General features: G+C 62.1%; 70 protein-coding genes and 2 riboswitches (2 of these 72 running past the window's edge). Of the genes, 12 read left to right on the forward strand and 58 right to left on the reverse strand.

What is annotated here, in order from left to right; genetic code table 11:
- Together dxs and ACN8M7_RS21660 are read left to right on the forward strand one after the other, a co-directional pair.
- On the forward strand, positions 1–373 hold the final stretch of the coding sequence (gene dxs / locus ACN8M7_RS21655; RefSeq protein WP_490262147.1) for a 1-deoxy-D-xylulose-5-phosphate synthase. 1,523 nt of this gene lie to the left of the window's left edge; 373 of the gene's 1,896 nt are visible here — the last part of the coding sequence; the start codon falls outside the window, past its left edge; its stop codon occupies positions 371–373.
- Between the two features lie 72 nt (positions 374–445).
- Positions 446–638, forward strand: a riboswitch (cobalamin riboswitch).
- Positions 639–725: 87 nt separating this feature from the next.
- Positions 726–2,573, forward strand: a complete 1,848-nt coding sequence (locus tag ACN8M7_RS21660; protein WP_490262148.1) for a TonB-dependent receptor domain-containing protein — start codon at positions 726–728, stop codon at positions 2,571–2,573.
- Positions 2,574–2,638: 65 nt separating this feature from the next.
- Here the strand turns inward: ACN8M7_RS21660 and ACN8M7_RS21665 are convergent, their stop codons facing one another.
- The 13 genes from ACN8M7_RS21665 to nrdR form a co-directional block, all read right to left on the reverse strand.
- Positions 2,639–3,433: a cobalamin-binding protein gene (locus ACN8M7_RS21665; RefSeq protein WP_490262149.1), complete on the reverse strand. Its 795-nt coding sequence runs from the start codon at positions 3,431–3,433 to the stop codon at positions 2,639–2,641.
- Positions 3,433–3,846: a hypothetical protein gene (locus tag ACN8M7_RS21670; protein WP_061240753.1), complete on the reverse strand. Its 414-nt coding sequence runs from the start codon at positions 3,844–3,846 to the stop codon at positions 3,433–3,435. The genes ACN8M7_RS21665 and ACN8M7_RS21670 overlap by 1 nt, the downstream gene beginning before the upstream one ends.
- Positions 3,843–4,463: a GTP cyclohydrolase II gene (ribA, locus tag ACN8M7_RS21675; RefSeq protein ID WP_061240752.1), complete on the reverse strand. Its 621-nt coding sequence runs from the start codon at positions 4,461–4,463 to the stop codon at positions 3,843–3,845. The genes ACN8M7_RS21670 and ribA overlap by 4 nt, the downstream gene beginning before the upstream one ends.
- Before the next feature lie 311 nt (positions 4,464–4,774).
- Positions 4,775–5,419, reverse strand: coding sequence for a retropepsin-like aspartic protease family protein (locus tag ACN8M7_RS21680; RefSeq protein WP_061240751.1), 645 nt, complete (start codon positions 5,417–5,419; stop codon positions 4,775–4,777).
- 18 nt (positions 5,420–5,437) lie between these two features.
- The gene (locus tag ACN8M7_RS21685) at positions 5,438–6,172 is read right to left on the reverse strand and encodes a substrate-binding periplasmic protein (protein WP_490262150.1); all 735 of its coding nucleotides are present in this window, start codon (positions 6,170–6,172) and stop codon (positions 5,438–5,440) included.
- Between the two features lie 9 nt (positions 6,173–6,181).
- Positions 6,182–6,709 (reverse strand): phosphatidylglycerophosphatase A family protein, encoded by a 528-nt coding sequence (locus ACN8M7_RS21690; protein WP_061240749.1) that lies wholly within the window; start codon positions 6,707–6,709, stop codon positions 6,182–6,184.
- Between the two features lie 15 nt (positions 6,710–6,724).
- Positions 6,725–7,678, reverse strand: coding sequence for a thiamine-phosphate kinase (gene thiL, locus ACN8M7_RS21695; protein ID WP_490262174.1), 954 nt, complete (start codon positions 7,676–7,678; stop codon positions 6,725–6,727).
- Between the two features lie 149 nt (positions 7,679–7,827).
- The gene (nusB, locus tag ACN8M7_RS21700) at positions 7,828–8,307 is read right to left on the reverse strand and encodes a transcription antitermination factor NusB (protein ID WP_003463208.1); all 480 of its coding nucleotides are present in this window, start codon (positions 8,305–8,307) and stop codon (positions 7,828–7,830) included.
- Positions 8,304–8,780: a 6,7-dimethyl-8-ribityllumazine synthase gene (ribH, locus tag ACN8M7_RS21705; protein ID WP_012019761.1), complete on the reverse strand. Its 477-nt coding sequence runs from the start codon at positions 8,778–8,780 to the stop codon at positions 8,304–8,306. Before ribH ends, nusB begins: the two co-directional genes overlap by 4 nt.
- Before the next feature lie 284 nt (positions 8,781–9,064).
- The gene (ribBA, locus tag ACN8M7_RS21710; RefSeq protein WP_490262151.1) at positions 9,065–10,144 is read right to left on the reverse strand and encodes a bifunctional 3,4-dihydroxy-2-butanone-4-phosphate synthase/GTP cyclohydrolase II; all 1,080 of its coding nucleotides are present in this window, start codon (positions 10,142–10,144) and stop codon (positions 9,065–9,067) included.
- Positions 10,145–10,156: 12 nt separating this feature from the next.
- Positions 10,157–10,819, reverse strand: a complete 663-nt coding sequence (locus tag ACN8M7_RS21715; protein WP_061240746.1) for a riboflavin synthase — start codon at positions 10,817–10,819, stop codon at positions 10,157–10,159.
- Between the two features lie 127 nt (positions 10,820–10,946).
- Positions 10,947–11,101, reverse strand: a riboswitch (FMN riboswitch).
- 196 nt (positions 11,102–11,297) lie between these two features.
- Entirely contained in the window at positions 11,298–12,416 is a 1,119-nt protein-coding gene (ribD, locus tag ACN8M7_RS21720; RefSeq protein ID WP_490262152.1) for a bifunctional diaminohydroxyphosphoribosylaminopyrimidine deaminase/5-amino-6-(5-phosphoribosylamino)uracil reductase RibD, read from the reverse strand.
- Positions 12,413–12,880 carry a transcriptional regulator NrdR gene (gene nrdR / locus ACN8M7_RS21725; protein WP_003243991.1) on the reverse strand — a complete coding sequence of 156 codons (468 nt, stop codon included), beginning with the start codon at positions 12,878–12,880 and terminating at the stop codon, positions 12,413–12,415. The genes ribD and nrdR overlap by 4 nt, the downstream gene beginning before the upstream one ends.
- Before the next feature lie 123 nt (positions 12,881–13,003).
- Here nrdR and ACN8M7_RS21730 point away from each other — a divergent pair, with 123 nt between their 5' ends.
- The 3 genes from ACN8M7_RS21730 to trxA are packed head-to-tail and all read left to right on the forward strand — an operon-like array spanning position 13,004 to position 15,027.
- Positions 13,004–13,444, forward strand: a complete 441-nt coding sequence (locus tag ACN8M7_RS21730; RefSeq protein WP_490262153.1) for a hypothetical protein — start codon at positions 13,004–13,006, stop codon at positions 13,442–13,444.
- A complete protein-coding gene (locus ACN8M7_RS21735; protein WP_490262154.1) occupies positions 13,441–14,100 on the forward strand; it encodes a class I SAM-dependent methyltransferase in 660 nt (219 codons plus the stop codon). Before ACN8M7_RS21730 ends, ACN8M7_RS21735 begins: the two co-directional genes overlap by 4 nt.
- 54 nt (positions 14,101–14,154) lie before the next feature.
- The gene (gene trxA / locus ACN8M7_RS21740; RefSeq protein WP_490262155.1) at positions 14,155–15,027 is read left to right on the forward strand and encodes a thioredoxin; all 873 of its coding nucleotides are present in this window, start codon (positions 14,155–14,157) and stop codon (positions 15,025–15,027) included.
- 83 nt (positions 15,028–15,110) lie between these two features.
- On the opposite strand, the gene ACN8M7_RS21745 is transcribed toward trxA, so the two are convergent.
- Entirely contained in the window at positions 15,111–15,458 is a 348-nt protein-coding gene (locus tag ACN8M7_RS21745) for a hypothetical protein (protein ID WP_490262156.1), read from the reverse strand.
- A gap of 112 nt (positions 15,459–15,570) precedes the next feature.
- Here ACN8M7_RS21745 and ACN8M7_RS21750 point away from each other — a divergent pair, with 112 nt between their 5' ends.
- The 4 genes from ACN8M7_RS21750 to ACN8M7_RS21765 all read left to right on the forward strand — a co-directional run bounded on the left by ACN8M7_RS21750 (position 15,571) and on the right by ACN8M7_RS21765 (position 19,055).
- On the forward strand, positions 15,571–16,143 hold the full coding sequence (locus tag ACN8M7_RS21750; protein ID WP_490262157.1) for a DUF2796 domain-containing protein: 573 nt from the start codon (positions 15,571–15,573) through the stop codon (positions 16,141–16,143).
- A 221-nt stretch (positions 16,144–16,364) separates the two neighbouring features.
- The gene (locus ACN8M7_RS21755; protein ID WP_490262158.1) at positions 16,365–17,072 is read left to right on the forward strand and encodes an ABC transporter ATP-binding protein; all 708 of its coding nucleotides are present in this window, start codon (positions 16,365–16,367) and stop codon (positions 17,070–17,072) included.
- 1 nt (position 17,073) lies between these two features.
- Complete coding sequence (locus ACN8M7_RS21760) at positions 17,074–18,339, forward strand: ABC transporter permease (RefSeq protein WP_490262159.1); 1,266 nt, start codon at positions 17,074–17,076, stop codon at positions 18,337–18,339.
- Between the two features lie 194 nt (positions 18,340–18,533).
- Positions 18,534–19,055, forward strand: a complete 522-nt coding sequence (locus ACN8M7_RS21765; protein WP_490262160.1) for a DUF3299 domain-containing protein — start codon at positions 18,534–18,536, stop codon at positions 19,053–19,055.
- Positions 19,056–19,189: 134 nt separating this feature from the next.
- Here ACN8M7_RS21765 and ACN8M7_RS21770 read toward each other — a convergent pair whose 3' ends face one another.
- Genes ACN8M7_RS21770 through ACN8M7_RS21795 form a run of 6 tightly spaced genes read right to left on the reverse strand, consistent with a single transcriptional unit; the run spans position 19,190 to position 24,055 of the window.
- Positions 19,190–20,287: a tetratricopeptide repeat protein gene (locus ACN8M7_RS21770; protein ID WP_490262161.1), complete on the reverse strand. Its 1,098-nt coding sequence runs from the start codon at positions 20,285–20,287 to the stop codon at positions 19,190–19,192.
- A gap of 2 nt (positions 20,288–20,289) precedes the next feature.
- Entirely contained in the window at positions 20,290–20,973 is a 684-nt protein-coding gene (locus tag ACN8M7_RS21775) for an energy transducer TonB (RefSeq protein ID WP_490262162.1), read from the reverse strand.
- Entirely contained in the window at positions 20,973–21,383 is a 411-nt protein-coding gene (locus ACN8M7_RS21780; RefSeq protein WP_061240735.1) for an ExbD/TolR family protein, read from the reverse strand. The genes ACN8M7_RS21775 and ACN8M7_RS21780 overlap by 1 nt, the downstream gene beginning before the upstream one ends.
- A gap of 11 nt (positions 21,384–21,394) precedes the next feature.
- Complete coding sequence (locus tag ACN8M7_RS21785; protein ID WP_061240734.1) at positions 21,395–21,943, reverse strand: MotA/TolQ/ExbB proton channel family protein; 549 nt, start codon at positions 21,941–21,943, stop codon at positions 21,395–21,397.
- On the reverse strand, positions 21,936–23,285 hold the full coding sequence (locus tag ACN8M7_RS21790; protein ID WP_490262163.1) for a MotA/TolQ/ExbB proton channel family protein: 1,350 nt from the start codon (positions 23,283–23,285) through the stop codon (positions 21,936–21,938). Before ACN8M7_RS21790 ends, ACN8M7_RS21785 begins: the two co-directional genes overlap by 8 nt.
- Positions 23,282–24,055: a DUF3450 domain-containing protein gene (locus ACN8M7_RS21795; protein ID WP_161867396.1), complete on the reverse strand. Its 774-nt coding sequence runs from the start codon at positions 24,053–24,055 to the stop codon at positions 23,282–23,284. The genes ACN8M7_RS21790 and ACN8M7_RS21795 overlap by 4 nt, the downstream gene beginning before the upstream one ends.
- Before the next feature lie 192 nt (positions 24,056–24,247).
- Here ACN8M7_RS21795 and ACN8M7_RS21800 point away from each other — a divergent pair, with 192 nt between their 5' ends.
- A complete protein-coding gene (locus tag ACN8M7_RS21800) occupies positions 24,248–24,940 on the forward strand; it encodes an OmpW/AlkL family protein (RefSeq protein WP_061240731.1) in 693 nt (230 codons plus the stop codon).
- Positions 24,941–24,995: 55 nt separating this feature from the next.
- Here the strand turns inward: ACN8M7_RS21800 and ACN8M7_RS21805 are convergent, their stop codons facing one another.
- From ACN8M7_RS21805 to ACN8M7_RS21815, 3 genes are all read right to left on the reverse strand, one after another.
- Positions 24,996–25,919: an NAD-dependent epimerase/dehydratase family protein gene (locus ACN8M7_RS21805; protein WP_490262164.1), complete on the reverse strand. Its 924-nt coding sequence runs from the start codon at positions 25,917–25,919 to the stop codon at positions 24,996–24,998.
- On the reverse strand, positions 25,912–26,796 hold the full coding sequence (locus ACN8M7_RS21810) for a sugar nucleotide-binding protein (RefSeq protein WP_061240729.1): 885 nt from the start codon (positions 26,794–26,796) through the stop codon (positions 25,912–25,914). The genes ACN8M7_RS21805 and ACN8M7_RS21810 overlap by 8 nt, the downstream gene beginning before the upstream one ends.
- A gap of 85 nt (positions 26,797–26,881) precedes the next feature.
- Positions 26,882–27,295, reverse strand: coding sequence for a winged helix-turn-helix transcriptional regulator (locus ACN8M7_RS21815; protein WP_490262165.1), 414 nt, complete (start codon positions 27,293–27,295; stop codon positions 26,882–26,884).
- A gap of 100 nt (positions 27,296–27,395) precedes the next feature.
- On the opposite strand from ACN8M7_RS21815, the gene gstA reads away from it, so the two are divergent.
- The gene (gstA, locus tag ACN8M7_RS21820; RefSeq protein WP_490262166.1) at positions 27,396–28,001 is read left to right on the forward strand and encodes a glutathione transferase GstA; all 606 of its coding nucleotides are present in this window, start codon (positions 27,396–27,398) and stop codon (positions 27,999–28,001) included.
- 61 nt (positions 28,002–28,062) lie between these two features.
- Here gstA and ACN8M7_RS21825 read toward each other — a convergent pair whose 3' ends face one another.
- On the reverse strand, positions 28,063–28,557 hold the full coding sequence (locus tag ACN8M7_RS21825) for a single-stranded DNA-binding protein (protein WP_061240726.1): 495 nt from the start codon (positions 28,555–28,557) through the stop codon (positions 28,063–28,065).
- Between the two features lie 9 nt (positions 28,558–28,566).
- Positions 28,567–29,961 carry an MFS transporter gene (locus ACN8M7_RS21830; RefSeq protein WP_490262167.1) on the reverse strand — a complete coding sequence of 465 codons (1,395 nt, stop codon included), beginning with the start codon at positions 29,959–29,961 and terminating at the stop codon, positions 28,567–28,569.
- A 135-nt stretch (positions 29,962–30,096) separates the two neighbouring features.
- On the opposite strand from ACN8M7_RS21830, the gene uvrA reads away from it, so the two are divergent.
- The gene (uvrA, locus tag ACN8M7_RS21835; protein WP_490262168.1) at positions 30,097–32,931 is read left to right on the forward strand and encodes an excinuclease ABC subunit UvrA; all 2,835 of its coding nucleotides are present in this window, start codon (positions 30,097–30,099) and stop codon (positions 32,929–32,931) included.
- Between the two features lie 47 nt (positions 32,932–32,978).
- Here uvrA and bfr read toward each other — a convergent pair whose 3' ends face one another.
- The 33 genes from bfr to rpsG all read right to left on the reverse strand — a co-directional run.
- Positions 32,979–33,443: a bacterioferritin gene (bfr, locus tag ACN8M7_RS21840; RefSeq protein ID WP_061240723.1), complete on the reverse strand. Its 465-nt coding sequence runs from the start codon at positions 33,441–33,443 to the stop codon at positions 32,979–32,981.
- 135 nt (positions 33,444–33,578) lie between these two features.
- Complete coding sequence (katG, locus tag ACN8M7_RS21845) at positions 33,579–35,729, reverse strand: catalase/peroxidase HPI (protein ID WP_490262169.1); 2,151 nt, start codon at positions 35,727–35,729, stop codon at positions 33,579–33,581.
- A 249-nt stretch (positions 35,730–35,978) separates the two neighbouring features.
- Entirely contained in the window at positions 35,979–36,365 is a 387-nt protein-coding gene (gene rplQ / locus ACN8M7_RS21850; RefSeq protein ID WP_003243945.1) for a 50S ribosomal protein L17, read from the reverse strand.
- 44 nt (positions 36,366–36,409) lie between these two features.
- Positions 36,410–37,411, reverse strand: coding sequence for a DNA-directed RNA polymerase subunit alpha (locus ACN8M7_RS21855; protein WP_061240721.1), 1,002 nt, complete (start codon positions 37,409–37,411; stop codon positions 36,410–36,412).
- Between the two features lie 22 nt (positions 37,412–37,433).
- A complete protein-coding gene (rpsD, locus tag ACN8M7_RS21860; protein WP_061240720.1) occupies positions 37,434–38,054 on the reverse strand; it encodes a 30S ribosomal protein S4 in 621 nt (206 codons plus the stop codon).
- Between the two features lie 17 nt (positions 38,055–38,071).
- Entirely contained in the window at positions 38,072–38,461 is a 390-nt protein-coding gene (gene rpsK, locus ACN8M7_RS21865; RefSeq protein ID WP_003243933.1) for a 30S ribosomal protein S11, read from the reverse strand.
- 30 nt (positions 38,462–38,491) lie between these two features.
- A complete protein-coding gene (gene rpsM, locus ACN8M7_RS21870; RefSeq protein WP_061240719.1) occupies positions 38,492–38,848 on the reverse strand; it encodes a 30S ribosomal protein S13 in 357 nt (118 codons plus the stop codon).
- Positions 38,849–38,981: 133 nt separating this feature from the next.
- On the reverse strand, positions 38,982–39,098 hold the full coding sequence (gene rpmJ, locus ACN8M7_RS21875; protein ID WP_002555468.1) for a 50S ribosomal protein L36: 117 nt from the start codon (positions 39,096–39,098) through the stop codon (positions 38,982–38,984).
- A gap of 28 nt (positions 39,099–39,126) precedes the next feature.
- Positions 39,127–40,455 carry a preprotein translocase subunit SecY gene (gene secY, locus ACN8M7_RS21880; protein WP_061240718.1) on the reverse strand — a complete coding sequence of 443 codons (1,329 nt, stop codon included), beginning with the start codon at positions 40,453–40,455 and terminating at the stop codon, positions 39,127–39,129.
- Positions 40,456–40,887, reverse strand: a complete 432-nt coding sequence (rplO, locus tag ACN8M7_RS21885; RefSeq protein WP_017675610.1) for a 50S ribosomal protein L15 — start codon at positions 40,885–40,887, stop codon at positions 40,456–40,458. It abuts the gene before it with no gap.
- A gap of 2 nt (positions 40,888–40,889) precedes the next feature.
- Positions 40,890–41,069 carry a 50S ribosomal protein L30 gene (gene rpmD / locus ACN8M7_RS21890; RefSeq protein WP_003243922.1) on the reverse strand — a complete coding sequence of 60 codons (180 nt, stop codon included), beginning with the start codon at positions 41,067–41,069 and terminating at the stop codon, positions 40,890–40,892.
- A gap of 2 nt (positions 41,070–41,071) precedes the next feature.
- Positions 41,072–41,572, reverse strand: a complete 501-nt coding sequence (gene rpsE, locus ACN8M7_RS21895) for a 30S ribosomal protein S5 (protein WP_061240717.1) — start codon at positions 41,570–41,572, stop codon at positions 41,072–41,074.
- Between the two features lie 3 nt (positions 41,573–41,575).
- Entirely contained in the window at positions 41,576–41,926 is a 351-nt protein-coding gene (gene rplR / locus ACN8M7_RS21900) for a 50S ribosomal protein L18 (protein ID WP_017675612.1), read from the reverse strand.
- Between the two features lie 11 nt (positions 41,927–41,937).
- On the reverse strand, positions 41,938–42,471 hold the full coding sequence (gene rplF / locus ACN8M7_RS21905) for a 50S ribosomal protein L6 (protein WP_061240716.1): 534 nt from the start codon (positions 42,469–42,471) through the stop codon (positions 41,938–41,940).
- A gap of 13 nt (positions 42,472–42,484) precedes the next feature.
- Complete coding sequence (rpsH, locus tag ACN8M7_RS21910; protein ID WP_003243915.1) at positions 42,485–42,877, reverse strand: 30S ribosomal protein S8; 393 nt, start codon at positions 42,875–42,877, stop codon at positions 42,485–42,487.
- A gap of 195 nt (positions 42,878–43,072) precedes the next feature.
- Positions 43,073–43,378 carry a 30S ribosomal protein S14 gene (gene rpsN, locus ACN8M7_RS21915; RefSeq protein ID WP_003463288.1) on the reverse strand — a complete coding sequence of 102 codons (306 nt, stop codon included), beginning with the start codon at positions 43,376–43,378 and terminating at the stop codon, positions 43,073–43,075.
- Between the two features lie 15 nt (positions 43,379–43,393).
- Entirely contained in the window at positions 43,394–43,933 is a 540-nt protein-coding gene (rplE, locus tag ACN8M7_RS21920; RefSeq protein WP_017675614.1) for a 50S ribosomal protein L5, read from the reverse strand.
- Between the two features lie 19 nt (positions 43,934–43,952).
- The gene (rplX, locus tag ACN8M7_RS21925; RefSeq protein ID WP_017675615.1) at positions 43,953–44,267 is read right to left on the reverse strand and encodes a 50S ribosomal protein L24; all 315 of its coding nucleotides are present in this window, start codon (positions 44,265–44,267) and stop codon (positions 43,953–43,955) included.
- 11 nt (positions 44,268–44,278) lie between these two features.
- Positions 44,279–44,647: a 50S ribosomal protein L14 gene (rplN, locus tag ACN8M7_RS21930; protein WP_003243907.1), complete on the reverse strand. Its 369-nt coding sequence runs from the start codon at positions 44,645–44,647 to the stop codon at positions 44,279–44,281.
- A 23-nt stretch (positions 44,648–44,670) separates the two neighbouring features.
- The gene (gene rpsQ / locus ACN8M7_RS21935) at positions 44,671–44,937 is read right to left on the reverse strand and encodes a 30S ribosomal protein S17 (protein ID WP_061240715.1); all 267 of its coding nucleotides are present in this window, start codon (positions 44,935–44,937) and stop codon (positions 44,671–44,673) included.
- Positions 44,938–44,939: 2 nt separating this feature from the next.
- The gene (gene rpmC / locus ACN8M7_RS21940; RefSeq protein WP_003243902.1) at positions 44,940–45,131 is read right to left on the reverse strand and encodes a 50S ribosomal protein L29; all 192 of its coding nucleotides are present in this window, start codon (positions 45,129–45,131) and stop codon (positions 44,940–44,942) included.
- Entirely contained in the window at positions 45,131–45,544 is a 414-nt protein-coding gene (gene rplP / locus ACN8M7_RS21945; protein ID WP_003243901.1) for a 50S ribosomal protein L16, read from the reverse strand. The genes rpmC and rplP overlap by 1 nt, the downstream gene beginning before the upstream one ends.
- Before the next feature lie 12 nt (positions 45,545–45,556).
- Positions 45,557–46,243, reverse strand: coding sequence for a 30S ribosomal protein S3 (gene rpsC / locus ACN8M7_RS21950; RefSeq protein ID WP_017675617.1), 687 nt, complete (start codon positions 46,241–46,243; stop codon positions 45,557–45,559).
- A 13-nt stretch (positions 46,244–46,256) separates the two neighbouring features.
- The gene (rplV, locus tag ACN8M7_RS21955) at positions 46,257–46,589 is read right to left on the reverse strand and encodes a 50S ribosomal protein L22 (RefSeq protein ID WP_003103908.1); all 333 of its coding nucleotides are present in this window, start codon (positions 46,587–46,589) and stop codon (positions 46,257–46,259) included.
- Between the two features lie 11 nt (positions 46,590–46,600).
- Positions 46,601–46,876: a 30S ribosomal protein S19 gene (gene rpsS / locus ACN8M7_RS21960; RefSeq protein WP_003463302.1), complete on the reverse strand. Its 276-nt coding sequence runs from the start codon at positions 46,874–46,876 to the stop codon at positions 46,601–46,603.
- A 16-nt stretch (positions 46,877–46,892) separates the two neighbouring features.
- Positions 46,893–47,717 carry a 50S ribosomal protein L2 gene (gene rplB, locus ACN8M7_RS21965; RefSeq protein WP_061240714.1) on the reverse strand — a complete coding sequence of 275 codons (825 nt, stop codon included), beginning with the start codon at positions 47,715–47,717 and terminating at the stop codon, positions 46,893–46,895.
- Positions 47,718–47,731: 14 nt separating this feature from the next.
- Entirely contained in the window at positions 47,732–48,031 is a 300-nt protein-coding gene (rplW, locus tag ACN8M7_RS21970) for a 50S ribosomal protein L23 (protein WP_061240713.1), read from the reverse strand.
- On the reverse strand, positions 48,028–48,630 hold the full coding sequence (gene rplD, locus ACN8M7_RS21975) for a 50S ribosomal protein L4 (RefSeq protein WP_036999711.1): 603 nt from the start codon (positions 48,628–48,630) through the stop codon (positions 48,028–48,030). The genes rplW and rplD overlap by 4 nt, the downstream gene beginning before the upstream one ends.
- A gap of 14 nt (positions 48,631–48,644) precedes the next feature.
- The gene (rplC, locus tag ACN8M7_RS21980; protein WP_061240712.1) at positions 48,645–49,274 is read right to left on the reverse strand and encodes a 50S ribosomal protein L3; all 630 of its coding nucleotides are present in this window, start codon (positions 49,272–49,274) and stop codon (positions 48,645–48,647) included.
- An 83-nt stretch (positions 49,275–49,357) separates the two neighbouring features.
- Positions 49,358–49,669 carry a 30S ribosomal protein S10 gene (gene rpsJ / locus ACN8M7_RS21985; protein ID WP_003463313.1) on the reverse strand — a complete coding sequence of 104 codons (312 nt, stop codon included), beginning with the start codon at positions 49,667–49,669 and terminating at the stop codon, positions 49,358–49,360.
- 155 nt (positions 49,670–49,824) lie between these two features.
- Positions 49,825–51,018, reverse strand: a complete 1,194-nt coding sequence (gene tuf, locus ACN8M7_RS21990) for an elongation factor Tu (protein WP_099526264.1) — start codon at positions 51,016–51,018, stop codon at positions 49,825–49,827.
- Positions 51,019–51,048: 30 nt separating this feature from the next.
- The gene (gene fusA, locus ACN8M7_RS21995; RefSeq protein ID WP_061237600.1) at positions 51,049–53,196 is read right to left on the reverse strand and encodes an elongation factor G; all 2,148 of its coding nucleotides are present in this window, start codon (positions 53,194–53,196) and stop codon (positions 51,049–51,051) included.
- Positions 53,197–53,226: 30 nt separating this feature from the next.
- Position 53,227: a 1-nt sliver of a 30S ribosomal protein S7 gene (rpsG, locus tag ACN8M7_RS22000; protein ID WP_003246741.1), read on the reverse strand. 470 nt of this gene lie beyond the right edge of the window; only 1 of the gene's 471 nt is visible here; its start codon lies off the right edge, out of view; its stop codon straddles the right edge of the window (only 1 of its three bases is visible, at position 53,227).

The following is a 53,227-nucleotide window of genomic DNA, read 5'->3' on the forward strand; positions in this document are numbered from 1 at the left end:
CCAAGGCAAGGGCGTCGCCCTGCTGGCCTTCGGCGTGCAACTGGCCGAAGCCCTGCGCGTCGGTGAAACCCTGGACGCCACGGTGGTCGACATGCGCTTCGTCAAACCACTGGACGAAGCCCTGCTGCGCGAACTGGCAAGCAGCCACGCGCTGCTGGTGACCATCGAGGAAAACAGCATCATGGGCGGCGCCGGCAGTGCGGTCAGCGAATTCTTCGCCGCCGAGAACCGCCAGGTAGCGATGCTGCACCTGGGTCTGCCGGACTACTACGTCGAACACGCCAAGCCGAGCCAGATGCTCGCCGAATGCGGCCTGGACGACGCCGGTATCGAACGCGCCGTACGTGAGCGCCTCGCCCTCCTGCAGGCCTGAGCATGAAGCCCGCTCATCGCTAAATGAGCGGCGCTTGCTTGTGATTCATATGCGCGCGCACTAAGGTGCGCGCCATTCATGTTCCGCCAGGGTGCGCTGCGCAAGCGGCGTTAAACGGGAAGTCGGTGCGATGCCGACGCTGCCCCCGCAACGGTAATCGATGGCAAGCGCTGAGCTTGCGCCGCGTCCAACAGCCACTGGGCCCAGCCTGGGAAGGCGGACGCGGGTCGACAGCCCGGAGACCGGCCAAGGCGGTGCGACTGGTGTTGCGGAGGGCGACACGGTCAAGCGCTGCCCTGCCTGCGCTTGCGTCTACCCTCCTCGAACGTCTGCCGACCGTTGAGGAAAGAGAATGAAACTGTCCCGTCTGGCTCTGGCCATCGCCGTCATGCCTGGTCTTTCGCTGGCCGCCGAGCCCTATGTCGCCGAGCCGCTGATCGTCACCTCCGGACGCCTGGCCGAACCGCAAGCGCAGACCACTGCGGCCACGACCGTGTTCGAGCGGGACGATATCGAGCGTCTGCAGGTCAGCAGCGTCGCCGAGTTGCTGGAGCGTGTGCCAGGTCTCAGCATCGTCCGCACCGGTGGTGCTGGCAGCCAGACGGGCGTTTTCCTGCGCGGTACCAGCACAGCACAAACCCTGGTGCTGGTCGACGGCCAACGTATCGCGGCGGCCTCCAGTGGCACCAGCAGCCTGGAGTTCCTTGCCCCGGAGCAGATCGAGCGTATCGAGGTAGTACGTGGAGCGCGTTCGGCACTCTATGGTTCGGACGCCATTGGCGGCGTGATTCAGATATTCACCCGCCAGGCCGATGGCCAGGGCCTCAAGCCTTACGCGCGCCTGGCGGCTGGCAGTGACAGCACCTACCAGCGCAGCCTCGGTCTCTCCGGCGGCGACGAGCGCACCCGTTTTCATCTGGGCGCAGCCCTGGACGAGACCGCCGGCATCGACGCCACTCGAGACGGTTTCGGCGCCAATGGCGACGACGATGCCTACCGCAACCGCTCGCTCAGCCTGAATCTGTCGCACCGATTCAATGACGATCTGCAGGTCGGGCTCAGTGCTCTCGATCAGCGTGGCCAGGTGGAGTACGACGATGTCTTTACCGGCCTGCTGCCGACAACGGACTTCCAGGTCAGCAGCCTTTCCGGGTTCATCGACGGCCGCCTCAACGAGCGCTGGAGCAGCCGCCTGGAAATGGGTCACAGCAAAGACCAGCGCGACACGGGTGATGACTCACCGGCAGCGCCAGACTATTCATTCTTTACGTACACCACCTATCGCGACTCGGCGAGCTGGGTGAATACCCTGACCCTCACCGACCACCAGCAAATTCTGACTGGCGCCGACTGGTATGAGGATCGCCTGCAAAGCAGCGCGGACTTCGCGGAGGATTCACGCTGGAACCGTGCGGCCTTCGTGCAACACCGTTACACCGGCGACACCTTCTCGACCGAGCTGGGATTGCGCCACGACGATAACCAGCAGTTCGGCAGCGAAAACACCTGGAACGCGGCACTGACCCTACCTCTTAACAGTGCCAACGACCTGATTCTGTCGTACAGCGAAGGTTTCCGAGCGCCGACCTTCAACGATCTCTACGATCAGTGGTACGGCAACCCCGACCTCGCGCCGGAACGCTCCAAGAGCTACGAGCTGCAATGGCGCAGCCGCTACAGCAACACAGGATCGTTGCAGGCTTCCGTGTATCGAACTGATATCGAGGACGCCATCGTCCTGGATCAGAACTTCATTCCACAGAACGTCCAGACAGCCCGGATTCATGGCTTCGAAGCTGCCGTACAGCAGGAACTGTTCGGTTGGCAGAGCAGTCTCGCTCTAGCCCTGACCGACCCGCGTGACCGCGCCAACGGCCATACCCTGCAACGCCGCGCCAAACGCACGTTGAACCTGGACCTCGACCGCCGCTTTGGCGATGTGTCGGTGGGCGCAGGCTGGCGTGCAATCAGTGGCCGCTACGACGATGCCGACAACGAGATCGAAATGAGCGGCTACGGTCTGCTAAGCCTGCGCGCCGCCTGGCAGGCCAATGAGGAACTGGGGCTGAGCCTGAAGCTGGATAATCTGCTGGACAAGGATTACGCAGAAGCGACCTACAGCACAGCCAATGGCCGTTTCGGCTACAACAGCGCCGGGCGTACCGCGCTTTTCGCCGTAACCTGGACGCCGCAACTCTGACCTTGGCGCGTACGGCGCATCCTACGACCGCTGTAGGGCGCCCCGGGCGCGTCGCCTGAGAAGGGCTACCGTGCCCCCGCCATCCGCTCGCAGAGCTTCTGGATGGCCCCGAGCATCTGCCGGCTGGGCCGCTCCAGGCCCTTGTCCGGCACAGCCCAGACCTGTCCCAAGCGCACGGCATGCACCTGCGGCCAGGCTTGCCAGGCGCTCAGTTCGGCATTGCTGCCACCCAGAATCACGTCCGGGTCACGCGCCAGCACCGCCTCCACGCTGACCTGCGGCGCCGGTTGCGGCAGGTCGGCGAACAGGTTGCGCGCTCCGCAGACGTGCAAGGCGTCGCCGATCAGCTGCTCACCGCCGATGGTGTAAAGCGGTTGGTGCCAGATCTGATAGAACACCTTCAGCGGCTGCTCACGCCGATAGCGCTGGCGCAGCGCGGTCAGTTCGGCCCGATACTCGGCGGCCAGGCGCTCGCCCTGCTCTGCCCGACCAATGCGCTGGCCAATGCGCACGAAGGCCTCGCCAAGTTGATCGAGGCGCTGCGGCTGGATGATCAGCAGGTCGATGCCGAAACGCTGCAACTGCGCCTGCTGCGCCGGCGGCACGCTGCCGGGTGCGATAAGGATCAGATCCGGCGCCAGCTGCAACAGTCGCTCGAACTCCAGCTGGCCATAGCGCCCGACGGTGGGAAGATGCGCCAGCGCAGGCGGACGCTCATCACTTTCGAGCACGCCGACCAGCAGGTCGGCAGCATCCAGGTCGAGCATGATTTCACTGAGCGAGGGCGCCAGGCTGATCACCCGCTCGGCCGCAGCCAGCGGCAGCGCCAGCAGGCAAAGCGCGAAGAGCAGCGCGCGCATCAGCCCAACTGACGGGGAATACGGTAGAGGCTGTGCAGCACGATGGACGACAGCGCCAACAACACCAGGGGAATCGCTTCAAGGCCGGCCAACACTGCCAGGGCGGCGATCCAGGCCGGTAGCGCTGCGCCAAGCAGAGCACGCAGGCGGACGCGATCGAGTTCCAGCCAGGCGGCCGGCTCCTGATCGCTGTCGAGCGCGTTCTGCGTGGCGATCAGAGCATGCTTGTATGCAGAAAACAGCGGCAGGCTGACGAACATCGAGGCCAGGCCGGCAATGAACATCGGCATGCTCAAGACCGTGTGGGCACCACCGCCGAACAGCAGGTTGAAGACCAGCAATGGCGCCAGGGCCACGCCCAGATGACGCCACCAGAGCAGCGCCAGCCGACGTTTCACCTGGCCTCGGGTCACAGGCTTTCCTCGGTCTCGCCCTGATGCTGGTTGCCCAGCATATGGCCGAGCTTGCCGGCCTTGGTGGCCAGGTAACGCTTGTTGTAGGGATTGTGTGCGATCTGCAGCGGCACGCGATGATCCACGGTGATGCCCATGTCACCCAGGGCCTTGACCTTGCGCGGGTTGTTGGTCATCAGCTTGAGGCTTTGCACGCCCAGGTGTTCGAGCATCGGTAGGCAGATGGCGTAGTCACGCTGGTCGGCACCGAAGCCCAGGCGCTCGTTGGCCTCCACGGTATCGGCGCCGCCATCCTGCAGCTCGTAAGCGCGGATCTTGTTCAGCAGGCCAATGCCTCGGCCCTCCTGACGCAGGTACAGCAGCACGCCACGGCCTTCGTTGGCGATGGCCTGCAGCGCAGCCTGCAGCTGGGCGCCACAGTCGCAGCGCAGGCTGAACAGGGCGTCGCCGGTCAGGCATTCGGAGTGCAGGCGACCGAGCACCGGGGCACCATCGGCGACGTTGCCGAAGGTCAGGGCGACGTGTTCCTTGCCGGTGGCCTCATCGAGGAAGCCATGCATGGTGAACACACCGAAGGGTGTAGGCAGTTGGGAGGCGGCGACGAACACGACGGACACCGAATACTCCTAGCAATGAGTACGAAACAGGGCCGGCATTGTATCAGCAGCCCCCGCTGGCGGGTCAGTCAGAATTGCCGATCATCAGTATCGAAACCGTCAATAAGCACGATCAGAGTCGCTTCAAAGTCTCGCGGGCCAGAGCAGTGCCAGGCAGAAACAGGCAAGGAAGCGGAATCTACTGACTGCATGAGCAGTACTCGCTTCGCGCGCCCGGCTGGGGTCTCGCTAAAACGGGTTGGCCGCACACGGCCTGCTGGGCCTGTATCTAACGCGTCAGAAGCGAAACGCAGCAGACTTTGGCCTGACGCTCAAATCTTGGATTCGAGCACCAGCATGCCCTGCTCCTCGCGCCAGCCAACCCGACCGAGAAAGCTCATGCCCAGCAGCGCATCGCTTGGCGCGCCGCCCTCGAGCACCACGGCATCGACGCCAAGCACTTCCAGATCGCCCACCTTGACCCGGTCGAGCGTCACCCGCCAGCCACGGGTGACGCCACTGGCGGTACTGACCTGCAGCGGCCGCCCCGTGACCCGGTAATCGATGCCCAGGCGCCGGGCATGCGCATCGTTGAGCGCGACCGAGGTGGCGCCGGTATCGACCAGAAACTGCACGGTCTGACCGTTCACCGAACCCGCGACCCAGTAGTGGCCGCCAATACCCTTGGCGATGCTCAGGCGCTTCTTCTGCGGCTCGGCAAAACCGGCGCTGTACTCACGACTCAAGGGATAGGCGCGATCGACACCCTCGACACGCAGTACCGCGCCCTGCTTGTCGACGCTGACCACCTGCACGCCGCCAGGGCCGGTGGCCCCCACGCGAACCAGCTTGCGCTGGCCGTCGACATTGATCACCGCCGCCCCCGGAAACAGGCCGACCACCTGAACCTGAGACGCGGCCCATGAAGGGCTCGAGCACAACAGCGCCAGCACGGCGAGACAGTGACGAAGCTGCATGTGTGACGGCCTCCCGGCTCAGTCGAAGGGATAGGGCTGGCGCCAGTGAGCGAAGATAGGCCGCAGTTCGCCGCTGGCGATCAGTTTGGTCATGCGCTGGTCGAAAAGCTCAGCCAGGGCATGGCCACGTGGCGTATCGGCAAAGCCGAGATAGAGCGGCAACTGCGTCAGATCCGTCATCCGATACTGCTGCGGGCTGTCGGTCTGGCTCAGCACGACTTCGACCTCGGGGCGAGCGTCGATATAGAAATCCGCATGTCCCAGGTCGAGCATGCCGAGAATACCGTTTCGCCGCTGCACTTCCCGGTAGTCGCGCACATTCGGCAGATATTCCTGATAACCGTAGCCGCGCACCCAGACCAGCCGATACTTGCCCAGGCTGTTCAGGGTCGGCCGTGGTTTGTCCTTGAGGCCAAGCGCGACGATCTGATCACGATCATAGTAATGCTTGGGGTAGAACACCTGCTCCTCGACTTCGTCACGATAGGCACCGACCCAGGCGTCGGCTTCGCCACGCTGCACCAGCCCGATGGCGCGGGTGTAGGGCACGCTGTGGATGCTCAGGCGAACGCCGGCTGGCTCGAAGACCTTGCGCATGACGTCCCAGCCCAGGCCGGTACCGTCCGCCTCGGTATAAGCCTCCCAGGTTTCACTGGCCAGGCGTATCTCCCCTGGCAGCTCACTGCTGGCCTGAGCGCCGGCCACCATGCACAGCATCAGTAGCGCGCCTAGCCAGACTTGCCTCATGCGCATGCTCACTCCTTAGAACCCCAGCCCCGCTCCATAGTTGGCCCAGGCCCAGACCAGCCCCTGCATGGCCAGCCAGGCGAAGACCCCGGCGATGATGTCATCGAGCATGATGCCAACACCGCCGTGCACATGGCGATCGATCCAGTGAATCGGCCAGGGTTTGACGATGTCGAACAGACGAAACATGAGAAAGCCTAGCAGCAACCAGACCCACCCCTCAGGCACCAGCCAGAGGGTGATCCACATGCCGACCATTTCATCCCAGACGATGCCTTCGTGGTCATGCACGCGCAGGTCGTCGGCGACCTTGCCGCACAGCCAGAAGCCGAACAGCATGGTGACCCCGAGCAGCAGCCAGTAGCCCCAGTCCGGAAGCATCTGCCACAGCGGCACGAACGGCAGCGCCACCAGCGAGCCCCAGGTACCCGGCGCCTTGGGCAGAGTGCCGGAGCCGAAGCCGAAGGCGATGAAGTGCCAGGGATTGCGCCACACCGAGGGCGGTACGTACTCGGCGGGAACCTGGTTGGGGTGATCGGTCACACGCACTCCGTCCTGTCAGAAATGTTGGTAGCCGCTGCGCGGCGCTTCGATTGGCTGGCCGGCAGCGTCCAGCAACTGCACCCCGGAGCCGGACAGCACGCGACCGATAACCCGAACCTCGGGCCAGTCACGCACAACCGCGTCGAGCAGAGCTGGCGGTAGAGTAAAGGCCAAGCGGTAGTCATCGCCACCACCCAGCGCACAGCCCCACGCCTGTTCCTCACCTGCAAAGGCACGCAAGGGCGCAGACAGCGGCACACGCGCCAGCTCGATTTGCAGGGCGACCTGCGAGGCCTTGGCGATATGTCCACAGTCAGCGAGCAGGCCGTCGGAAATATCCAGAGCCGCCGTGGCCCGGCCACGCAGCGCCTGGCCCAGAGCGAGCTGTGGCTGCGGCGACCAGTAACGCGCCAGTAACGCGACGCTGACATCAGACGCGGCTTCACGTTGCCCCAGTACCAGTGGCAGGGCCCCAGCGGCATCCCCCAGCTCACCACCGACGCACAGCAGATCGCCCACCTGCGCGCCACTGCGCAGCAGCGCTTGCCCGGCCGGCACGCGGCCGAACACGGTCAGCGTCAGGCTCAGCGGGCCGCGCGTGGTGTCGCCGCCGACCAAGGCCAATGAGCAGTTCTGCGCCATCAGCTGCAAACCCCGGGCGAACTCGGCCAGCCAGGCCTCGCTGGCGCCCGGCAGGGTCAGCGCGAGGGTAAAGGCCAGTGGCGTGGCGCCCATGGCAGCCAGGTCACTGGCGGAGACAGCCAGCGCACGCTGGCCGAGAAGAAAGGCATCGCAGGCGTCGGGAAAGTGCACCCCGGCAACCAGCGTGTCGGTGGATACCGCCATCTGCTCACCTGCCGGCAACGCCAGCAGGGCGCAATCATCACCGATACCGCGAACCACGCCATCGCCGCCCTGTGCACAAAGAGCGGCGGCGAAATAGCGACGGATCAGCTCGAACTCATTCACGGGCAAGCAACGATCTGCTGCGCGTCGGCCTTGCTGCGTTAAAAGCAGACTCGGAAAGCTCATGTGCTACAGCACACTGCGCTTCCTCGCCTGCTTTTGCCTTGCATGGCTCTAGCTCGCAAGATCGTGAATCAAGCATCCCATAGGCCTCAACGTTTGTTGGCGTTGACTTCGGCGGCACGCAGCTTGGGCGCGAGTTTGTCGAGGATACCGTTGACGAACTTGTGTCCGTCGGTGGCCCCGAACACCTTGGCCAGCTCGATACCTTCGTTGATCACCACCTTGTAGGGCACGTCGACGCGGTTCTTCAGCTCGTAGGTGGACAGGCGCAGGATGGCCAGTTCGACCGGGTCGATCTCTTCCAGCGGGCGATCGAGCAGCGGCGTGAAAGCCTCGTCCAGCTCGGTCTTCTGCCGCGGCACGCCGTGCAGGATCTCGTGGAAGTAGGCGCCATCGACCTTGCTGAAATCGTTGTCGACGCGAAACTGCGCTTCGATCTCGTTCAGCGGCTGCCCGGCGATGTGCCAGGAGTACAGCGCCTGCATGGCCAGAGTACGGGCCTCGCGGCGTGCGAGAATCTTGCCGCTGGGGCCCTTCTTGGCCGGCTGGCCGTTACCGGAGTTGCTCACTTGGCCTCCAACTGCGCCAGCAGGCTGACCATTTCCAGGGCAGACAGCGCAGCTTCGGCACCCTTGTTACCCGCCTTGGTGCCGGAACGTTCGATGGCTTGTTCGATGGAGTCGACAGTCAGCACGCCAAAGGCGACCGGTACGCCGTATTCCATGGAAACCTGAGCCAGACCCTTGGTGCACTCGCCGGCGACATATTCGAAGTGCGGAGTACCGCCGCGAATGACTGCGCCAAGGGCGATGATCGCCGCGTATTCGCCACGCTGGGCGACCTTCTGGGTCACCAGCGGAATCTCGAAGGCGCCCGGGGCGCGGATGATGGTGATGTCGCTCTCGCTAACGCCGTGACGCACCAGGGCGTCGATGGCGCCGCTGACCAGGCTCTCGACGACGAAGCTGTTGAAACGGCCTACCACCAGGGCGTATTTGCCCTTCGGGGCGATGAAGGTACCTTCGATGGTCTTCAGGGTCATGACGGGTCTCACATGGGTTAAAGAGCCGGAGCGCCGTGCGCTCCGAAAATAAAATTCGTTTGTCAGCGTAGCCCGGATGCAATCCGGGGCCATTGTGCCGACGCCCCCGGATTTCATCCGGGCTACAGATTCAGCTCCCCTCTCCCGCTTGCGGGAGAGGGGCAGGGGCGGCCCGCGCAGGGAGAGGGTATGCGGTGCGCGCGAAAACACCCTCTCCCGCCCTTCGGGCACCCTCTCCCATAAATGGGAGAGGGTCATCAGATGCGGCTCTGTCGAGCCGCTTCTTATTTAGACGGCAGGTATTCTACAACCTCGAGGTCGAAGCCGGATATCGCGTTGAACTTCATCGGCGAGCTCATCAGGCGCATCTTGCGCACGCCGAGGTCACGCAGAATCTGCGAACCAGCGCCCACGGTGCTGTAGGTGGCCGGATTGGCCGGTTGCTGGCGGCTGATCAGCGCCAGCAGCTCCGGCCCGGTCAGCGGATTACCCAGCAGCAGCACCACGCCGCTACCGGCCTTGGCCACCTCGGCCATGGCGGTGCGCATGCTCCAGCGCCCAGGCTGATTGACCAGGAACAGGTCGCGCAGCGGGTCCATGTTGTGCACACGTACCAGGGTCGGTTCTTCGGCGCAGATGGTGCCCAGGGTCAGGGCCATGTGCGCCGTGTTCTCCACACCATCGCGGTAGGTCACCAGGTTGAACTGACCCAGCTCGGTGTCCAGCGGCTGCTCGCTGATGCGCTCGACGGTGCGTTCGTGGATCAGGCGATAGTGGATCAGGTCGGCGATGGTGCCGATCTTCAGGCCATGCTGTTCGGCGAACTTCTCCAGCTCCGGACGGCGGGCCATGGTGCCGTCGTCGTTCATGATCTCGCAGATCACCCCGCTCGGCTCGAAACCACCCATGCGCGCCAGGTCGCAGGCTGCCTCGGTATGGCCGGCACGCGCCAGCACGCCACCGGGCTGGGCCATCAGCGGGAAAATGTGACCGGGGCTGACGATATCCTCGGCTACCGCATTGCGCCCTACGGCGGCCTGCACGGTACGCGCGCGGTCGGCGGCGGAGATGCCGGTGGTCACGCCCTCGGCCGCCTCGATGGAGACGGTGAACTTGGTGCCGAAGCCGGAGCCATTGCGCGGCGCCATCAGCGGCAGCTTGAGCAGCTCGCAGCGCTCGCGGGTCATCGGCATGCAGATCAGGCCACGGGCGAAGCGGGCCATGAAGTTGATGTGCTCGGCGGTGACGCATTCGGAGGCGATGATGATGTCGCCTTCGTTCTCACGGTCCTCGTCATCCATGAGGATGACCATCTTGCCGGCGCGGATGTCTTCGATCAGTTCTTCAGCGGTGTTGAGCGCCATCGGGGCGTCTCCTCAATTCTTCAGGTAGCCGTGTTCGGCAAGAAAGCTCTCGGTGAGGCCCGAAGCCTTGGATTCGGCGGCCTTGTCACCGAGCAACAGACGCTCCAGATAACGGGCCAGCAGATCGACCTCGAGGTTGACCTTACGCCCTGCCTGGTAGTCGACCATGATGGTCTCGGCAAGGGTATGGGGAACGATGGTCAGCTCGAACTCGGCGCCATCGACCGCGTTGACGGTCAGGCTGGTGCCATCGACGGTGATCGAACCCTTGTGCGCAATGTACTTGGCCAACTCGCGCGGGGCGCGCACCTTGAACTGCACGGCACGGGCGTTATCGGCGCGCGAAACGATTTCGCCGACGCCGTCGACGTGACCGCTGACCAGGTGCCCGCCAAGGCGGCTGGTCGGCGTCAGGGCCTTTTCCAGGTTCACGGCGCTGCCAGGCTTGAGATCGACGAAGGCGGTGCGCGCCAGCGTCTCGCGGCTGACGTCGGCCCAGAAGCCGTCGCCGGGCAGCTCAACTGCGGTCAGGCAGATGCCGTTGACGGCGATACTGTCACCGAGCTTGACGTCACCCAGGTCGAGTTTGCCGGTGGCCACGTAGACACGCACATCGCCGCCTTTGGGCGTCATGGCGCGGATACTGCCAATGGCTTCGATTATGCCGGTGAACATGCGCCCTCCGGTTTCACGTTGAAGATGGTGCTGAACAGCATGGACGAACTCCTGTTTTGGTCAAAAACAGGGCAAATGCCGATCGATAGGGATTTCACAGGCTGGCATAGACCGCCCGGGGAGGGAATCCCGCTCTCTCTTTATCCGGACTATACCGTCGGCCCCGGAATCACACCGGGTCTGCTTGACCTCGCATGGCAGATGCCATGGCGAGCGCTCGCGGGCTAGGCTCTGCGAACCATCACCGCCGGTGGGGAATTGCACCCCGCCCTGAGAACGTTGCGGCCCTCAAAGGGCCGCGTGGCGTTTTACCATATTTATTATCGCGGCGCATGCTGCCGGCACCGGCCGTTTGCGGCGAGGTCGCGCATACCCATGCGCTTGCCGGATCTCGGCGGCGTTGCGCTTCATTCGCGATCCTCGCGGCTGCGGCGCCAGCGCCTGTCGCGGATAGATCCGCGCCTACCGACCATGCAGGCTAGCTGCGCGCCTTGGGCACCGCCGTGATCTGCCAGTCGTCGCCCACCGCGCGAATATCGAGAATCTGCAACTCTGGCGCCTCGGCCATGCGGTTGAGCGGCAGGTCGAGCAGCGCCCGCGCGCTGGAACCCAGCAGCTTCGGCGCCATGAAGATTCGGTACTCGTCCACCAACCCTGCACGCGCGAAAGCGCCGGCCAGACGCGGCCCAGCCTCCACCAGCACCTCGTTGACGCCACGACTGGCGAGTTCCAGCAACAGCTTGCGCAGGTCGACATGACCATTGCTGCCCGGCACCGCGAGCAGCTCATGGCCGTCTTCCTGGTAGCGATCACGGGCGGTAGCCGCCGCACAGGTCGCCACCAGCGCGGGGCCGACCTGGAAAAAAGTCTTGCTCAAGGGCACGCGCAGACGCCCATCGACCAGCACCCGCAACGGCGGCCGGCGCTGCGCCAGCTCGGTCATCTCGGCGCCGAGGCCCAGTTCGTCGGCGCGCACGGTCAGCCGCGCATCGTCGGCCAGCACGGTATCGGCGCCGCTGAGCACCACGCTGGCCTGCGCGCGCAGACGCTGGACCTCGGCGCGCGCCGCCGGCCCGGTGATCCACTGGCTCTCACCGCTGGCCATGGCCGTGCGGCCATCCAGGCTCATCGCCAGCTTGACCCGCACGAACGGCAGCCCATGCTCCATGCGCTTGATGAACCCGGCGTTGAGTGCACACGCCTCGCTTTCCAGCACGCCACTGGCTACCTCGATACCGGCCTGAGCCAGACGCAGCAAACCGCTGCCGGCCACCTGCGGATTGGGATCCTGCATCGCCGCGACCACCCGGCTGACACCCGCAGCGACCAATGCATCGGCGCAGGGCGGTGTACGCCCATGATGGCTGCAGGGTTCCAGCGTCACGTAGGCGGTGGCGCCTCGCGCCTTGTCACCAGCCTGACGCAGGGCATGAACCTCGGCATGCGGCTCACCGGCACGGGCATGCCAGCCCTCCCCGACGATCTGCCCATCGCGCACGATGACGCAGCCGACACGCGGATTGGGATGAGTGGAATACAGGCCTTTGCGCGCCAATCGCAAGGCGCGCGCCATGAACAAATGATCGCGCTCGCTCATCGGCTTTTCGACGGTTCGCGGGCCAGACGTTCGATTTCCTCGCGGAATTCGTTGAGATCCTGGAAGCGCCGGTAGACCGAGGCGAAACGGATGTAGGCCACCTCGTCGAGCTTGCTCAGTTCGGTCATCACCAACTCGCCCAGCACCAGCGACTTCACCTCGCGCTCGCCCGTGGCCCGCAGTTGCTGCTTGATGCGGGCGATGGCCTCCTCGAGGCGCTCGACACTCACCGGACGTTTCTCCAGCGCGCGCTGCATGCCGGCACGCAGCTTCTCTTCGTCGAAGGGCTGACGGCTGCCGTCCTGCTTGATCAGGCGCGGCATCACCAGTTCGGCGGTTTCGAAGGTGGTGAAACGCTCACCGCAGGCCACGCATTCGCGGCGGCGACGGACCTGGTCGCCCTCGGCGACCAGACGGGAATCGATGACCTTGGTGTCGTTGGCGGCGCAGAAGGGACAATGCATGGCAGGCGCGGGCTTTTGGCGGCAAAGGCGCCATGGTAGCGCATAGCAGGCCGTTGAAAAACGTGGGCGAGGCAGCAAGACAAATTAAGCTATGGGGACGCACCTCCAAGAGCAGAACCTGTCATGAACCGATCCCTGCACCTCCTCCCCTTCACCCTGAGCAGCCTGCTCGTGGCCTGCGCCAGCGCGCCTGGAACCACCCCGCCAGAGCCCACGCCTGCACCGGCAATGAGTGAAGCCAAGGCAGCCGCCGTGCAGCAGCCCGGCCTGCGTGGCGAATTGCTCGGCGTCGCGCCAAGTGCCGATGTCGACCTGGCCCTGCTCGGTGTGGACAAGCGTGGCCGCCCGCGGGCGCTGCTTGGCCAGGTTCATCTGCGTGGCGATGGCGAACCGCTGTCGTTTCATCTGCCAGTGCAAACCCTGGCCGCACCGCAGGACCTGCGCCTGGAGCTGCGCGGCCGCGTCAGCCATTCCGGGCGCCTGGTGCAACGCCTGCCGGCGCGCACCATCGCCGAGCTGACCGATCAGGACCTCGGCGTCCTGCACCTGGTGCCGGCACCATGATCCCTCCGGTCCACCTGCAGCAGGCGCTGCACGAACTGCTCGGCGACGCCCGCCTGGTCGCCGAGAAGCTGCCCGGCAGCGACATTGCCCTGTGGCTGATCGATGCCAGCAACATGGATCGCGCGTTCAACCCCGAGGAAACCCGGCGCATCCTCGAAGAACCACCGTACTGGTGCTTCTGTTGGGCCAGCGGCCTGGTGCTGGCGCGCTGGCTGGCCGAGCGCCCCGAATGGGTACGCGGCAAGCGGGTGCTGGATTTCGGTGCGGGCTCCGGCGTGGCCGCCATTGCCGCCGCCAAGGCCGGCGCGGCAGAAGTAGTGGCCTGCGACCTCGACCCGCTGGCGCTGAGCGCGTGCCGCGCCAATGCCGAACTCAACGGCGTGACGCTGAACTACTCGGAGGATTTCTTCGCCGAAGCGGATCGTTATGACCTGATCCTGGTCGCCGACGTGCTTTATGATCGCGCCAACCTGCCGCTGCTCGATCATTTCCTCAGCCGCGGACGCCAGGCCCTGGTGGCCGATTCACGGGTGAAGGATTTCCAGCATCCGCTCTACCAGCGCCTGGCGCTGCTGGACGGCTGTACCTGGCCGGACCTGGCCGAGCCCGCGCAATTTCGCGAAGTCAGCCTGTATCACGCCGCACGCCCCTTGTAACCGCACGACGCTGCCCGCATTAATAGTCCATTGCCCTGCTTTTCGAGACCGACCATGAGCGACTCCCCCTACATCTTCGACATCTCCGGCACCGCCAACTTCGAGCAACTGGTGATCGAGAACTCCTTCCACAAACCGGTGCTGGTGGACTTCTGGGCCGAATGGTGCGCGCCGTGCAAGGCGCTGATGCCGATGCTGGCGAAGATCACCGAGGAATATGCCGGCGAGCTGCTGCTGGCCAAGGTCAACTGCGATATCGAGCAGGATATCGTCATGCGTTTCGGCATTCGCAGCCTGCCCACCGTGGTGCTGTTCAAGGACGGCCAGCCGGTGGACGGTTTTGCCGGCGCACAGCCGGAAGCGGCGATCCGCGAGATGCTCAAGCCCCACGTTGCCGAACCGGCGCCTGTCGCTGCCGACCCGATGGAGGCCGCCCAGGCGCTGTTCGCCGAAGGTCGCTTCGCTGAAACCGAAGCCCTGCTCCAGCAGGTGCTGACGGAAGACAACGAGAACGCCGCCGCACTGATCCTCTACGCGCGCTGCCTGGCCGAGCGCGGCGAACTGGGCGAAGCGGAAGCCGTACTCAACGCGGTCAAGGGTGACGAGCACAAGCAGGCACTGGCCGGCGCCAAGGCGCAGTTGACCTTCCTGCGCCAGGCCGCCGACCTGCCGGAAGTGGCCTCGCTCAAGAGCCGCCTGGCACAGAATGCCGAGGATGACGAAGCGCTGTATCAACTGGCCGTACAGCAACTGGCGCGCCAGCAGTACGAAGCGGCGCTGGACGGTCTGCTCAAGTTGTTCGTGCGTAACCGCAGCTACAATGAAGGCCTGCCGCACAAGACCCTGCTGCAGGTGTTCGACCTGCTCGGCGGCGACCACACGCTGGTCACCACCTATCGCCGCAAGCTGTATCAGGCGATCTACTGATCTCTCGGGTCTACATAGCGCTCGCCGTGAAGGTGCACCATGCGCACCGCCAATCACAGCGCTAGTGTGTGCAGCCTGGGCGATTACTCCTGCCAGTGATAGATCGGCGCATCCGCGCCGGTTTCCATGCGGATCTGCTCGCAATGACGCAGACGTACCAGCAGGCGCTTACCGGCAGCCTCCCCGCCAGCCAGAGCGGCCAGTTGCGTCATTAGCCGCGGCCCTTCGACCTGGCCGGCATCGCGCACCAATTGCAGCGCGGTCTGCCACAGCGCGTCGCCCGTATCGGCAGTAGCAGTGCCAGGCGCTGCCACCGCGCTGGGTGTCGACGTAGCGACCACGTGCTGCGCCAGTTGCGCCCAGTCCTCAGCGTCCAGCTCCAGCGTCAGATCCACCGGCCAGTCGCCAATGCGCCCACGTATTCGCATCATGTTCAGCCTCCAGTCAGGAAACTGCATGCTCCCACGCTCCCTGTGTGCTGGCCAGCCCGGCATAAAAGTTGTTATAACGTAACAAGAAACAACACTCATGCCGGAGACCTCCATGCGCCATCTGCTGCTCGCCCTACCCTTCGCCCTGCTCCCCCTGGCCGCTGCCCAGGCCCATGACGACCATGAACACGGCAGTCTCGGCGCGCACGAGCACGGCGTGGCCAGCCTCAACGTGGCGCTCGACGGCCAGACCCTGGAGCTGCAGATCGACAGCCCGGCGATGAACTTCGTTGGCTTCGAGCACGCGGCCAAGAGCGATGCCGACAAAGCCAAGGTGGCAGCCGCCAAAGCCGAGCTGGAAAAACCCATCGAGTTGTTCGGCCTGGCCGCTGGCGCCTGCCAGGTGACCAAGCAGGAGCTGGACAGCCCGCTGTTCGGCGACCACGATCACCACGAGGACGAAGCGCACGAGCATGAGCACGCCGACGAGCACGAGCACGAGCACAGCGATATCGAAGCCAGCTATGAGCTCTCCTGCAAGCAGGCCGACGCCCTCAAGGAACTGGATCTGAGCGAGCTGTTCAAACGCTTCCCCGCCACGCACAAGGTCAATGTGCAACTGATCGGCCCGAGCGGCCAGCAGGGCGCGGAACTGACTACGGCCCAGCCACGTCTGTCGTTCTGATGCCGTAGGGTGAATCGGGGCGCGTAGCTGACGTGCCCTGCATCCACCTACTCGCTTTGTGGGAGAACCAGGTGGCGACTCGCTTTGGCTACGAATGCAAGCTCACTGCTAAAGCGCCTCCCACAAAACCTGCTCCGGCGGTATTAACGCCATCCGTGAGTTAGGCTCAGACCATCAGGCCTCCCTGCGCGGCTTTTCTTGAACGACCACTCGAAGAAACCATGACCCAAGCTCTGATCGAACTCGCCGATCTCGGTTTCGCCTGGCCCGGCCAGGCGCAGCTGCTGGATATTCCCACCTTCACTCTGGCACGCGGTGAAACCCTGTTTCTCAAAGGCCCCAGCGGCAGCGGCAAGACCACTCTGCTCGGCCTGCTCGGCGGCGTGCAGCGGGCGCAAAGCGGCCATATCCGCCTGCTCGGCCAGGACCTGGGCCAGCTCTCTGCCGGTGCCCGCGACCGTTTCCGCGTCGATCACACCGGCTACATCTTCCAGCAGTTCAACCTGCTGCCGTTTCTTTCCGTGCGCGAGAACGTCGAGCTGCCCTGCCGCTTCTCGCGCCTGCGTGCCGACCGCGCGCGCCAGCGCCATGGCAGCGTCGATGCCGCCGCCGCCGCACTGCTCGATCACCTCGGCCTGCGCGCCGACCTGCTCGGCCGCCGTGCCGACGAGCTGTCCATCGGCCAGCAGCAACGCGTCGCCGCCGCGCGCGCACTGATCGGCCAGCCAGAGCTGGTGATCGCCGACGAACCCACATCGGCACTGGACTACGACGCCCGCGAAGCCTTCCTGAAATTGCTCTTCGCCGAATGCCGCGCCGCCGGTGCCAGCCTGCTGTTCGTCAGCCACGACCAGAGTCTGGCTCCGCTGTTCGACCGCAACCTGTCGCTGGCCGAACTCAACCGCGCCGCCAAACCCGTCGAGGTCTGAGATGCACCTTTTACGCATAGCCCTGGCCAGCCTGGCCAACCGTCGCTTCACCGCCCTGCTCACGGTGTTCGCCATCGCCCTCTCGGTCTGCCTGCTGCTTGCCGTGGAACGTGTGCGTACCGAGGCGCGCGCCAGCTTCGCCAATACCATCAGCGGCACCGACCTGATCGTCGGCGCCCGCTCCGGCAGCGTGAACCTGCTGTTGTACTCGGTGTTCCGCATCGGCAATGCCACCAACAACATCCGCTGGGACAGCTTCGAGCACTTCGCCAACCACCGTCAGGTGAAGTGGGCCATTCCCATTTCCCTCGGCGACTCGCACCGCGGCTACCGGGTGATGGGCACCAGCACCGCCTACTTCGAGCACTACCGCTACGCCCGTGGCCAGGCGCTCAAGCTGGCTCAGGGTCGTGAATTTTCCGACGATCCTTTCGACGTGGTGCTGGGGGCAGAAGTAGCGCAGGCGCTGGGCTACAGCCTCGGCGATAAGATCGTTCTGGCGCACGGTGTCGCCACCATCAGCCTGGTCAAGCACGACGACAAGCCCTTCACCGTGGTCGGCATCCTCGAACGCACCGGCACACCGGTCGACCGTACGCTGCACATCTCCCTGGCCGGCATGGAGGCGCTGCACATCGACTGGCAGAACGGCATGCCAGCCCGTGGCGATGCACGCGTCAGCGCCGATCAGGCACGTGCCATGGATCTGCAGCCGAAGCAGATCACCGCCTTCATGCTCGGCCTCAACAGCAAGATCGCCACCTTCAGCCTGCAACGCGAGATCAACGAGTTCCGTGGCGAGCCGCTGCTGGCAATCCTGCCCGGCGTAGCGCTGCAGGAGCTGTGGAGCCTGATGGGCACGGCCGAGCAAGCGCTGTTCGTGGTCTCGCTGTTCGTCGTGCTAACCGGGCTGATCGGCATGCTTACGGCGATCCTCACCAGCCTCAACGAGCGTCGCCGGGAGATGGCCATCCTGCGCTCGGTGGGCGCGCGCCCCTGGCATATCGCCAGCCTGCTGGTGCTCGAAGCCTTCACCCTGGCACTGGCCGGCGTCGCTTTCGGTGTCGCGCTGCTCTACCTGGGTATCGCTGGCAGCCAGGGCTTCGTGCAGGCCAATTACGGCCTGTACCTGGCGCTCAGTGCGCCGTCGAGCTACGAATGGAAACTACTTGGCGGGATTCTCGCCGCCGCCGTGGCCATGGGCAGCGTGCCGGCCTGGCGCGCCTATCGGCAGTCACTGGCCGACGGCCTGTCGATTCGCCTGTAAGAACCCGCCCGGGGTCTGCGGTGTCGGCACTGCTGCGTTAAAACAGGCTCGGGCGCCTCGTTTACAGCTCGTAAACTGCGCACCCTCGCCTGTTTTTTGCCTTGCATTGGTCTAGCTCGCTAGACCTTGAACAGGTCTCCAAGCCGCGATTCGCCTGTACACTGTGCGGGCGAATCACTTTACAGAGGTAGTCCATGCGCCGCCCCCTGCTCGCCACTCTGCTGCTGACCTTGGCCTTGCCCCTGGCTGCCGCTGATGTGCGCGAACTCACCTGGTCCGATCTGATCCCTCCGAATGCACCGCCGCAGGTCGTCGATCCGGCGCCCATTCATGACCTCTCGCAACTGGCCGACGCATTGGCCGAGTCCGGCCCCGCGGCCATGCAGCAATCGCCTGCGGCCCCCGTGGTGAAGGAGCTCAATGGGCAGATGGTCAAGTTGCCGGGCTACATCGTTCCGCTCGATGTCACCGACGAAGGGCGGGTGGTGGAGTTCCTGCTGGTCCCCTACTTCGGCGCCTGCATCCATGTGCCACCACCGCCGTCGAACCAGATCGTTCATGTCACCAGTGAGCTCGGCGTGCTGCTCGATGCGCTGTACCAGCCGTTCTGGGTCGAAGGCCCGCTGAAAACCGAGCACGTCAGCAGTGAGCTGGCCGAGGTCGGCTACCAGATGGAGGCAGACAAGATCTACGCCTACGAACTGCCCGACAGCTGATCATCGTAGGCGCGGCTTCAGCCGCGAAAGGATTCGCGGATAAATCGCAACGCCGCCCGCCGCTCCTACCAATACTCCGCCAAAGAAAAAGCCAGACGTCGCGTCTGGCTTTTTCATATCCGGCAGCGCTGTCGTCAGTTGCGACTGGCGACCCGCTTCTCACGCTCGAAGCGCAGCTCGCTTTCTGCCCACTGCCGCCACGAACGCACCTTGGACCGTTCGGCACCGTTGCGCTCGGCACGCGCCAGCGCGTCCAGACCGGCTTGCCAACGCGCTTGCTCCAACTCCAGCTGGGCGACGTACAACCAGTGCTTGCCGTTGCCACTGCGCTCGGCCAGGGGCCGCAGCACACGAACGGCAGCCGCGCGATCACGCGCCTGCCACCAGAACAGGCCAAGGCGCTCCTGACGCGCGGCGGTGTTGGCCAGCAGGCCGCTGTCGAGCATGCCGGCGAGCAGCTTGGCGCCCTGCCACGGCTGGTCGGCGGCGCCGGCCAGCAGTACCAGATTGTCCAGCTCCGACTCGCTGAAGCGCAGGCCCTTGCTGTGCGCGGCACGCAGAGTGGCCAGCGCCTTGTCATTGCTGCCGGCCATCTGCTGCAGGCTCGCCAGTTGGCGCCAGCTCTTGGCATCGTTCGGCTGGCGGACCAGCAACTGACGCTGCCAACGCTCGGCCTGGGCATAGCGCTTCAGGTCGGCATTGGCACCCACCAGAAACTGCAGCCAGATGTCGGCGGCATTGGGGTTAGCCTGCACGTAACGCTCGGCCAACGGCAACGCCTTGGCCGGCTGGTTCATGCCCTGATAGGCCTGCACCAGCATCTGCAAGACCTCTTCGGAGGCAGTGCCCTGACTCGGCGCCAGCAGCTCGACGACCTTGGCGTAGCGGCGCTCGCCCAGGTTGAGCTTGGCCAGGTTGAGGCGCTCACCGACCAGCATTTCGTCGTCCAGCTTGCCGCTGCGTACGGCCTTGTCCAGCCAGTCGATGGCCTGGCCATTGTTGCCGGCCGACCAGGCCACATAGGCCTTGCTGCGCCAGACCAGCGCCTCTTCGAGGCTGCCACCGGCCGGTTTGACGGCATCCAGGGCCTGGCGTGCGGCGCTGTAGTCGCCCTTCTGCTGGGCGGCCTGCGCCGCATTCAGAGCCTTGAACACGGCCGGATCGACGGTCTGCTGGGCCATGCCAGGCATGGCCGCAGCACTGAGCATCACGAGCAACACCCAACGGTACATGGTCACCTCCTTTGAAGACGGAAGTAGAGGGTTTTCACCGCTTCGCGGTCTACCGCCAGGCCGCCTTCGGTGCGTGGCGCGAAGCGCCAGCGAGAGGCGGCACGACGCGCTTCGCGCTCGAAAACGTTACGCGGGTTGGCCTCCAGCACGCGGATGTTTTCCACGCTGCCGGAGCGGTTGATGGTGAAAGCCAGTTTGACGAAACCTTCGATGCCCTTTTGCAGGGCATAGCGCGGATAGTCAGGACGCACGTCGTTGAGTGGCATGACCTCGCTTTCCATCCCGCCCATCTGCCCGCCGGACTCGGCAGCTTCGCTCGGCGGGGTTGGCGCCGGCGCCCCGGGCGCCAGCCCGGACAGGCTCGGCGCCGGCGCGCTGTTGACGGCGATGCCGCTGGCCAGACTGGGCAGTTGGATATCCAGCGCCGGCAGGTTAGCGCTCGGCGTGGCGGTTTGCGGGGTCGGCGGCGTGGGTGGCTGCGGCGTTTGCGGCTGAGGTGGCTGCGGCGCCTGCTGACGGGTGCGGCTGGCCGTCTCGCTGGTATTGCCGTCCATGCGCACGAAGTTGGCCACGCTGACCGGGTCCTGACTGACCTTGGCGCTCGGCGGCGCGACCATGTACAGCATCAGGGCAAACAGCCCCAAAGCCATCAGGCAGGCGCAGAGAAAAGACAGCGGCAGGCGCATCAGTTGACTCCGCTACCGGCAGCCAGGGCGACATCCTGCACACCGGCCAGACGCGCCTGATCCATCACCTGCACGACCAGACCGGTGCGCGCATCCTTGTCGGCCTGCACCACCACCGCGCCCTCGGGCTGATCGACGCGCATGCGCTCGACGTGAGCCCGTACGCTGCGGATGTCTACAGGCTGCTTGTCCATCCAGATCTGCCCGTCAGCGGTGACGGCGATGAGGATGTTGCCCTTGTCCTGCGGGTTGGCGGTTTCCGCCTGCGGGCGCTGCACCTCGACCCCGGACTCACGGATGAAGGAGCTGGTGACGATGAAGAAGATCAGCATGATGAAGACCACGTCGAGCATCGGCGTAAGGTCGATACCGGTGTCTTCGTCCTGCTGGTGGTGACGACGCATTCTCATGTTGGGCGATCTCAGTCGTGACGCAGCTGGTCGGCCAGCCGCTCGATGGCCTGGCTGGCTTCGCGCTCGAGGCGCGCCAGGCTGAACAATCCAGGAATGGCCAGGACCATGCCGGCCATGGTCGGCAGGGTTGCCTGCCAGACGCCTGCGGCCATGCCGCGTGGGTTACCGGTGCCGTTGAGGGCGAGGACGTCGAACACGGCGATCATGCCGAGCACGGTGCCGAGCAGGCCCAACAGCGGATACAGCGCTACCAGGGTCTTGCCCAGGCGTAGCGGCGCCGCCAGTTGCTGACGCGCCTGCGCCAGCCAGGCCAGGCGCACGGCGCGTTGCCAGTTGCCGTTGTCATCGGCGAGCACCTGCTGCCAGGCCTCGCGGCGCTCCAGCACCCAGCGCGGGAAGATCCTGCGCATGTACCAGAAGCGCTCGAACACCAGGGTCCAGAACACCACGCAGAGCACCGCCAGCGCCCACATCACCACGCCGCCGGCGCTCATGAAGTCGAGCAGTGCATAGGCACTGTCGACCGCACGCAGCCAGAAGGCGAACAGATCAGTCACGGCGCGGCGCTCCCGACAGGTGCAGGGCGATCAAACCAGCGCTCTGCTGCTCCAGTACCTGGATCAGCCCCTTGCTGCGGCTGGCCAGCAGGCTGTGCAGGAACAGCAGCGGGATGGCCACGACCAGACCCAGTACGGTGGTTACCAGCGCCTGGGAGATACCGTCGGCCATCAGGCGCGAGTCGCCGCCACCGCTCTGGGTGATGGCCTGGAAGGTCACGATCATGCCGGTCACGGTGCCCAGCAGGCCGAGCAGCGGCGCAACGGCGGCCAGCAGCTTGAGCAGACCCTGGCCTTTCTCCAGCGGCGGCGTCTCCTGCAGGATCGCTTCGTCGAGCTTGAGCTCCAGGGTTTCCAGGTCAGCCAGTTGCGGCTTGGCGCCTAGTACCCCGATCACACGGCCCAGCGGGTTGTCGTTACGCGGCGCGCTGAGGTCATGCATCTGCGCCTTGACACCACTGCCAACGCGAGCGAGGTAAACCATACGCCACACAGCGAGCAGCAGGCCGAAGGCGCCGAGCACAACGATCACCCAGCCAACCAGACCACCTTGCTGCAGGCGATCCCACAGGGTCGGCTGCTGCTGCAGTTGCGCCAGCAGGCTGCCACGGCTCGGGTCGATCGGCAGTGTGGCCAGTGCGTCGGTGCTGTTCAGGTAGTCCTTGACCTGACCCAGGCCGGACGGCTGACGCGGCGGCGCTACCAGTTGCCCGGCATCGGCGTCGTAACGCAGGAAGGCGTCCTCGCCATACACGGCGAACGCGCCGACACGCAGCACCTGCTGCTGCTGACGCGAACCATCGGCATTCACCACCGGCAGTTGCAGGCGTTCGATACGGCCACTGGCGGCCAGGTCTTCGAGCAGCAGCATCCAGTAGCCGTCGAGGTCCTCGGCCGACGGCAGCGAACGGCTTTCAGCCAGCGCCTTGAGGCGCTTCAGGCGCTCCGGATATTGGGCGTTGAGCAGGCTGTCCTGCCATTGCCCGGCGACATCACCGGCGCTTTGGCGCACCACACCGAACAGCTCACCGAGGTGGCCGACGCGCTGCGCCAGCAGTTTTTCCTGCTCGGCCAGCTCGGCTTCCTGGCGGTCGAATTCGGCTTTCAGACGCTCGCTTTCGGCTTTCTGGGTATTCAGTGCGGAGCGCGCGCTAGCGAGCAGTTGCGCCTGCTCGCCGCGCTTGGCGAGAAACGCCTGCTCGCGCTCCTGCATGGCGCTGACTTCGGCGGCACGCTCACTGCGAATGCGCTGCAGCAGTTGATCGGGGTTGAGGGTTTCGGCCACGGCGGCCAGTGCCGGCAACAGGCTGAGCGCCAGTACGGCTACAACACGACGACTCATTGTGCGGCCTCCTCGGCCAGGGTCTTGATCGGCAGGGACAGCACGGCAGGCGCCTGCTGCTGGCGGGCAATGGCGATGGCCTGGGTCAGCGGACGACGCGCGCTGCCATCGAGCACTTCCCAGGCCTTGGTCTGCGGGTTCCACCAGCCGCTCTCGTGGGCGTCGAGGGTCTGGTAATAAAGCATGCTGCGGCCCAGACGCAGGAACTCGACGCTGCGCGAACCGCCGTCGGCCTGGTTCAGTTCACCACGCCAGGCTTCGAGCGTGCGGCCGTAATCGCTCTCGATCTGATAGGCCTCGAGGATACGACGGTACTTGTCGGCCAGGCTGACATCGGCACGCGGCAGCAGATCCTGCAGCTGCGCCAGACGGTCTTCACGCTCTTCGGGCAGGAACGGCAGATCGGCGGCGATGAACTCACCCAGCACCTCGACCATCTTGACCATCTGCGGGCTCACCGCTTCCTGGGTACGCTCGATGCCATCGAGCTGCTTCTGGTAGCTGGCCAGCTCTTGACGCTGGGCTTCGACCAGATCACGAAGTTGACTGTTATAACCTTTCAAAGCCTCAGCCTGCTGCAGGGCATTTCGGTACTCATTGAGCATCTCTCGGCTGGCGTCATCCAGCTGCTCGACACGGCCCTGAGAGGCTTTGGCCTCGGCGGCCAGACGCTGGCTTTCATCCAGCGCGGCATCCAGAGGCGCGGCAGCCAGCGAGCCGCTGGCCAACATCAGGGCCACGGCCAGGGAACGGAGGGGGAAGCGATTCATGCGCAGAGGGTCCTCGACAGACAGGCTTGCTTCAAAAAGAGAAACATTATCATCTAGAGATGCATTTGAAGCAATGGACAAAACACCGCAGCAGAGCCAGCCGATCTATTGAGCCAGGTCAAAAAGTGAATTGTTGCTTGGCTTAGCATTGATTCCAGCCAAAGACACAACCGACTCGAACTGGAGCTCGATATGTACAAGTCACTGTTCACTGCCTCTCTGCTGGCCCTGGCCATCGCCTCCCCTGTCGCTCATGCTCACCAGGCTGGCGACATTCTCATCCGTGCCGGTGCCATCACCGTCAACCCAGACGCCGACTCTTCCAGCGTCAAGGTTGATCGCGGCGGCCTCGCTGGTACCGATCTCGGCGGCAAGGCAACCATGAGCAGTGACACTCAGCTGGGTCTGAACTTCGCCTACATGCTCACCGACAACCTGGGTATCGAGCTGCTGGCGGCAACCCCGTTCGAACACGACGTGAAGATCAAGGGCACCGTCCTCGATGCGGCCAACGGCAAGCTGGGCACCCTCAAGCACCTGCCGCCGACCCTGAGCCTGGTCTACTACCCGCTGGACGCGAAGTCGGCCTTCCAGCCCTACGTCGGCGCCGGCATCAACTACACCTGGATCTTTGACGAGCACGTCGGCAGCGCTGCCAGCGCCAACGGCTTCGACAACTTCCGCGCCAAGAACTCCTGGGGTCTGGCCTGGCAGGTGGGTGCCGATTACATGCTGACCGACAGCCTGATGCTCAACGCCCAGGTGCGCTATATCGACATCGATACCACTGCCTATGTCGACAACAACGCCCTCGGCGTGCGCGCCAAGGTCGACGTTGACGTTGACCCCTTCGTCTACATGGTCGGCCTGGGCTACAAGTTCTGACAGCCCTCGCAGACATGAAAAAGCCGGCATATGCCGGCTTTTTCATGGGCTCGATTCACAAGCCGAGCAACTGCCGCAAACCCTCGCGCAACGGGGTCTGCTGCGGCAGGCGGTAATGCGCCTGCAAGCGCGTATTGTCGGCACGCGAGTGACGGATATCACCCGCGCGCGCCGGCAGGTGGGTCACCTGCGGCAGGCCACCACACAGCGCGCCGATCTCGGTCAGCAGCTGATTGAGGCTGACGGCCTGACTCCAGCCCACGTTGACCGGGTCACTCACCACCTGCTCATTGAGCAACGCCTGCATCAACAGCACGACCAGATCGCCAACGTAGAAGAAATCGCGGGTCTGTTCGCCATCACCGAAGACGCTGATCGGCAGCCCTTGCTGCGCGCGCTGAGTGAAGATGCTGATCACGCCGGAATACGGCGATGACGGATCCTGGCGCGGGCCGAAGATATTGAAGAAGCGAAACACCGCCGGTTCCAGGCCATGCTGGCGGCGGTAGAAATCCAGATAGTGCTCGCCCGCCAACTTGTCGGATGCATAAGGCGTCAACGGCGCCTTGGCGGTCTCTTCATCGATTGCCACGCCCTCGCCGTTGTTGCCATAGATAGCCGCACTGGAGGCGTAAACCACGCGTCGCACGCCATGCTGACGCATGGCCTCGCAGAGGTTCAGGGTGCCAATGAAGTTGCTCTGGTGAGTGGAGACCGGATCATCCACCGAAGCCTGCACCGAGGCCACGGCAGCCAGATGCGCCACCCCCGCACAACCCGCGACCGCCTGCGCGACCACTTCGGCATCGGCGACGTCGCCCTCGATGAAACGCAAGCGCGGATTGTCCAGAGGCAGGTTGCTGCGCTTGCCCATGGACAGGTTGTCCAGCACACGCACCGAGTGACCTGCAGCCAGCAAGGCGTCGACCAGGTTTGAACCGATGAAACCCGCACCACCTGTTACGAGAAATTCAGCCATGACGGTAATAACGATCCAGTAGGCTCGGCAGACCGGAGCGCCAGGCGCGCGGCTTGATACCGAAGGTGTGAAGAATCTTCTTGCAGGCCAACACCGCATGTTGCGGCTCATCCGCAGCGTCCGGGCGAGCGGCGTGCGCCTGCGGCGCGACATCCTCGACCAGATTGCTGCGATAGTGACGCGCCTCGGTCAGCACCGCCTGCCCCAGGCTCAACGAGGTGCTGGCCTCGTGGCCGCCGTAATGATAGGTGCCCCACAAGGGCGACTCGCAGTCGAGCTGCTTGAGCACCGCTAGAATCACCCGCGCGGCATCGTCCACCGGCGTGGGATTGCCACGCCGGTCATCGGCGAGATAAAGCATCTCATCGCGCTCGGCGCGCTGCAAAAAGCGCCCCAACAGACCATCACGACTGTCATCGAGCAGCAGACCGAAGCGCAGCAGCACATGCCGTGGACAGATCGCCCGCACGCTCTGCTCCAGACGCCACAGCGCCTGGCCACGCAGTCCCAGGGGGAGCGGCTCCTCCTTTTCGCTGTAGGCAGTGACCCGCGCGCCATCGAAAACCCGGTAGCTCGATGGCTGCAGCAACACGATGGAGTGGTGCTGGCACAGTTCGGCCAGCCGCTCCACCGCACGCTCCTGGGTCTGCAGGCGCGACTCGGCCACCGACTCGGCCTGGAACCAGTCGAAGTAATAGGCCAGATTGACCAGTGCATCCGGGCGGGTATCGTCGAGCAGCTCGGTGAGGTTGGCGGCGTCCCAGCCCTCTTGCGGCGGGCGCGGCGCCAGGAAGCCGATATCTTCCTCGGCACCGAGACGGATCAGCGCTTGCCCCAGGGCACTACCGCCGCCCAGCAGCATCAGGCGCATACGCATGGTGGTTCGGGTGACTCCAGAATTGTTCTGCCTGCCGGTATGGCGGCCACGATGGCCGATATTCTGCTGGTTTTACCCTGAGCCGTCACCCTGCAATCACGCCCGAAGGCTCGGCAGGAGCCGGAGCATGGGCCTGATCGAAAACCTGCTGCGCCCGGGCGATCTCGGCGACATGGCTTTCCACCCAATGATCGAGCGCCCGAATCGGCTCGCTCAACGAATGCCCCAGAGGGGTCAACGCATATTCCACACGTGGCGGCACCTCGGCATGAGCCTGGCGCGACACCAGGCCGAAGCGCTCGAGGCGGCGCAGCGTCTGAATCAGCATTTTCTCCGATATACCCTCGACGCGACGGCGCAGCTCGGCAGTACGCAGCACACCGCCGTGAGCCAGGGCATGAATCAGCAGCAGCGACCACTTGTCGGCAATCACCGTCAGCACATGCCGCGCCGGGCAGACGCCACTGAATACATTGCCGGGGCGAAAATCATCGGCCATCGAAGCGCCTCCAAAACTTACCAAAAGGTAGGTACTTGCCGAAAAGAAAGCCAAGAGTAAGCTCCTTCGCGTACACCTGCCACCCCACAAGGAATCTCACATGAAGCTCTACTACAAAGCCGGCGCCTGCTCCCTTTCGCCACACATCGCCCTGCGCGAAGCCGGCATCACCTTCGAGATGGAAGCAGTCGACCTTCAAACCAAGCGCACCGAGTCGGGCGCCGACTTCACCCAGATCAACGCCAAGGGCTATGTCCCCGCCCTGGCGCTGGACAACGGCAAGGTGCTGACCGAAGGCGCGGCCATCGTGCAGTACATCGCCGACCTCAGGCCTGAAAGCGGCCTGGCGCCAGCCAATGGCAGCGAAGCGCGCTACCAGCTGCAGAGCTGGCTGAGCTTCATCTCCACAGAACTGCACAAACCGATGGGCAGCCTGTTCAACCCGGCCCAGAGCGAAGACTGGAAAGCCGCGGCCAAGGCGCTGTTGAGCAAGCGCCTGAACTGGCTCGTGACGGAGATGGGGGAGCGCGAATACCTGCTGGGTGAGCATTTCACCGTAGCCGATGGTTATCTGTTCACCGTACTGGGCTGGGCCGGCATGGTTGGCGTCTCCCTTGACCCGTGGCCGAGCCTGCAGGCCTACCGTGCGCGCATCGCGGTACGCCCGAAAGTGATCGAGGCGCTCAAGGCCGAAGGCCTGATCTGAAGCCATAAAGAAAAACCCCGAGGCCAGCTCGGGGTTTTCGTATCAGCTCGGTATCACGCGCTCAGAACGGGATATCGTCATCGAAGCTGTCGTAGTCAGGCGCTGGCTGGGCCTGCTGCGGAGCCGGACGCTCCTGACGCGGCGCCTGCTGCTGCGGTTCACGCTGCGGTGCCGGGCGCGATTGACGCGGAGCACCGCTGTCGTCACCACTCGGACGGCCGCCCAGCAGCTGCATGGTGCCCTGCATGTCGACGATGATCTCGGTGGTGTAACGCTTGATGCCGTCTTTTTCCCACTCGCGGGTCTGCAGTTTGCCTTCGATGTACACCTGCGAACCCTTGCGCAGGTATTCGCCGGCGATCTCGGCGACCTTGCCGAACAGGGCGACACGGTGCCATTCGGTCTTCTCGACCTTCTGCCCGGTCTGCTTGTCGGTCCACTGCTCGCTGGTGGCCAGGCTCAGGTTGGTGACTGCGTTGCCGCTAGGCAGGTAGCGAGTTTCCGGGTCCTGGCCGCAGGTACCGACCAGAATGACTTTGTTAACCCCACGGGCCATAACGTTCTCCTAGACTCGGCACGCCGCTGGCGCCGATGTGATCAGGCTTTCCAGCGTCGTGCGATCCACTTGTTGGGTATCGACTTTGATATAGATGGCCGCTTCATCGACCACCACCACGGCGTCCGCCACTCCCGGCGTCGCCTTGAGGCGTTCGACCAGTCCGACATCGGCCAGTGCCGCGGCATCGAGCGGCAGGCGCAAACTGGTCACGTACGGCGGTTCGCGCATAGTAACAGCAATGGCCAGCCAAATTGCACAGAGCACGGCGCAGCCGATGAACACCCCGCCCAGACCGACGTGCTGGTAAAGCCAGCCGCCGAGAATGCCGCCCAGCGCTGCGCCGAGGAACTGGCTGGTGGAATAGACCCCCATCGCCGTGCCCTTGCCGCCCGCTGGCGCCACCTTGCTGACCAGTGACGGCAGCGAAGCCTCGAGCAGGTTGAACGCGGTGAAGAACACCACGATGCCCAGCACCAGCGCCCGCAGGCTATGGCCGAACAGGGCGAAGTAAAGCTCACAGGCCAGCAATACGCTGACGGCGCCGAGCAGCACACGCTTCATCTGGCGCTTCTTCTCGCCATAGATGATGAACGGCACCATGCCGAAGAAACCGACCAGCAGCGCGGTCAGGTAGACCCACCAGTGCTCCTCTTTGACCAGCCCGCCCTCTTCCACCAGCGCCAGCGGCAAGGCCACGAAACTGGCCATGAGCACCGCATGCAGGGCCAGGATGGCGAAGTCCAGACGCAACAGGTCGCCATGCTTCAGGGTCGGCCATAGCGCCTGCGCCGCCACGCCGGACTCCCGATGCTGCAGCGGCCCGGCATCCTTGGGCACCACGCCGACCACGATCAGCATGCCCAGCAGCGCCATGCCCGCAGTCGCCCAGAACAGACCGGACAAGCCGAACGCGCGAGTCAGCAGCGGGCCGACCACCATGGCCACGGCGAACGACAGCCCGATGCTCATACCGATCATGGCCATCGCCTTGGTGCGGTGCTGTTCGCGGGTCAGGTCCGACAACAGCGCCATCACCGCTGCCGAAATGGCTCCAGCACCTTGCAGCACGCGCCCAGCGATCACGCCCCAGATGGAGTCGGCATTGGCCGCCAACACGCTGCCGGCGACGAAGATCAGCAGGCCGACATAGATCACCGGGCGTCGGCCGATGCGGTCGCTGATGATGCCGAAGGGAATCTGCAACATGGCCTGGGTCAAGCCGTAGGCGCCGATGGCCAGGCCGATCAGTGCCGGCGTGCTGCCGGCCAGATCCATGCCGTAGGTGGCCAGCACCGGTAGCACCATGAACATGCCTAGCATACGAAACGCGAAGACCATGGCCAGGCCGCCGGCCGCGCGGGTCTCGCTACTGCTCATGCGCTCGCTGTGCGGATCGTGCATCGAATAAACCCTGAGGAAATCAGCCGGCGATTCTAGCAGCAGCGCTCGCTTCGGCACAGGCGCACACTTTGCCGCAGGGTAGCCGCAAGCCCTATACTCGACGGTTTTCCGCCCGCCCAGCGAGGCCTGTTTTAAGTGGACAAGATTCTGATCCGTGGGGCCCGAACCCACAACCTCAAGAACATCGACCTGACCCTGCCGCGCGACAAACTGATCGTGATTACCGGCCTGTCCGGCTCCGGCAAGTCCTCACTGGCCTTCGACACCCTCTATGCGGAAGGTCAACGCCGCTATGTCGAGTCCCTGTCGGCCTACGCACGGCAGTTCCTGTCGATGATGGAGAAGCCCGACGTCGACACCATCGAGGGCCTGTCCCCGGCGATTTCCATCGAGCAGAAATCCACCTCGCACAACCCGCGTTCGACCGTCGGCACCATCACCGAGATCTACGACTACCTGCGCCTGCTCTATGCCCGCGTCGGCACGCCACGCTGCCCGGATCACGACGTACCGCTGGAAGCGCAAACCGTCAGCCAGATGGTCGACCAGGTGCTGGCTCTGCCCGAAGGCCGCAAGCTGATGCTGCTGGCGCCGGTCATCCGCGAGCGCAAGGGCGAACACCTGTCGGTATTCGAAGAGCTGCGCGCCCAGGGTTTCGTGCGCGCCCGCGTCAACGGCAAGCTGCATGAGCTGGACGAACTGCCCAAGCTGGATAAACAGAAGAAGCACTCCATCGACGTGGTGGTGGACCGCTTCAAGGTGCGCGAAGACCTGCAACAGCGCCTGGCCGAATCCTTCGAGACCGCGCTCGGCCTGGCCGACGGTATCGCCCTGATCGCACCGATGGACGACGAGCCGGGCGACGAGATCATCTTCTCCGCGCGCTTCGCCTGCCCGCACTGCGGCCACTCGATCAGCGAGCTGGAACCCAAGCTGTTCTCCTTCAACAACCCGGCAGGCGCCTGCCCGACCTGTGACGGCCTGGGGGTGAAGCAGTTCTTCGACACCAAGCGCCTGGTCAACGGCGAGCTGACCCTGGCCGAAGGCGCCATTCGCGGCTGGGACCGGCGCAACGTTTACTACTTCCAGATGCTCGGCTCGCTCTCGAGCCACTACGGTTTCAGCCTGGAAGAACCGTTCGACGAACTGGCGGCCGAGCATCAGAAGGTGATCCTGTTCGGCAGCGGCACGCAGAGCGTCGACTTCAAATACCTCAACGACCGTGGCGATATCGTCAAACGCTCACACCCCTTCGAGGGCATCGTCCCCAACCTCGAGCGCCGCTACCGCGAGACCGAGTCGGCCAGCGTGCGCGAGGAGCTGGCCAAGTTCCTCAGCACTCAGCCCTGCCCGGACTGCCGCGGCACTCGCCTGCGCCGTGAGGCGCGGCACGTCTGGGTCGGCGAAAAGACCCTGCCGGCGGTCACCGGCCTGCCAGTGGGCGATGCCTGCGACTACTTCGGCGAGCTGCACCTGACGGGCCGGCGCGGCGAGATCGCCGAGAAGATCCTCAAGGAAATTCGCGAGCGCCTGCAGTTCCTGGTCAACGTCGGCCTCGACTACCTGACCCTCGATCGCAGCGCCGACACCCTGTCCGGCGGCGAGGCGCAGCGCATCCGCCTGGCCAGCCAGATCGGTGCCGGCCTGGTCGGCGTCATGTACATCCTCGACGAGCCGTCCATCGGCCTGCACCAGCGCGACAACGAGCGCCTGCTGGGCACCCTCACCCACCTGCGCAACCTGGGCAACACGGTGATCGTGGTCGAACATGACGAGGACGCCATTCGTCTGGCCGACTATGTCGTGGACATCGGCCCGGGTGCCGGCGTGCATGGCGGGCAGATCGTCTCCCAGGGCACCCCGGACGAGGTGATGGCCGACCCGCAGTCGCTGACCGGCAGTTACCTCTCCGGGCGCAAGAAGATCCAGTACCCGGCGACCCGTACCCCGCGCGACAAGAAGAAGTCGCTAAAGCTCAAGGGCGCGCGTGGCAACAACCTGCGCAAGGTCGACCTGGAGATTCCGGTCGGCCTGCTCACCTGTGTCACCGGCGTGTCCGGATCGGGCAAGTCGACGCTGATCAACAACACCCTGTTCCCCATCACCGCCACCGCGCTCAACGGTGCCACCACTCTGGAAGCGGCCCCGCACGATTCGTTCGACGGCCTGCAGCATCTGGATAAGGTGGTGGACATCGACCAGAGCCCGATCGGCCGTACGCCACGCTCCAACCCGGCCACCTACACCGGCCTGTTCACACCGATCCGCGAGCTGTTCGCCGGCGTCCCGGAGTCGCGTTCGCGCGGCTATGGCCCGGGCCGTTTCAGCTTCAACGTCAAGGGTGGGCGCTGCGAGGCCTGCCAGGGCGACGGCGTGATCAAGGTGGAGATGCACTTTCTGCCGGACATCTACGTGCCCTGCGACGTGTGCAAGGGCAAGCGCTACAACCGTGAAACCCTGGAAGTGAAGTACAAGGGCAAGAGCATCACCGAAGTGCTGGACATGACCATCGAAGACGCCCGCGCCTTCTTCGATGCGGTGCCAGCCATCGCCCGCAAGCTGCAGACGCTGATGGATGTGGGCCTGTCCTATATCAAGCTGGGCCAATCGGCGACCACCCTGTCCGGTGGCGAGGCGCAACGGGTAAAGCTGAGCCGCGAGCTGTCCAAGCGCGACACCGGCAAGACCCTGTACATCCTCGACGAGCCGACCACCGGCCTGCACTTCGCCGATATCCAGCAGCTGCTCGACGTGCTGCACCGCCTGCGCGATCACGGTAATACCGTGGTGGTGATCGAGCACAACCTGGACGTGATCAAGACCGCCGACTGGCTGGTGGATCTCGGCCCGGAGGGCGGCTCCAAGGGCGGCATGATCATCGCCACCGGCACGCCGGAAGAAGTGGCGGACAATCCGGCATCGCACACCGGACACTTCCTCAAACCGCTGCTGGAACGCGACCGCGCCTGAAACGAAAGAGCCCCGCACATGCGGGGCTCTTTCATCACCAGCCTGCTTTACATCTGGCTTTGCAGGTATTTCTCCAAACCCAGCTTGTCGATCAGCTGCAGCTGAATCTCCAGCCAGTAGGCGTGGTCTTCTTCGGTGTCCTTGAGCTGCGTCAGGAGGATGTCGCGGCTCTGATAATCCTGGTGCTTCTCGCACAACTCGATGCCCTTGCTGAGGGCTGCACGCACCTCGTATTCCAGGTCGAGATCGAGCTTCAATGCCTGCGGCACGGTCTGCCCGTACTTGAAGGTATTGGGCGCCATGTCCGGCACACCCTCGAGGAAGATGATGCGTTTGAGCAGCGCATCGGCGTGCTGGGTTTCTTCTTCCATCTCGTGGTTGATGCGCTCGTAGAGCTTGCTGAAGCCCCAGTCCTCGTACAGCCGCGAATGGATGAAGTACTGGTCACGCGCGGCCAGCTCACCCTTGAGCAGATGTTTGAGATAGTCGATGACTTCGGTATGGCCTTTCATGCCGGCTTTCCTTGTTGCATTCGTGAACAGGGTGCAATGCTCCGCCTGACGTAAGGCTCGGTCAAGCAAAAGCACAACGCCTCCACGAGGGAGGCGCTGCGGTTCAGCGACGCACCAGGGGTGCGCGAGTCAGGTTCAGGCCAGATCGAAACGATCCAGGTTCATCACCTTGGTCCAGGCCGCGACGAAGTCCTTGACCAGCTTTTGCTTACCGTCGGCACTGGCATAGACCTCAGCGTAGGCACGCAGGATGGAGTTCGAGCCGAACACCAGGTCGTTACGGGTAGCGGTGTACTTCACCTGGCCGTCCTTGCGTGTACGTCCTTCGAAGACTTCGTTGCTGTCATCGGCCGCCTTCCAGGCGATGCCCATATCCAGCAGGTTGACGAAGAAGTCGTTGGAGAGCACGCCGACCTTGTCGGTGAACACACCGTGCTGACTACCATCGTGGTTGGCACCCAGCACACGCAGACCACCGACCAGCGCGGTCAGCTCAGGAGCCGTCAGGGTCAGCAGCTGCGCCTTGTCCACCAGCATGGCCTCGGTGGGCACACCCAGGTTGCCCTTGCTGTAGTTGCGGAAACCATCGGCAACCGGTTCCAGCACATCGAAGGATTCGACATCGGTCTGATCCTGACGCGCGTCGACGCGACCGGCAGCGAAGGGTACATCCACCACGACACCAGCAGCCTTGGCTGCCAGTTCGACACCGACATTACCCGCCAGCACGATCACATCGGCCAGCGATGCCTTGCCCGACGCCTGCTGGATATCCACCAGTTTCGGCAGCACCTTGAGCGCCCGCTGGTTGACCGCCCAGTCCTTCTGCGGCGCCAGGGCCAGGCGCGCACCGTTGGCGCCGCCACGCTTGTCGCCACCACGGAAGGTCGAGGCCGAAGCCCAGGCCACGGACACCAGATCACCGACAGACAGACCGGAGGCCGCAATCTTCGCCTTCAGGTCAGCGATATCTACGGCACTCGGGTTGTGCGTGGCTGCGGGCAGCGGGTCTTGCCAGATCAGGTCTTCTTTCGGCACTTCCGGGCCGAGGTAACGGGCTTTCGGCCCCATGTCACGGTGGGTCAGCTTGTACCAGGCGCGGGCGAAGGCGTCGGCGAAAGCCTGCGGATCGTCATGGAAGCGCCTGGAGATCTTGCCGAACTCCGGGTCGAAACGCATGGTCAGGTCAGTGGTGAGCATGGTCGGCTTGTGGAATTTACCCGGCACATGGGCGTCCGGGATGATGTCCGGCGCATCCTTGGCCACCCACTGCTTGGCGCCGGCTGGCGACTGGGTCAGCTCCCACTCGAAACCGAACAGGTTCTCGAAGAAGTTGTTGCTCCACTGCGCTGGCGTCTTCGTCCAGGTCACTTCCAGGCCGCTGGACACGGTGTCCTTGCCAGAGCCACTGCCGAAGTTGCTGGTCCAGCCCAGACCTTGCGCCTCGATCGGCGCGCCTTCCGGCTCGGGGCCCTTGTGCGACTCGGGAGCAGCACCGTGGCATTTGCCGAAGGTATGACCACCCGCGATCAAGGCAACGATTTCCTCGTCATCCATGGCCATGCGGTAGAAGGTTGCGCGAATGTCCTTGGCCGCAGCCAGGTAGTCACCACTGGCGTTGGGGCCTTCCGGGTTCACGTAGATCAGGCCCATGTGGGTGGCGCCAAACGGTGCAGTCAGCTCACGATCGTCGTTGACACGCTTGGGATCGACACCCAGCCAGGAGACTTCGGCGCCCCAGTTGACGTCCTGATCCGGTTCCCACACGTCTTCCCGGCCACCGGCGAAACCGAAGGTGCGAAAGCCCATCGACTCCAGCGCGACGTTACCGGCCAGGATGTACAGGTCAGCCCAGGAAATCGACTGGCCGTACTTTTGCTTGATGGGCCACAGCAGACGCCGCGACTTGTCGATGTTGACGTTATCCGGCCAGGAGTTGAGCGGCGCGAAACGCTGCTGACCACGACCACCACCGCCACGGCCGTCGGTAGTGCGATAGGTGCCGGCGGAGTGCCAGGCCATGCGGATGAACTGCGGGCCGTAGTGACCGAAGTCGGCCGGCCACCAGTCCTGGCTATCGGTCATCAGCTTGACCAGGTCGGCCTTGAGCGCCTTGTAGTCGAGCTTCTTGAACGCTTCGGCGTAGTTGAATTGTTCGCCTAGCGGATTGGATCGGTCCGAGTGCTGATTCAGCAGATCCACACGCAGCTGATTAGGCCACCAATCTTTATTGGTCGTGCCGCCACCCGCTACGTGGTTGAACGGACATTTGCCTTGATTCGACATGGTTCTCTCCTTCTCCTCATCGGGTCGGCCGCAGCGAGTGCGACCAACAATGGGACAAGCCTAGACCTGCTTTGTCAGGCAAACCAATTCATGAAGCGTAACGGCGCGATAGTTATTTTCTTTCGTGAGGCCCGACTGTGCGGCAACGCAGCCACGGCCGCTGAAAACAGCCAGGAACCAGCGCCTGGGGTGATATTTCAGGCAACAAAAAACCGGGCACTAGGCCCGGTTTCTCGTACAACCAGCAACTTACTCGGCAGCTTCTACCGAACCGCCGACCGGACGGTCAACCAGTTCAACGTAAGCCATCGGAGCGTTGTCACCAGCGCGGAAGCCGCACTTGAGAATGCGCAGGTAGCCGCCGTTGCGGGTGGCGTAGCGCTTGCCCAGATCGTTGAACAGCTTGCCGACGATGGCTTTCGAACGGGTACGGTCGAAGGCCAGACGACGATTGGCAACGCTGTCTTCCTTGGCCAGGGTGATCAGCGGCTCGGCAACGCGACGCAGTTCCTTGGCTTTCGGCAGGGTAGTTTTGATCAGCTCGTGCTCGAACAGCGAGACCGCCATGTTCTGGAACATGGCCTTGCGGTGAGCGCTGGTGCGGCTGAGGTGACGGCCACTTTTACGATGACGCATGGTTCAATTCCTTACCAAACTTGTTCGTTCGGTGATGATGACGATCAGGCAGTGGCCTTATCGTCTTTCTTCAGACTTGCCGGCGGCCAGTTGTCGAGGCGCATACCGAGGGACAGACCGCGAGAAGCCAGAACATCCTTGATTTCGGTCAGGGATTTCTTGCCCAGGTTCGGGGTTTTGAGCAGCTCTACTTCGGTGCGCTGAATCAGGTCACCGATGTAGTAGATGTTCTCTGCCTTGAGGCAGTTGGCCGAACGTACGGTCAGTTCCAGGTCATCGACAGGACGCAGCAGGATCGGATCGATCTCGTCTTCCTGCTCGACCACCACCGGCTCACTGTCACCTTTGAGGTCGACGAACGCGGCCAGCTGCTGCTGCAGGATGGTCGCGGCACGACGGATAGCCTCTTCAGGATCCAGGGTACCGTTGGTTTCCAGGTCGATAACCAGTTTGTCCAGGTTGGTGCGCTGCTCGACACGGGCGTTTTCCACCACGTAAGCAACCCGACGCACAGGGCTGAACGAAGCATCCAGCTGCAAGCGACCAATGCTGCGGCTCTCGTCTTCATCGCTCTGACGAGCGTCAGCCGGCTCATAGCCGCGACCACGAGCTACGGTGAGCTTCATGTTCAGCGAGCCATTGGCGGCCAGGTTGGCGATTACGTGGTCGCCATTGACGATTTCGACATCGTGATCCAGCTGAATATCGGCAGCGGTAACTACGCCCGGGCCCTTCTTAGCCAGAGTCAGGGTCACTTCGTCACGGCCGTGCAGCTTGATAGCCAGACCTTTCAGGTTGAGCAGGATCTCGATTACATCTTCCTGCACACCTTCGATCGCGGAGTACTCGTGGAGTACGCCGTCGATCTCGGCCTCGACTACTGCACAGCCAGGCATGGAGGACAACAGGATGCGACGCAGCGCGTTGCCCAGGGTATGGCCAAAGCCACGCTCGAGAGGCTCGAGGGTGATCTTGGCGCGGGTCGAACTGACCTCCTGCACATCGATGTGACGGGGGGTCAGGAACTCATTTACCGAAATCTGCATGGATGCACCTATTTTCTAGCCCTTACTTGGAGTAGAGCTCGACAATCAGGCTCTCGTTGATGTCAGCGGACAGATCGCCACGAGCCGGTACGTTCTTGAACACACCAGACTTCTTCTCAGCGTCTACTTCTACCCACTCAACACGGCCGCGCTGGGCGCAGAGCTCAAGAGCCTGAGCGATGCGCAGCTGGTTCTTCGATTTCTCGCGAACAGCAACGACGTCGCCAGCTTTTACCTGGTAGGACGGTACGTTTACGGTCTGACCGTTGACGCTGATTGCTTTGTGCGAAACCAGCTGACGGGATTCGGCGCGGGTAGCACCATAGCCCATACGGTAAACCACGTTATCCAGACGGCACTCCAGCAGTTGCAGCAGGTTTTCGCCGGTGGCGCCCTTCTGGCTGGCAGCTTGCTTGTAGTAACCGCTGAACTGACGCTCCAGAACGCCGTAGATACGACGAACTTTCTGTTTCTCACGCAGCTGGGTGCCGTAGTCGGATTGACGACCGCGACGCTGACCGTGGATACCGGGAGCTGCTTCAATGTTGCACTTAGATTCAAGCGCGCGAACACCGCTCTTCAGGAAGAGATCGGTGCCTTCACGGCGAGACAGTTTGCACTTGGGACCAATGTAACGAGCCATTTCTCACTGTCTCCTGTTTACACGCGACGCTTCTTCGGCGGACGGCACCCGTTGTGCGGGATAGGCGTCACGTCGGTGATGCTGGCGATTTTGTAGCCGCAGGCGTTCAACGCACGCACGGCAGATTCGCGACCTGGACCCGGGCCCTTGACGTTAACGTCGAGGTTCTTCAGGCCATACTCCAGTGCAGCCTGACCAGCGCGCTCGGCGGCGATCTGGGCAGCGAACGGAGTGGACTTACGCGAGCCGCGGAAACCCGAACCACCAGAGGTAGCCCAGGACAGGGCGTTACCCTGACGGTCGGTAATGGTCACGATGGTGTTGTTGAAAGACGCGTGGATGTGGGCGATGCCATCAACCACCGTCTTTTTGACTTTCTTACGAGTACGAGCAGCAGGTTTTGCCATGACTAAATTCCTGTCGATTCGCGAATGCGATTACTTGCGGATCGGCTTACGCGGGCCCTTACGGGTGCGAGCGTTGGTCTTGGTGCGCTGACCGCGAACCGGCAGACCTTTACGATGGCGCAGGCCGCGGTAGCAACCCAGATCCATCAAGCGCTTGATCTTCATATTCACTTCACGACGCAGGTCGCCTTCGGTATTCACCTTGGCTACTTCGCCACGCAGCTGTTCGATCTGCTCGTCAGTCAGATCCTTGATTTTCGCAGCCGGGTTTACGCCAGCAGCGGCACAGATGCTCTGTGCAGTGGTGCGACCAACACCGAAGATGTAGGTCAACGAGATAACAGTGTGCTTGTTATCCGGAATGTTAACGCCTGCAATACGGGCCATTCAGTGGAACTCCAATTGACAGCTACCTACGCCCCGGAAGCCAAGAAATAGGGCGCGAGATATTAACGCTGTAAAAACAAATAATCAACCCGGCAGCGCACTAGCTGCCGGGCTTATCACGCGTGGTTCACACTCAGCCTTGGCGCTGCTTGTGACGCGGCTCTGCGCTGCAGATCACCCGCACGACACCTTCGCGACGGATAATTTTGCAGTTACGGCACAGCTTTTTCACCGATGCACGAACTTTCATTACCAACTCCTCGAACCTTACGGGTGGATCAGCGGAGCATGCCGCTGCCATAACCCTTCAGGTTGGCTTTCTTCATCAGGGAATCGTACTGGTGAGACACGAGGTGAGATTGCACTTGGGACATGAAGTCCATGACAACCACGACCACGATCAGCAACGAGGTCCCGCCAAGGTAGAACGGAACGTTGGCCGCAACCACCAGAAACTGGGGCAGCAGGCACACGGCCGTCATGTACAGAGCACCGAACATGGTCAAGCGGGTCAGAACGCCATCGATATAGCGTGCCGACTGCTCGCCCGGACGGATGCCCGGAATAAAGGCACCGGACTTCTTCAGGTTTTCCGCTACGTCTTTCGGGTTGAACATCAGCGCTGTGTAGAAGAAGCAGAAGAAAATGATCCCTGCACTAAACAGCAGAATGTTCAACGGCTGACCAGGAGCGATAGCCTGCGAAATGTCCTGCAGCCAGCCCAGACCCTCGGACTGACCAAACCAGGCACCCAGCGAGGCCGGGAACAGCAGAAGGCTGCTGGCGAAAATGGCCGGGATTACGCCCGCCATGTTCACCTTCAACGGCAGGTGGCTGGTCTGCGCAGCGAAGACCTTGCGGCCCTGCTGACGCTTGGCGTAGTGCACCGCAATGCGACGCTGGCCACGCTCAATGAACACCACGAAACCGATGATCGCTACTGCCAGCAGGCCGATGGCGATCAGAGCGAAGATGTTGATATCGCCCTGACGAGCAGACTCGAAAGACTGCCCGATCGCCGACGGCAGACCGGCCACGATGCCAGCAAAAATCAGCATCGAGATACCGTTGCCGACACCGCGCTCGGTGATCTGCTCGCCCAGCCACATCATGAACATCGCGCCCGCCACAAAAGTGGTAACCGCCACGAAGTGGAAGCCGAAATCGACCGAGAACGCTACGCCCTGGCTACCCAAACCAACGGCCATGCCGATGGCTTGAACAAATGCCAGGACGAGAGTGCCGTAGCGGGTGTACTGGCTTATCTTGCGACGGCCAGCTTCACCTTCCTTCTTCAACTGCTCCAGCTGCGGGCTGACTGCGGTCATCAGTTGCATGATGATCGATGCCGAGATGTACGGCATGATCCCCAGTGCAAAGATGCTCATCCGCTCCAGCGCGCCGCCGGAAAACATGTTGAACAAGCTAAGAATGGTCCCCTCATTCTGCCGGAACAGATCCGCCAGTCGGTCTGGGTTGATGCCAGGAACCGGGATGTGCGCACCTATCCGGTAGACGATGATCGCCAGGAACAGGAAGCGCAGACGAGCCCAGAGTTCGGACAACCCGCCACCTGCCAGCGCTGAGAGAGCACCTTGCTTAGCCATTTAGTCCTCGAACTTACCGCCAGCTGCTTCGATAGCCGCACGCGCACCTTTGGTGGCGGCGATACCTTTAAGGGTGACCGCACGGGTAACCTCACCGGACAGCATGACTTTCACACGCTGTACGTGATGACCAACCAGATTGGCATCCTTCAGAGCCTGCAGAGTTACAACACCCTCTACCTTGTTCAGCTCGGAGGTACGCACTTCGGCGCGATCCATAGCCTTCAGGGAGACGAAGCCGAACTTCGGCAGACGGCGGTGCAGCGGCTGCTGACCACCCTCGAAGCCCGGAGCGATGGAGCCACCGGAGCGGGAGGTCTGACCTTTGTGACCACGGCCACCAGTCTTACCCAGACCGCTACCGATGCCACGGCCCGGACGGTGCTTCTCGCGACGGGCACCCGGCGCGGAACGCAGATCGTTCAGTTGCATGATTAACCCTCCACCTTCAGCAGGTAGTAAGCCTTGTTGATCATGCCGCGGTTTTCCGGAGTATCCAGAACCTCTACGGTGTGACCGATGCGACGCAGGCCCAGGCCCTTGACGCAAGCTTTGTGATTGGCCAGACGGCCATTGGTGCTCTTGATCAGAGTCACTTTGACGGTATTAGCCATGGTTAGAGAATCTCCTCGACGCTCTTGCCACGCTTGGCTGCAACGGACTCTGGAGACTGCATGGTCTTCAGACCCTTGAAGGTGGCGTTAACCACGTTCACCGGGTTGGTCGAGCCGTAGCACTTGGCCAGAACGTTCTGCACACCAGCCACTTCCAGAACGGCACGCATGGCGCCGCCGGCGATGATACCGGTACCTTCGGAGGCCGGCTGCATGTACACCTTGGAGGCGCCATGAGCGGACTTGACCGGGTACTGCAGAGTGGTGCCGTTCAGATCAACTTGGATCATGTTGCGACGAGCAGCTTCCATCGCCTTCTGGATGGCAGCAGGAACTTCGCGGGACTTGCCACGGCCGAAGCCGACGCGACCCTTGCCATCACCTACCACGGTCAACGCGGTGAAGGTGAAGATACGGCCACCCTTTACGGTCTTGGCAACGCGGTTAACCTGAACCAGCTTCTCGATGTAGCCTTCGTCGCGCTTTTGGTCGTTATTTGCCATAACTTAGAACTCCAGCCCGCCTTCACGAGCAGCATCAGCCAGCGCCTTGACGCGGCCGTGGTACTTGAAGCCAGAACGGTCGAATGCCACCTGGGTTACACCAGCGGCTTTCGCACGCTCAGCAACCAGCGCACCAACCTTCTTGGCTGCGTCGACGTTGCCGGTGGCGCCATCACGCAGTGCTTTGTCCAAGGTAGAGGCGCTGGCCAGAACCTTGCTGCCGTCGGCCGAGATGACCTGGGCGTAGATGTGCTGCGAAGAGCGGTACACGCACAGACGCACGGCTTCGAGCTCGTGCATTTTCAGGCGTGCTTTGCGAGCGCGACGCAGACGAGTAACTTTTTTGTCGGTCATTTTTCAGCCCCTTACTTCTTCTTGGCTTCTTTACGACGGACAACTTCATCCGCGTAACGAACGCCTTTGCCCTTGTAGGGCTCAGGACGACGGAAGTCACGGATTTCCGCAGCCACCTGACCCACCAGTTGCTTGTCGATACCCTTGATCAGGATCTCGGTCTGGTTAGGGGTTTCGGCCACGACGCCTTCCGGCAGTTCGTAGTCGATCGGGTGGGAGAAGCCCAGTGCGAGGTTCAGCACCTGACCTTTGGCTTGAGCTTTGTAGCCCACGCCGACCAGTTGCAGCTTACGCTCGAAGCCTTGGCTGACACCGATGACCATGTTGTTGACCAGGGCACGAGTGGTGCCGGCCATGGCGCGATTTTGCTGATCGCCATTGCGAGCAGCGAAACGCAGCTCGGAGCCTTCCTGGATGACTTCCACGGACGAGTGAACATTCAGTTCCAGAGCGCCCTTGGCACCCTTGACCGAGAGCTGCTGACCGGCGAGTTTGACCTCGACACCGGATGGCAGCACAACGGGGTTCTTAGCAACGCGAGACATGCTTATCCCCCCCTTAGAACACGGTGCAGAGCACTTCGCCGCCGACACCGGCAGCGCGCGCAGCGCGATCCGTCATCACACCTTTGTTGGTGGAGACGATGGAAACACCGAGACCGCCGCGAACCTTCGGCAGGTCATCGACGGATTTGTATTGACGAAGGCCAGGACGGCTCACGCGCTTGACTTCCTCGATGACCGGCCGGCCTTCGAAGTACTTCAGCTCGATGGACAGTTGTGGCTTGGCTTCACCATTGACTTCATAACCCGCAATATAACCTTCGTCTTTCAGAACTTTGGCTACTGCTACCTTCAGAGTGGAAGAAGGCATGCTTACGACGGACTTTTCAGCCATCTGGGCATTACGGATACGAGTTAGCATGTCCGCTAACGGGTCCTGCATACTCATGGGCTAGACGCTCCTGATACAAAAAGAACAGCCCGAAGGCTGTGGGATCATCCAAAAGCTCGGCATGGAAATACCAGGCTCAGGAGAGCCGGACATTCTAGAGACCGATCAAAAATGAATCAAGCCCCAAAAGGGGCTTGTTCAATAAAAGGCAAAGCCGGCACAAGGCCGGCTCTGCTTTTCAGCTTGCGCTGATTACCAGCTGGCTTTCACCAGGCCCGGTACGTCACCGCGCATGGCGGCTTCGCGCAGCTTGTTACGCGACAGACCGAACTTGCGGTAAACGCCGTGCGGACGGCCGGTGATGCGGCAACGGTTACGCAGGCGCGAGGCGCTGGCGTCACGTGGTTGCTTCTGCAGAGCGACTTGGGCTTCCCAACGCGCTTCCGGACTGGTGTTCGGATTAGCGATGGTGGCTTTCAGCTCGGCACGCTTCTTGGCGTACTTGGCAACCGTTTGCTGACGCTTCAGCTCGCGGTTCTTCATGCTTGTCTTGGCCATTGTCCAGGACTCCGATCAGTTGCGGAACGGGAAGTTGAAAGCACGCAGCAGAGCGCGGCCTTCATCATCGTTACGGGCAGTGGTAGTCAGGGTGATGTCCAGACCACGCAGCGCATCGATCTTGTCGTAATCGATTTCCGGGAAGATGATCTGCTCTTTCACGCCCATGCTGTAGTTGCCACGACCATCGAAGGACTTGGCATTCAGGCCGCGGAAGTCACGCACGCGCGGCAGGGAGATGGACAGCAGACGATCCAGGAACTCGTACATACGCTCGCGACGCAGAGTGACCTTGACGCCAATCGGCCAGCCTTCACGAACCTTGAAACCAGCGATCGACTTACGGGCATGAGTCACAACGACTTTCTGACCGGTGATCTTCTCGAGGTCGGCTACAGCGTTTTCGATGATTTTCTTGTCACCGATCGCTTCGCCCAGGCCCATGTTCAGGGTGATCTTGGTGATGCGCGGAACTTCCATCACGTTCGCCAGCTTCAGTTCTTCCTTCAGCTTGGGCGCGATTTCCTTCCGGTAAATCTCTTTCAGTCGTGCCATGGTATTTACCTACGGATTCTCAAGCGCCAACCGGCTTCTGGGTGGACTTGAAGACACGAATTTTCTTGCCGTCTTCGGTCTTGAAGCCAACGCGGTCAGCCTTGTTGGTCTCAGAGTTGAAGATGGCAACGTTGGAAGCGTGCAGCGGCGCTTCTTTCTCGACGATACCGCCTTGAACGCCCGACATCGGGTTCGGCTTGGTGTGGCGCTTCACCAGGTTGATGCCACCGACGACCAGACGGTCGTCAGCGAGAACCTTGAGCACCTTACCGCGCTTACCTTTGTCTTTGCCGGCGATCACGATGATCTCGTCGTCACGACGAATCTTTTGCATGTCGGATCTCCTTAAAGCACTTCAGGGGCGAGCGAGACGATCTTCATGAACTTCTCGGAACGAAGTTCACGGGTCACTGGCCCGAAGATACGGGTGCCGATCGGCTCTTGCTTGTTGTTCAGCAGAACAGCAGCGTTGCCGTCGAAGCGAATGATCGAACCATCGGCACGGCGAACGCCGTGACGGGTACGAACGACCACTGCGGTCATGACCTGACCTTTCTTCACTTTGCCGCGCGGAATTGCTTCCTTGACGGTGACCTTGATGATGTCGCCGATGCCGGCGTAGCGACGATGCGAGCCGCCCAGCACCTTGATGCACATGACGCGACGTGCACCGCTGTTGTCAGCCACATCGAGCATGGATTGAGTCTGAATCATAAAATTTCTCCGACCCCTAGCTCTTAGACTTCGACGGCGCGTTCAACGACTTCAACCAGAGCCCAGGACTTGGTCTTGGACTGCGGACGGGTTTCGCGAATGGAAACCTTGTCGCCGATCTTGCACTGGTTGGTTTCGTCGTGAGCGTGCAGTTTGGTCGAACGCTTGACGTATTTACCGTAGATCGGGTGCTTGACGCGACGCTCGATCAGAACGGTGATGGTCTTGTCCATCTTGTCGCTGACAACACGGCCGGTCAGCGTACGGACTGTTTTTTCAACTTCGGCCATGATCACTTACCTGCCTGCTGGCTGAGGACAGTCTTCACGCGAGCGATGTCGCGCTTCACTTGCGAGAGCAGGTGCGACTGCCCCAGCTGGCCAGTTGCCTTCTGCATACGCAGATTGAACTGGTCGCGCAGCAGCTCGAGCAGTTGCTCGTTCAGCTGTTGTGCGCTTTTTTCACGAAGTTCGGTCGCTTTCATCACATCACCGTCCGCTTAACAAAGGTGGTGGCGAGCGGCAGCTTTGCAGCAGCCAGGGCAAATGCCTCGCGCGCCAGCTCTTCGGATACGCCTTCGATCTCGTACAGGACTTTGCCTGGCTGGATCTGGGCTACCCAGTATTCAACGCCACCCTTACCTTTACCCATACGCACTTCGAGAGGCTTCTTGGTAACCGGCTTGTCCGGGAAGACGCGGATCCAGATCTTGCCGCCACGCTTAACGTGACGGGTCAGAGCACGACGAGCGGACTCGATCTGACGAGCGGTGAGACGACCGCGGGCAACAGACTTCAGCGCGAACTCGCCGAAGCTGACTTTGCTACCGCGCTGAGCCAGACCACGGTTGTGGCCGGTCATCTGCTTGCGGAACTTCGTACGCTTTGGTTGCAACATGATGCGTACTCCTTATTTCTTAGCAGCTTTACGAGGAGCGGGCGCTTGCGGCTTCAGCTCTTCAGTGCGGCCACCAATGACCTCACCCTTGAAGATCCAAACCTTGACGCCGATCACACCGTAAGTGGTGTGCGCTTCGTAGGTGGCGTAATCGATATCTGCGCGCAGGGTGTGCAGCGGCACACGACCTTCGCGATACCATTCGGTCCGGGCGATTTCAGCGCCACCAAGACGACCACTCACCTGGATCTTGATGCCCTTGGCACCAATACGCATGGCGTTCTGTACGGCGCGCTTCATGGCGCGACGGAACATTACGCGGCGCTCCAGCTGCTGAGCTACGCTCTGTGCAACCAGCATACCGTCGAGCTCCGGCTTGCGGATCTCTTCGATGTTGATGTGCACCGGCACACCCATTTGCTTGGTCAGGTCCTGACGCAGCTTCTCAACATCTTCACCTTTCTTGCCGATCACGATGCCGGGACGAGCGGTGTGGATGGTGATGCGTGCGGTTTGAGCCGGGCGAGCGATGTCGATACGGCTAACGGACGCGCTTTTTAGTTTGTCTTGCAGGTATGCACGAACCTTCAGGTCGGCGTTCAGGTAGTCGGCGTAAGTGCGACCATCTGCATACCAAACCGAAGTGTGATCCTTGACGATTCCCAGGCGGATGCCAACGGGATGTACTTTCTGACCCATCTGATCGACTCCGTTACTTGTCCGCAACCTTGACAGTGATATGGCAAGACCGCTTGACGATGCGATCAGCACGGCCTTTGGCACGCGGCATGATGCGCTTAAGCGAACGCCCTTCGTTGACGAAAACGGTACTGACCTTCAGGTCATCAACGTCTGCGCCTTCGTTGTGCTCGGCGTTGGCAACGGCCGACTCCAGCACTTTCTTCATGATCTCGGCGGCTTTCTTGCTGCTGAAAGCCAGCAGGTTGAGCGCTTCGCCCACCTTCTTCCCGCGGATCTGGTCGGCGACCAGGCGAGCTTTCTGGGCGGAGATGCGAGCGCCCGACAACTTAGCGGCTACTTCCATTTCCAAACCCCTTAACGCTTGCCTTTCTTGTCGGCAACGTGACCACGATAGGTACGCGTGCCGGCAAATTCGCCCAGTTTGTGGCCGACCATGTCTTCGTTCACGAGGACCGGGACATGCTGACGACCGTTATGCACAGCGATGGTCAGACCGACCATCTGCGGCAGGATCATGGAACGACGCGACCAGGTTTTAACCGGTTTGCGCTCGCCCTTTTCCACCGCCGCTTCGACCTTCTTCAGTAGGTGAAGATCGATAAAAGGACCTTTTTTCAGAGAACGTGGCACTGTCGTATCCCTCTATTTACTTGCGACGACGGACGATCATGTTGTCGGTGCGCTTGTTAGCACGGGTTTTCGCGCCCTTGGTCGGGAAGCCCCATGGCGACACCGGATGACGACCACCGGAGGTACGACCCTCACCACCACCGTGCGGGTGATCAACCGGGTTCATGGCAACACCACGAACGGTCGGACGAACACCGCGCCAGCGCTTGGCACCGGCCTTACCCAGCGAACGCAGGCTGTGCTCGGAGTTCGAGACTTCGCCCAGGGTCGCACGGCACTCGGAAAGGACTTTGCGCATTTCGCCGGAGCGCAGACGCAGAGTCACATAGGCACCTTCACGTGCGATCAGCTGAGCGGAAGCACCAGCGGAACGAGCGATCTGAGCACCTTTACCCGGCTTCAGCTCGATACCGTGAACGGTCGAACCTACCGGAATGTTGCGCAGCTGCAGGCTGTTGCCCGGCTTGATCGGCGCCATGATGCCGGCTACCAGCTGATCGCCAGCTACCACGCCTTTGGGGGCGATGATGTAGCGACGCTCACCGTCGGCATACTTCAGCAGAGCGATGTGAGCAGTACGGTTCGGATCGTATTCCACGCGCTCGACAGTGGCAGGGATGCCATCTTTGTCGTTGCGACGGAAGTCGACCAGACGGTAATGCTGCTTGTGACCACCACCGATATGACGGGTAGTGATACGACCATTGTTGTTACGACCACCGGACTTCGACTTCTTCTCGAGCAGCGGAGCGTACGGAGCGCCTTTGTGCAGCTCCTGATTGACCACCTTGACCACAAAACGGCGGCCAGCGGAAGTCGGTTTGCATTTAACGATTGCCATGATGCACCCCTTCCTTACTCAGCACTGCTGGTGAAATCGAGTTCTTGGCCCGGCTGAAGGGAGATAACTGCCTTCTTCCAGTCGTTACGCTTGCCCAGACCGCGAGCGGTGCGCTTGCTCTTACCCAGAACGTTCTGAGTAGTAACGCGCTCAACCTTCACGTTGAACAGGCCTTCGACAGCCTTCTTGATTTCCAGCTTGGTCGCATCGGTAGCGACTTTGAAAACGAACTGACCTTGCTTGTCAGCCAGAACCGTGGCCTTCTCGGAGATGTGCGGGCCAAGCAGCACTTTGAATACGCGTTCCTGGTTCATCCCAGCAGCTCCTCGAATTTCTTCACGGCCGAAACGGTGACCAGCACCTTCTCGTACGCGATCAGGCTGACCGGATCGGAACCCTGAACGTCACGTACATCAACGTGCGGCAGGTTGCGGGCAGCCAAGTACAGGTTCTCATCGACAGCGTCGGATACGATCAGCACGTCGGTCAGGCCCAGGCCATTGAGTTTGGCCAGCAGGGTCTTGGTCTTCGGCGCGTCAACGGCGAAGTCTTCGACCACGACCAGACGGTCGGTACGAACCAGCTCAGCAAGGATGGAGCGCAGTGCTGCGCGGTACATCTTCTTGTTCAGCTTTTGATCATGGTTGCGGGTGGACGCTGCGAAGGTCACACCACCGCCACGCCAGATCGGACCACGAGTGGTACCAGCACGAGCACGACCAGTGCCCTTCTGACGCCAGGGGCGCTTGCCGCCACCGGAAACGTCGGAACGGGACTTCTGACCTTTGGTGCCCTGACGACCGCCAGCCATGTAGGCCACGACTGCCTGGTGAACCAGAGTCTCGTTGAACTCGCCACCGAAGGTCGCTTCAGACACTTCGATCGCCTGAGCGCCATTTACATTCAATTGCATCTCAGATTCTCCCCTTACGCCTTGGCAGCCGGACGAACGATAACGTCGCCGCCAGTAGCGCCAGGAACGGCACCCTTGACCAGCAGCAGATTACGCTCGGCGTCTACGCGCACGACTTCCAGGGACTGCACGGTAACGCGCTCAGCACCCATGTGGCCGGACATCTTCTTGCCCTTGAATACGCGACCCGGGGTCTGGCACTGGCCAATGGAACCCGGAACACGGTGGGACACGGAGTTGCCGTGAGTGTTGTCCTGGCCGCGGAAGTTCCAACGCTTGATGGTACCGGCGAAGCCTTTACCTTTGGACTGACCGGTGACATCCACCAGTTGACCAGCTTGGAAAATTTCAGCGTTGATCAGATCGCCAGCCTGGTAGTCGCCTTCTTCAAGACGGAACTCCATAACGGTACGACCTGCCGCGACGTTCGCCTTGGCGAAGTGGCCAGCCTGAGCTGCTGTGACACGCGAAGCACGACGCTCACCGACAGTGACTTGCACTGCGCGATAGCCATCGGATTCTTCGGTTTTAAACTGGGTGACGCGATTCGGCTCGATCTCAATGACCGTAACCGGAATGGAGACACCTTCTTCGGTGAAAATACGGGTCATACCCGCTTTACGACCGACTACACCAATAGTCATGTTGTAAACCTCATGAGTGTACGGGGCTTTCACCCGCTATGGCCGCCCATTTCAGAGCGTTACACGACTAAAACCGCCAGGTTTTAGCCGAGGCTGATCTGCACTTCCACGCCTGCCGCAAGGTCAAGCTTCATCAGCGCATCAACGGTTTTATCCGTCGGCTGGACGATGTCCAGAACACGCTTATGAGTGCGGATTTCGTACTGATCGCGCGCGTCTTTGTTGACGTGCGGAGAGACCAGAACGGTATACCGCTCCTTACGAGTAGGCAGAGGAATCGGACCACGCACCTGAGCACCAGTACGTTTCGCGGTTTCCACGATTTCCTGGGTAGATTGATCGATCAGGCGATGGTCAAAAGCCTTCAACCGAATACGGATTTGTTGGTTTTGCATTTTGACCTCAGATTCCAAGCTGCTAATTCCCACAGACGGACTACGCCCGTTCGAGGGAGGCGCAATTGTACGGATGCCCCCTGAGGGTGTCAACTTTTAACCAGCCCAAAAGAAAAGGGCCCCGAAGGGCCCCTTTCCACAGCGCAGATCGTTGATTACTCGACGATCTTGGCAACCACGCCAGCACCAACGGTACGGCCGCCTTCGCGAATCGCGAAACGCAGACCATCTTCCATGGCGATCGGCTTGATCAGGGTGACAACCATTTTGATGTTGTCGCCCGGCATTACCATCTCAACGCCTTCCGGCAGTTCGCACGAACCGGTTACGTCAGTGGTACGGAAGTAGAACTGCGGACGGTAGCCCTTGAAGAACGGGGTGTGACGACCACCTTCTTCTTTGGACAGAACGTACACTTCAGCTTCGAACTTGGTGTGCGGCTTGATGGTGCCCGGCTTGGCCAGAACCTGACCACGCTCAACTTCATCACGCTTGGTGCCGCGCAGCAGCACGCCGCAGTTCTCACCAGCACGACCTTCGTCCAGCAGCTTGCGGAACATCTCAACGCCGGTGCAGGTGGTTTTGGTGGTCGGACGCAGACCAACGATTTCGATTTCTTCCTGGATCTTGACGATACCGCGCTCTACACGACCGGTAACAACAGTACCGCGGCCGGAGATCGAGAATACGTCTTCGATCGGCATCAGGAACGGACGATCGATGGCACGAACCGGCTCAGGAATGTAGCTATCCAGAGTTTCAACCAGTTTCTTGACGGCAGTGGTGCCCATCTCGTTGGTGTCTTCGCCGTTCAGAGCCATCAGCGCGGAGCCGATGATGATCGGAGTGTCGTCACCCGGGAAATCGTAGGTGCTCAGCAGGTCGCGAACTTCCATCTCGACCAGCTCCAGCAGCTCAGCGTCGTCAACCATGTCGGCCTTGTTCAGGAACACGACGATGTACGGTACGCCAACCTGACGGGACAGCAGGATGTGCTCACGGGTTTGCGGCATCGGGCCGTCGGCAGCCGAGCAGACCAGGATCGCGCCGTCCATCTGGGCAGCACCGGTGATCATGTTCTTCACGTAGTCGGCGTGACCCGGGCAGTCAACGTGCGCGTAGTGACGAATGTTGGAATCGTACTCTACGTGTGCAGTGTTGATGGTGATACCACGAGCCTTCTCTTCCGGCGCGCTATCGATCTTGTCGAAATCGACCTTGGCCGAACCGAAAACTTCGGAGCAGACGCGGGTCAGAGCAGCGGTCAGAGTGGTTTTACCGTGGTCAACGTGACCGATGGTGCCGACGTTGACGTGCGGTTTGTTACGTTCGAATTTTTCCTTAGCCACGACAGTAAACCTCTTACTTAAAGGGCGGGATTAGCCTTGTTTTTTAACCAGCGCTTCGACGATGTTCGCCGGAGCCTCTGCGTACTTGGAGAATTCCATGGAGTAGCTGGCGCGACCCTGGGACATGGAACGAACGTCGGTAGCGTAACCAAACATCTCGCCCAGCGGAACTTCGGCACGGATTACCTTACCGGAGACCGAATCTTCCATACCCTGGATCAGACCACGACGACGGTTCAGGTCACCCATCACGTCACCCATGTAGTCCTCAGGAGTCACCACTTCTACCTTCATGATCGGCTCAAGCACCTTACCGCCGCCCTTCTGGGCCAGCTGCTTGGTCGCCATGGAGGCAGCGATTTTGAACGCCATCTCGTTGGAGTCGACGTCGTGGTAGGAACCATCGAACACGGTAGCCTTCAGGCCGATCAGCGGATAGCCGGCAACGACGCCGTTCTTCATCTGCTCTTCGATACCCTTCTGGATCGCCGGGATGTATTCCTTCGGAACCACACCACCCACAACTTCGTTGGTGAACACCAGACCTTCGGTGATGTTGCCCTTGTCGTCCACGTCCGGAGTCGAGAAGCGAATCCAGCAGTGACCGAACTGACCGCGACCACCGGACTGACGAACGAACTTACCTTCGATCTCGACAGCGTCCTTGGTGATGGTTTCACGGTAGGAAACCTGCGGCTTACCGATGTTGGCCTCGACGTTGAACTCGCGCTTCATGCGGTCAACGAGGATGTCCAGGTGCAGCTCACCCATACCGGAGATGATGGTCTGACCAGTCTCTTCGTCGGTCTTGACGCGGAACGACGGGTCTTCCTGGGCCAGCTTGCCCAGAGCGATACCCATCTTCTCCTGGTCAGCCTTGGTTTTCGGCTCAACAGCTACCGAGATAACCGGCTCCGGGAAGTCCATACGCTCAAGGATGATCTGCTTGTCGGGATCGCACAGGGTTTCACCAGTGGTGACGTCCTTCATGCCGATCAGAGCAGCGATGTCACCAGCGCGCACTTCTTTGATCTCTTCACGCTGGTTGGCGTGCATCTGCACCATACGACCAACGCGCTCTTTCTTGCCCTTCACGGAGTTGATGACCGACTGGCCAGACTCCAGAACGCCCGAATAGACGCGAACGAAGGTCAGAGTACCGACGAACGGGTCGGTAGCGATCTTGAACGCCAGAGCCGAGAACGGCTCGTTGTCGTCCGCATGACGCTCGTCGTAATCGGCTTCGGCGATCTCTTCTTTCGGCTTGTCGGCCAGATCCGGGTGAATACCCTTGATTGCAGGGATCTCGGTCGGAGCAGGCAGGAAGTCGATAACGGCGTCGAGAACCAGGGGAACACCCTTGTTCTTGAACGAGGAGCCGCAGACAGCCGGAACGATCTCGCTCGCCAGAGTACGGGCGCGTAGACCAGCCTTGATGTCTTCGACGGACAGGTCGCCTTCTTCAAGGTACTTGTTCATCAGCTCTTCGTTGGCTTCGGCAGCAGCCTCAACCATGTTCGAGCGCCACTCGTTGGCCAGGTCCACCAGCTCGGCAGGAATTTCTTCCTCACGATAGGTAGTACCCTTGTCATCATCGTTCCAGTAGATGGCCTTCATCTTGATCAGATCGACCTGACCTTCGAAGTTCTCTTCTGCACCGATGGCCAGCTGGATTGGCACCGGAGTGTGACCCAGACGGTTCTTGATCTGACCGACGACGCGCAGGAAGTTAGCACCCTGACGGTCCATCTTGTTCACGTAGACAACGCGCGGAACACCGTACTTGTTGGCCTGACGCCATACGGTTTCCGACTGCGGCTCAACGCCCGAAGTACCGCAGAACACAACGACAGCACCGTCGAGTACGCGCAGCGAGCGCTCTACTTCAATGGTGAAGTCAACGTGACCGGGGGTATCGATGACGTTTACGCGGTAGTTGTCGTACTGACCAACCGAACCTTTCCAGAAGGTGGTGATAGCAGCGGAGGTAATGGTAATACCACGCTCCTGCTCCTGAACCATCCAGTCGGTGGTCGCGGCGCCATCATGCACCTCGCCCATCTTGTGGCTCAGGCCTGTGTAGAACAGGATCCGCTCGGTAGTGGTGGTCTTGCCCGCGTCAACGTGGGCACAGATACCAATATTACGGTAGCGGTTAATTGCTGTATTACGAGCCATAAAGCCCTCGCAAGGTTAGTGGAGCCGGAAT

This window comes from Pseudomonas spartinae, from assembly GCF_965197125.1.
In the GTDB taxonomy this organism is placed as follows: domain Bacteria; phylum Pseudomonadota; class Gammaproteobacteria; order Pseudomonadales; family Pseudomonadaceae; genus Aquipseudomonas; species Aquipseudomonas composti_A.

Coding starts and splice junctions, on each gene's coding strand:
- rplQ (WP_003243945.1), bottom strand. CDS start 36,365: ATGCGTCATCGTAAAAGTGGCCGTCACCTCAGCCGCACCAGCGCTCAC.
- ACN8M7_RS21750 (WP_490262157.1), top strand. CDS start 15,571: ATGCGCCATCTGCTGCTCGCCCTACCCTTCGCCCTGCTCCCCCTGGCC.
- ACN8M7_RS21830 (WP_490262167.1), bottom strand. CDS start 29,961: ATGCACGATCCGCACAGCGAGCGCATGAGCAGTAGCGAGACCCGCGCG.
- rpsN (WP_003463288.1), bottom strand. CDS start 43,378: ATGGCCAAGACAAGCATGAAGAACCGCGAGCTGAAGCGTCAGCAAACG.
- ACN8M7_RS21825 (WP_061240726.1), bottom strand. CDS start 28,557: ATGGCCCGTGGGGTTAACAAAGTCATTCTGGTCGGTACCTGCGGCCAG.
- bfr (WP_061240723.1), bottom strand. CDS start 33,443: ATGAAAGGCCATACCGAAGTCATCGACTATCTCAAACATCTGCTCAAG.
- ACN8M7_RS21680 (WP_061240751.1), bottom strand. CDS start 5,419: ATGCAGCTTCGTCACTGTCTCGCCGTGCTGGCGCTGTTGTGCTCGAGC.
- rplV (WP_003103908.1), bottom strand. CDS start 46,589: ATGGAAGTAGCCGCTAAGTTGTCGGGCGCTCGCATCTCCGCCCAGAAA.
- rplC (WP_061240712.1), bottom strand. CDS start 49,274: ATGACTATTGGTGTAGTCGGTCGTAAAGCGGGTATGACCCGTATTTTC.
- ACN8M7_RS21755 (WP_490262158.1), top strand. CDS start 16,365: ATGACCCAAGCTCTGATCGAACTCGCCGATCTCGGTTTCGCCTGGCCC.
- rplN (WP_003243907.1), bottom strand. CDS start 44,647: ATGATTCAGACTCAATCCATGCTCGATGTGGCTGACAACAGCGGTGCA.
- secY (WP_061240718.1), bottom strand. CDS start 40,455: ATGGCTAAGCAAGGTGCTCTCTCAGCGCTGGCAGGTGGCGGGTTGTCC.
- rpsM (WP_061240719.1), bottom strand. CDS start 38,848: ATGGCCCGTATTGCAGGCGTTAACATTCCGGATAACAAGCACACTGTT.
- ACN8M7_RS21760 (WP_490262159.1), top strand. CDS start 17,074: ATGCACCTTTTACGCATAGCCCTGGCCAGCCTGGCCAACCGTCGCTTC.
- ACN8M7_RS21685 (WP_490262150.1), bottom strand. CDS start 6,172: ATGCGCATGAGGCAAGTCTGGCTAGGCGCGCTACTGATGCTGTGCATG.
- ACN8M7_RS21780 (WP_061240735.1), bottom strand. CDS start 21,383: ATGAGAATGCGTCGTCACCACCAGCAGGACGAAGACACCGGTATCGAC.
- ACN8M7_RS21775 (WP_490262162.1), bottom strand. CDS start 20,973: ATGCGCCTGCCGCTGTCTTTTCTCTGCGCCTGCCTGATGGCTTTGGGG.
- rpsE (WP_061240717.1), bottom strand. CDS start 41,572: ATGGCAAATAACGACCAAAAGCGCGACGAAGGCTACATCGAGAAGCTG.
- gstA (WP_490262166.1), top strand. CDS start 27,396: ATGAAGCTCTACTACAAAGCCGGCGCCTGCTCCCTTTCGCCACACATC.
- ACN8M7_RS21730 (WP_490262153.1), top strand. CDS start 13,004: ATGAACCGATCCCTGCACCTCCTCCCCTTCACCCTGAGCAGCCTGCTC.
- ACN8M7_RS21665 (WP_490262149.1), bottom strand. CDS start 3,433: ATGCGCGCGCTGCTCTTCGCGCTTTGCCTGCTGGCGCTGCCGCTGGCT.
- rplP (WP_003243901.1), bottom strand. CDS start 45,544: ATGTTGCAACCAAAGCGTACGAAGTTCCGCAAGCAGATGACCGGCCAC.
- rpsD (WP_061240720.1), bottom strand. CDS start 38,054: ATGGCTCGTTACATTGGTCCCAAGTGCAAACTGTCTCGCCGTGAAGGC.
- ACN8M7_RS21855 (WP_061240721.1), bottom strand. CDS start 37,411: ATGCAGATTTCGGTAAATGAGTTCCTGACCCCCCGTCACATCGATGTG.
- ACN8M7_RS21815 (WP_490262165.1), bottom strand. CDS start 27,295: ATGGCCGATGATTTTCGCCCCGGCAATGTATTCAGTGGCGTCTGCCCG.
- rplW (WP_061240713.1), bottom strand. CDS start 48,031: ATGAACCAGGAACGCGTATTCAAAGTGCTGCTTGGCCCGCACATCTCC.
- rplB (WP_061240714.1), bottom strand. CDS start 47,717: ATGGCAATCGTTAAATGCAAACCGACTTCCGCTGGCCGCCGTTTTGTG.
- trxA (WP_490262155.1), top strand. CDS start 14,155: ATGAGCGACTCCCCCTACATCTTCGACATCTCCGGCACCGCCAACTTC.
- ACN8M7_RS21790 (WP_490262163.1), bottom strand. CDS start 23,285: ATGAGTCGTCGTGTTGTAGCCGTACTGGCGCTCAGCCTGTTGCCGGCA.
- rpsK (WP_003243933.1), bottom strand. CDS start 38,461: ATGGCAAAACCTGCTGCTCGTACTCGTAAGAAAGTCAAAAAGACGGTG.
- rpsQ (WP_061240715.1), bottom strand. CDS start 44,937: ATGGCCGAAGTTGAAAAAACAGTCCGTACGCTGACCGGCCGTGTTGTC.
- fusA (WP_061237600.1), bottom strand. CDS start 53,196: ATGGCTCGTAATACAGCAATTAACCGCTACCGTAATATTGGTATCTGT.
- ribH (WP_012019761.1), bottom strand. CDS start 8,780: ATGACCCTGAAGACCATCGAAGGTACCTTCATCGCCCCGAAGGGCAAA.
- ACN8M7_RS21810 (WP_061240729.1), bottom strand. CDS start 26,796: ATGCGTATGCGCCTGATGCTGCTGGGCGGCGGTAGTGCCCTGGGGCAA.
- rpsJ (WP_003463313.1), bottom strand. CDS start 49,669: ATGCAAAACCAACAAATCCGTATTCGGTTGAAGGCTTTTGACCATCGC.
- rplO (WP_017675610.1), bottom strand. CDS start 40,887: ATGCAACTGAACGATCTGCGTTCCGCGCCGGGTGCCCGTCGCGAGAAG.
- nrdR (WP_003243991.1), bottom strand. CDS start 12,880: ATGCATTGTCCCTTCTGCGCCGCCAACGACACCAAGGTCATCGATTCC.
- ribBA (WP_490262151.1), bottom strand. CDS start 10,144: ATGGCGCTCAACACCGCTGAAGAACTGATCGAAGACATCCGCGCCGGC.
- rplD (WP_036999711.1), bottom strand. CDS start 48,630: ATGCAATTGAATGTAAATGGCGCTCAGGCGATCGAAGTGTCTGAAGCG.
- rpsC (WP_017675617.1), bottom strand. CDS start 46,243: ATGGGTCAGAAAGTACATCCCGTTGGCATCCGCCTGGGAATCGTCAAG.
- ACN8M7_RS21715 (WP_061240746.1), bottom strand. CDS start 10,819: ATGTTCACCGGCATAATCGAAGCCATTGGCAGTATCCGCGCCATGACG.
- ACN8M7_RS21770 (WP_490262161.1), bottom strand. CDS start 20,287: ATGTACCGTTGGGTGTTGCTCGTGATGCTCAGTGCTGCGGCCATGCCT.
- ACN8M7_RS21745 (WP_490262156.1), bottom strand. CDS start 15,458: ATGATGCGAATACGTGGGCGCATTGGCGACTGGCCGGTGGATCTGACG.
- rpmJ (WP_002555468.1), bottom strand. CDS start 39,098: ATGAAAGTTCGTGCATCGGTGAAAAAGCTGTGCCGTAACTGCAAAATT.
- ACN8M7_RS21800 (WP_061240731.1), top strand. CDS start 24,248: ATGTACAAGTCACTGTTCACTGCCTCTCTGCTGGCCCTGGCCATCGCC.
- rpmC (WP_003243902.1), bottom strand. CDS start 45,131: ATGAAAGCGACCGAACTTCGTGAAAAAAGCGCACAACAGCTGAACGAG.
- rplE (WP_017675614.1), bottom strand. CDS start 43,933: ATGGCACGACTGAAAGAGATTTACCGGAAGGAAATCGCGCCCAAGCTG.
- katG (WP_490262169.1), bottom strand. CDS start 35,729: ATGTCGAATCAAGGCAAATGTCCGTTCAACCACGTAGCGGGTGGCGGC.
- ribD (WP_490262152.1), bottom strand. CDS start 12,416: ATGAGCGAGCGCGATCATTTGTTCATGGCGCGCGCCTTGCGATTGGCG.
- rplR (WP_017675612.1), bottom strand. CDS start 41,926: ATGACCGACAAAAAAGTTACTCGTCTGCGTCGCGCTCGCAAAGCACGC.
- rplX (WP_017675615.1), bottom strand. CDS start 44,267: ATGCAAAAGATTCGTCGTGACGACGAGATCATCGTGATCGCCGGCAAA.
- ACN8M7_RS21805 (WP_490262164.1), bottom strand. CDS start 25,919: ATGGCTGAATTTCTCGTAACAGGTGGTGCGGGTTTCATCGGTTCAAAC.
- rpsH (WP_003243915.1), bottom strand. CDS start 42,877: ATGAGTATGCAGGACCCGTTAGCGGACATGCTAACTCGTATCCGTAAT.
- ACN8M7_RS21735 (WP_490262154.1), top strand. CDS start 13,441: ATGATCCCTCCGGTCCACCTGCAGCAGGCGCTGCACGAACTGCTCGGC.
- rplF (WP_061240716.1), bottom strand. CDS start 42,471: ATGTCTCGCGTTGCTAAGAACCCCGTTGTGCTGCCATCCGGTGTCGAG.
- ACN8M7_RS21795 (WP_161867396.1), bottom strand. CDS start 24,055: ATGAATCGCTTCCCCCTCCGTTCCCTGGCCGTGGCCCTGATGTTGGCC.
- ACN8M7_RS21660 (WP_490262148.1), top strand. CDS start 726: ATGAAACTGTCCCGTCTGGCTCTGGCCATCGCCGTCATGCCTGGTCTT.
- ACN8M7_RS21765 (WP_490262160.1), top strand. CDS start 18,534: ATGCGCCGCCCCCTGCTCGCCACTCTGCTGCTGACCTTGGCCTTGCCC.
- rpmD (WP_003243922.1), bottom strand. CDS start 41,069: ATGGCTAATACCGTCAAAGTGACTCTGATCAAGAGCACCAATGGCCGT.